Raw genomic sequence first — 57,671 nt, 5'->3', positions numbered from 1 at the left:
TGTACAACGGCAAGGTTATTAATAAGGGTGAGGAATTTAATGTCGTAATGAGCAGCTATCGTGCTACAGGAGCAGGAAATTTTGACTTTTTAAGAACTCGCCCCGTTGTAAAAGAAATACAAATGGATATGACTGAATTAATTGCTGATTATATTTTAAAGCATCCCTGCATCCAAGCAACTTGTAATCAAAATTGGCAAGTACAGTTCTAAAAAATCGCCAAATTCCTTGTAAGCACTACAGGAATTTGGCGATCTTTATGTGTAGCTATTTAAGCCTGTTGGCGAATGTCTTGAATGCTCTTCCCTTCAGTAAATGCATGGATGGATGCAATGGAGCCCACCGATTGAAAATTTGCCTTTTCATAGACCTTGGCAACCTGTTCACTAATCGGTAATATCCAAAGATTGTCCAATCCCAGCTTGACTGATTGCTGTTGGATATGCTGCAACATATAGCCGATTAAACCACGTCCTCGATAGCTTTCCGTTGTTACAACACTTTCGATCCTTCCTTGATTTCCTGATATAAAAATATTTGCCGAACAGCACGCCACTCCATCTAGTCTTAATAAATAATACGTAAAATGTGGTGAATGATACGTTTGCTCAAATGCTTTTTTTATTAAAGAAGGCTCCCCAAAAGCAGCAATGCTCATTTCTACTGCTAATGCTTCCTCCATATTCACATCCGTTACACGCTCAATTTGGATGGCAGGATTAGGTGGAAGTGGCGTATATTCACCGTTCCAGCACTGAATTTCATTCACAAATTGCTCATATTGAAAGCCATAAGTCTCTAATGCCTCTATACATAAATGGTTTTCTTCAAGATTATACAAATAAATTCGTGGAATCAGAGACTTTGATTGGTAGAAATCTTTGATGTTTTGTAAAAACAGATCCGGCTGTTCAATCTTCCCCCAAATCTGTGCATGATTTGCATCATAATAGGTTGGGATAGCCTGATTGTAAAATAAGGCCCCCTCCTTCCAAACCTCCACTTCGCTAAAACTCTTCACATAATCTATATCAAGCTGCATAATGCGTTCTAAATTAAACATGCTCCGCTCCCCCTTCAAACCATCTTTCATATAAATGCTCTAATTGCAATTCAAGCTTCTGCCGTTGTTCATTAGCAAGCGATGGTGCTTGTAGTTTTATCTCTAATTTTTCAATTTGTTGTTCAATCGTTAATTCTTTTTTTGCTGGCTGCGTTTTATTCGCAGGTTGTTGTTCAATCGTTTTCTTTGCGAACTCCTGTCGTTTTTGTCTAGCCCACTCATAATCTCCCTCAAAAACCTGAATCGTTTGGTTTTCAATCCACGCCGTTTTCGAGAAAATTTTCTGTAAGAAATAACGGTCATGTGACACCCCAATAATCGTGCCTTCAAAGGATTCTAGTGTTTCTTCCAATACTTCTCTTGCTTCAATATCTAAATGGTTTGTGGGCTCATCTAAGATTAAGACATTGATATCCTCATGCATTAATTGTGCTAAACGTAAACGCATTTTCTCTCCACCACTTAAGTCCTTCACTTTTTTAAAAACATCAAAGCCATAGAACAAAAATCGTGCGAGTATATGACGGGCTTCCGCCTCTGACACGGCGACACGTTCACGAAAGGCATCAATTAATCGGATAGCAGGGTTTTGATGTTCAAATTGTTGGGAGAGGTAGCCAAATTTCACATTGCTCCCAATATGGCACACTCCCTGATTAGGAACGATTTCACCTAACATCATTTTTAATAATGTTGATTTTCCACTACCATTGCTCCCAACAATTGCTAATCTTTCTCCAAAATAAACAGCTAGATTGCTGTCCTTCAATAAAGGCTTATCAAAGCCATGATGAAGATCTTGTAAAAGCACTACCTCTTTGCCACTACGCTCAGCCATCGTTAACGCTAAATTCATTTTCTTTTTAGTGATTGGCTTCTTAACTCGCTCAATACGTGCTAATGCTTTTTCCATACTTTTTGCACGTCGATGCATCGAGGCGTTTGGTGGATTCGCCTCATTCGCCCACTGCTTTAATCGTTTTATCGTTTCTTGCATCTTTTTAATTTTCTTTTGCTGCTCTTCATAGTTTGCAAACTGTTGTTCAATTTTTGCTTCTTTTTGTGCTATAAAAGCATCATAATGGCCGTTATACGTAAAAGCCTCCCCATCCTCAATTTCGATAATCTTCTGGGCTACTTGATTCATGAATTGACGATCATGGGATACGACAATGACAATCCCCTCAAAGTTTCGCACATAATTTTCAAGCCACTCAATGGCTTGCATATCCAGATGGTTCGTTGGTTCATCTAATAACAAAATAGAGGGCTTTTTCAATAAAATTTGTCCAAGCATAACCTTTGTTTTTTCTCCACCACTTAAGCTACTAAAAGGTTGTTCCAGCAAATCTACTATACCCAGTCCATTTGCAATCATTGCCAACTGGGCATCTACTTCATAGCCCCCTGCTAGCATAAATTGCTCCTGCAGTTGACCATATTGTAAGAGTATTTTATCTGTGACAGTCGACTGCATCTCTTGCTCAAGTGCCGTCATTTTTCCCTTAATTGCATAAATATCCGCAAATGCTTCCTCTAGCACTTCTTTCACAGCATGCTGTGGGTAGTGTGGAATTTGGTGTAAGTAGCCAATCGTCGCTTCTTTACTTTTAATAATTCGACCTTTTTCAGGCACCTCTACCCCTGCTAGTAGCTGTAATAAAGTCGTTTTACCACTGCCATTCACGCCAACAATGGCCACATGCTCGCCTTTATTTACCTCTAGCTGTAAATTCTCGAATAATATATTCCCACCCATAATTTTTTGGATTTGTTCAGCTTTCATTTGCATCGTTTTTTCCTCCAATGAAACGTGCGAAAACATCTTTAGACCACAAAAAAGACTGCTCCTTAACAAGCAGTCTTTTTCTCATTTATATGTGTGAAAAAGAATGGTTAATTCGCTACGTTTGTTATTTGATTTTGCTTAAAAATGGACAGACCTATCCCGTTGTTCGCAAAATCGAAAGTAATCACACGTGCAAAATACATAGCTGTATCCACTTTTACACATGTTTTCGTAGCGTTTTTATTCATTCCTTTTCACCTCCGTTCATAATAGTTATAACTATCATAACATTATTCAGATTATTTGGAAAGGGAAAATTTAACGTTCATTTATCATTATTCAATAATTCTATACTAAAAAATTGTATGAATGATCGGAATTAGCACAAAGAAAAACATGAGAGGTTGATTCATCCCCCCTCATGTTTTCACTTTTTTCACAAATATTTTCACCACAGGCACAAGGAGAATTGAGACCACTAGTACACGAAATAGCTGAAAAGCCGTAACAATTGTGACATTGGCATGTACAGATGCGGCGATAATTCCCATTTGATCAAGACCACCAGGAACAATACTTAAAAAGCTTGTCCTAAAATCAAGGCTGTACAACGCTGTCATCACAAATGTTAAACCATAGGCTGCCCCGATAAAAATGCCTGCTGAGACAAATGCATAAAAGATATGCTTCTTCGATAAATGTAAATCCTCTTTTTTCAATAACAACCCAATATAAATCCCAAGCATGAGTTGGGCGATATGTAGTAATGATAGCGGTAATTTCGGCACTTCCACCCCTGCCATATTTATACCCATTAATAAAAACACTGGGCCAAGCATATAGCCTGTTGGAATTTTTAGCTTTTGTGCCAGCCACCCTGCGCCACCACATACAACAAGTATGCCAACAAGGTTCCATGTATACGCTCCATCAATCATAGAACTATTGCCACCTGCTCCTGACACCATTAAAGGAACAAAGCCAACGATTAAAAGAACACGAAGGATTTGAAAGAACGTGATGACCACCATATCCATGTCTTCTTGCTCCTCCGCAAATGCCACAACCTGTGACATGCCCCCAGGTACACAGCACGTTAAGGCAGTCGCAAAATCCAAATCGGTACGCTTTGCAACAAGAAAACTCACCGCAAAAAATAGCAAAATAAATAGGATGTTTAACACGACCATGCTTCCTAAAAAAAGCTTAATATCCTGTACAGCTTCTGGTGTAAAGGCATAGCCGATAGAATACCCTGCTACAACTAAACCAAAATTACGGAAAGAATGATGCCATTTTAACTGGACATTGGTTGATAGCTGCACGATGAGCACCGCTGTAATCGCTCCTAACAACCAAGGCATCGGTATATGTAAAAATTGAAAAATCACAGCACCTATTAAACCAATGCATAATGTGATGAACATATGCTTATCAAAAACAAACATGGTAGCAACCCCTTCAACTCGATAAGCCTATTATGACGTTTAAGCATCTTTTTTTCTACCGGGCCGACTTTTGAGCTGTTTGCTATCGCTTAAAAAGAACCTGTTATCCATCAAATAAAACCTCTTATCAAACAATTTATCCTTGTTAAAATTTTCTATGCTACATTAGTAATACCTGATTCAGCGTTTTAAAAGGAGGCCTCCTATGAAAATTCATTTAACCATCAATCATGAACTCGAAGAAACAGAGGTTCATATTCATGCCAAGGAATATAATGAGCAAATTGAAAGATTGATGAAGCAGCTTCAAGCATCCCAAACGACGATGCTAGATGGGTATTTTCAACAAGAAATTCATCTGTTAAAAATTTCTGATATTTATTCCATTTACGCAGAGGATGCCAAAGTATTTTTGCAAACAGATGAGCAAGAGTTTGAGTCAAAGCGAAAATTATATGAGCTAGAGGCACAGCTAACCAAGGATTTTGTACGAGTGAGTAAATCTACGCTTGTCAATATCCATAAAATCGCCTCTATTCAAATGGGCAAAATCGGCACTACACAACTATTACTCGAAAATGAAGTAGCCATTCATGTCAGTCGAAAATACTTAAAAGAATTAAAGCGACATTTAGGTATTGGGAGGGATTTATAGCATGAAGTATTTACGCATGATGATTATTGGACTACTCATTTCCCTTAGTTCTTCTTACATCTTAGTCACATTAAGCGTCCTTTCAAACAATGCGGTTATGTCAGGAGCAGAATTACTGGAGGAGATTATCATTGCTACCATTCTTGGTATTGCGATTGGACTATTTTCCGCCATTTTTGATATCGAGCCAATCCCTTTTACGGTTCAGCTACTTTTACATTTAATCGCTGTCACAGCATGTGTATTAACGGCAGGCTATTTCGGGAATTGGTTTGAACATTCAGGTGTGACATATGTGCTACTATCGGAAGCTATTATTTATCCCATTGTTTGGTATATTATATATGTTTTTCAAGCAAGGGATATTGAAAAAATGAATCAAGAAATTCAAAAGAGAAGGGATTAACCACTCATGACTTTTGCGATAAAAGTTGAAAATTTATGTAAACAATATGGTGTGCAACATGCTGTTAATGGTATTTCATTTACTGTCGAACAAGGCACCCTATTCGCTTTTTTAGGTGCAAACGGTGCTGGTAAATCTACAACGATTGAAATTCTTTGCACATTACTAAAAAAATCGAGCGGTCAGGTAACCATTAATGGTTTCACTCTTGATGCAAGCAATGATAATGCAGATATCCGTAAATCTATCGGTGTCGTTTTCCAGCAAAGCCTATTAGATGAGCGATTAACAGTACGCGAAAATATTCTCCATCGAGGCAAAACATATGGTTTATCGAAAACACAGCTTACTGAAAATTATCAATTTGTTTCCACCTATTTGCATTTAGAGGATATTGAAAAGAAAAAATATGGCACATTATCAGGGGGACAAAAAAGGCGAGCAGATATTGCTCGTGCATTGATTCATCGTCCTAGTATTTTATTTCTGGATGAACCTACAACCGGTTTAGATCCACAAACACGGCAATTTGTTTGGCAGGCTATCAAGCAACTTCAGTTGGAAACCAATATGACCGTTTTTTTAACAACCCATTATATGGAGGAAGCGGCAGTTGCTCACCAAGTCACTGTCTTAAAGCAAGGAAAAATTGTCGCACAGGGGACACCCGATGCACTGAAGACAAAATATGCCTATGATTCAATGGCTCTCGTTTTTCATCATTCGAAGGAGGGTGTAAAATTTCTTGAGGAAAATGCGATCTCCTACACAGAGAATCAAGGGATATACACCATCCGTTTAACTTCTACCTTACAGGCACTTCCCTTTTTAAAAAAAGCTGAGCCACTCATCGCTTCCTTTGAAGTCATTAAAGGATCCATGGATGATGTCTTTCTTCATATTATGGCTGAGGGGGAGGTTGCGTAATGGAAGCATTATTTAATTTAGTTTTGCGTAATAACAAAATATTTAGGCGGGATAAAACACAGGTGTTCTTCTCCCTACTATCAGTCATCATTGTCATTGTGCTGTACGCTGTCTTTCTCCAAAAGATGCAGGTAGATGCCATTGAACGACTAACAGAAGCTACGCCTGAATTGATCACTATGGTCAATGAATGGCTTGTAGCAGGATTACTTTCCATGATTGCTGTTTCGACTACACTTGGTGCCTATGGCATTGCTGTTAAGGATCAGGAGTCAAAAGTGCAAGCCGATTTTTTAACCGCTCCCCTTTCTCGTGCAACCATTCAGTTAAGCTATGTACTCAATGCGTTTATTATCGGCTGTATTTTTTCCTTTATCGCTCTCATAGGCTGTGAAATCTTTATTGTAGCAGCGGGTGGTAAGCTTCTAAGTTTTGGGGATTTTGTGCAAGTAATGGGCATCCTATTTTTATCTGTCTTGCTTGCAAGTGTCTTTAACTTATTTCTTTCGTTATTTGTGTCGACACAAAATGCTTTTTCAACACTCAGCACAATTGTTGGTACATTACTTGGATTTTTATGTGGTGTTTATGTTCCTCTTGGAGCTCTACCAAGCTTTGCTCAACATGTAATCATGTACTTCCCAATTAGTCATACAACACTATTATTACGCAATGCTTTTATGGAGAGCTCTATTGCAAATGTTTTTGAAGGTGTGCCTGTTTCCTATGTGGAAGATTATAAAATCAATTATGGCATTGTTTACGAGCTAAATGGACATATACTTAGCTCCTCAACAAGTCTAATTGTGATTGCTTGTACAATCGTAGTTCTTTCTCTAGCATCTATGATTCTATTTAAAAGAAAATATAAATAAATATTAACCAACATCATGACACATCGTTTAGAAAACGATGTGTTAGTGTTGAAAAACAAAACAGTCAATTGAAAGGTAGAAATGAAGTTCCGTTGCAGGCTACTTGCTTTCCTGTGGGTGAGCGCCGAATCGCTTCCTCCGCTACCGCTCCGTTTAGAGTTTTGCCTGTCTCGCTATCGCACGGGAGTCAAGTAGCCCTCCACTCCAACCCACTTTTTAGCAAAGGTTTTCAAATAAAGGAAAGGTCTTGACTACTCATTTTATGGAGGGGTGTTGTCACGCATCACTTCTCCACATTGAAAATAAAGAGCCTATCCCCTCTAAGAATACAAATAATGGGCGATTTAATTGCTATGCTACTATGAAAAAAAGTAAAGACACTTTGCAGAATGGTTGATTGGAGTGGAGCCAGCGTTACTCCTAGGGGATTTAGCGTCACAGAGGAGACCCTGGAGCGAACGAAAGTGAGTGAAGCGGCTCATCGGACGCCCCCTGGAAAGGACGCTGGCGGAACGGAAATCAACCCCTCACCTTGCCAAGTTGCTTTTTCTGCCGTTGACATTATCTTTTTGCAACATCATGACACATCGTTTAGAAGACGATGTGTTTTTTATTGCATTAACACAAACATTTTGTTATTTTAAATATAAAATAACAAACAAATTTTAAAATTGTTTGTTTTTCGGAGGATTCCCAATGGATGTAAATGAATTGTTTTGGCAAGCTCCTATCGATGATCTTAAAAAGGGTTACATCGATGAAGCGACACACTTCACTTGCCTACTGTGCGGTGAAAAAGTAGAAAAAGGCATTATTTATCCTTATGAAGGCTTACTGTATGAAGCAGAGAAAATGATGCAGCTCCATATTACATTGGCTCACCAATCTGTTTTTCATTATTTAAACGGTCTCAACAAAAAAATGACAGGCTTAACAGAACATCAAAGTCATATTTTACGCTTATTTTATGAGGGACAATCAGATCAGGAGATAAAAGAAGAATTAGAGATTGGCAGTGCCACAACGATCCGCCATCACCGTTTTGCTTTAAAAGAAAAGGAACGCCAAGCCAAAACATTGTTGGTGATGATGGAGTTACTAAAGGAACAAGATCAGAAGGAGGAACCATTTGTGCCTATTCATAAAACAGCTACGATGGTTGACGATCGCTATAACGTAACCCTCACGGAAGAACAGCAAATATTGGAGAAATTCTTTCCACAAGGTATAGGCAAGGAGCTAGTACGCTTTCCTAAACGTGAAAAGCAGAAAATTGTAGTACTTCGAGCCATCACAAAGCTTTTTGATGTAGAAAGACAATATACAGAAAAAGAATTAAATGAAGTCATCAAACCAATATATGAAGACTATGTTCATATACGTCGTTACTTAATTGAATACGGTTTTCTGGACCGCAAAGCAGATGGTAGTGCCTATTGGGTAAAAAAATAAGAAAGCAGGTTATTAAAAATGGATCATAAAAAAGAGTTAAAAGAAATGTATAAAGAGATGAAAATTGAAGCTGGTGTTTTTACCATGACTAATAAACAAACAGGAAAAGTGTTTGTGGGTAGCTTCAATAATTTAAAGCGTTTAAATGGCTTTCAATTTATGCTAAAAACCAATACACATACGAACAAGGAGCTTCAGACAGATTACATTTCATATGGTCAAGAAGCTTTTGAAGTGGTTATCGTTGAGCATTTAAAGAAAAAAGAAGAGGGCTATTTTGACGCCAAAAAAGAACTCGAAAAGCTGGAGCAAAAATGGCTCGACACGCTAAAGCCTTATGGTGAACGTGGCTATAATTAGTAATTATATAGTAGCGCATTTGCCAGTAAGTAGATGGTAAATGCGCTATTTATCACTCAGTTGTCTTGCTTCCAACGGATTGAATTTCCTGTTGAGCTTTCTTCGTTAATTTATTGAAAACAAGCTCATAGGAATGTTGGATAAGATTCTCTACCAAATCCATCGGAACATCTTCAGCATCCATATAAATAGAATTCCAATGGGTTTTATTCATATAGTAACCAGGTATAATGCTGTCATATGCTTCCCTTAATTCCTCCGCTCGAGAAGGCTCACATTTCAACGTAAGCACAGGTTTGCCCATTGCATTGCCCCCAAGCATGGCATACATTTTTCCACCGATATGATAGCGATCTGCTTGCCACTCCTCTTGATAGTCATACGTTGTTCCTTGAAGCTGTAAACAGTAAGCATGAATTATTTCTTTTTCCATCTTTACGATCCCCTTCCTACCACAAATAAAAACACACGTTCGATTACGGTTAGTATAACCTAAAACGTGTGTAGAGAATAGCATTATTTAGTTGTACCACGATCAAACATCCCGATAACCTCTGTTGTTTGTAAAATATTCACAAACGACTTTGGATCAGTTTCCTTAATCGTGCTTTTCACATCAGCTAGTTGGTAACGCGTAATAACAGTGATTAACACTTTCCGACCTTCACCAGAGTATGCTCCCTTTGCATCGATAATCGTTACCCCACGATGCAGCTTTTCTAATAGCTGCTGTTTGACCTCGTCCCCTTTACTCGTAATAATCATCAGCGTTAATTTAATATGGCTCGTATGAATTGTATCAACCACTTTTCCAGTTGCATAAATGGAAACAAGCGTTAACAATGCTGCATCCCAGCTAAAGACAAAACCAGAAGCTGCCACTACGATACCATTCATAGCTGCAATTAGCGTACCGAGTGGAAAATCGCGTTTGCGACTAAGTAGCATAGCAATAATATCAAAGCCCCCTGAGGAGCCAGCCGCTCGGAAAATCATGCCCATTGCAAAGCCTACAATAACACCGCCAAATAAGGACGCGAGAATTGGCTCTTGTGTCGCTTTGTGTATCGGAATAATATATAAGCTCACTGACAACACAGCCACCGAAAGAATGGTATAGCTGATAAATCGCTTGCCAAGCTTCATCACACCTAAAATCAGTAAAGGCAGGTTAAGCAGTAAATTTAACACACCTGTATTCAAAGGGGTAATAATCCCAAGCATGATGGCAATACCACTCAACCCACCACTCAAAATTTCATGGGGAATTAATAAATAATTATAGGCAAAGGCTACTAAAATGGAAGAAAGTGTAATTATAATCACATTTCGCATAATGCTATCCCCTATCAATCAACGACCAAATTTTGATACATCTTTGTCATAGACTACCCAATTTACTCCCATGAAAAACCTATCCTCTTACTTTTTCTTCTGTTCTTCCTTTAAAGGCATATTTTGCTTATGCTCCCCAGTATCCGCAACCTTATAGATCCGCTCCAGCATCGGTGGATGTGTATAACGGAACCACTTCACTAAGAGTGGTGGGTTCACTTCACTTAAGCCTGAAATCGTTAGCTTTTGAAACGCTGTTACAGCCGCTTCTCGATCATTCATAAGGTTAATCGCATACTGATCTGCTCTCGTTTCCTGATATCTTGATATAAAATTGGACACTGGATTGGAAGCAAATAGTAATATAGAGGTAATGAGTAAAAATAATGGATAGGAACGAATGCTACTGATTTTATTAATTTTAAAAACCTGTCCATATCGTGAAATCAAGCGACGCATAATTTTCGCCGTTAGCCATAACCCTATCAACATTAAGAATAAATAGCCTGCAATGCCAAAATAAATATGCTTTTCTACATAATGTCCCATTTCATGTGCCATGATAAATAAAATTTCATTGTCCGTTAGTCTATTTAATGTAGTATCCCAAAGCACAATTCTCGAATTGCTCCCAATCCCTGTCACATAAGCATTTAAGGCATTGGTCTTTTCTGCCATATTGACCTCATAAACATGCTCTGCCGGAATATTTGCCTGTGTAGCAAGTGTAAGTATCTTTGTTTCCAGCTCTTTATTTTTTAGCGGATAAAATTCATTGTACAAAGGATCAATGACAACTGGCTGAATGAACATTACAAAGATTGTAAAGGGGATGGTTAAAAGCCAAGCATAGAGCCACCATCTTTTTTCGCTCTTTTTAATGAGCCAATAAATTACCGTAACAATAATCAAGCTAGTGCCAAAGTTCACCCAAAAATCAATGACACCGTCCTTCATCCAAGATGCAAATGCTTGTGTACTGATGCCATAGCTTTTGCTAAGATGATAGCGATAATAATCAAGCGGGAATAGCACGATATATAGTAATAAAGATAATAGGAATAAGTAGCCTGCATTTTGCAATAGCTTCCACTTCGTTTGGGAGGTCGTCACTTTTTCGAAATAACGAGATACGCCCAATAGTAAAATCAAGATGTAAATAAGCCATTCTAAAGGTGTGGCTACAAAGAATATAAAGTTCCGTATTTTTGAATATTCACCACTTAAAAAAAGCTCCTTGCCAGACATAAACATCACTGGATCTGCCGCCGTTCCTTGTAAGGCACTCGGTATTTTACCACCACCGCTATGGAATATATACCAGTACATACAAAGCACGTAAACACCGAAAAGTAGTAGTGTAACAATGCCCATTTTTTTCGCTATGTTATTTCCCCCTCATATCACCCAAAGTTCGTCCTATAGTAAGTGTAAGCGAAATTAGCAAAGTTAGAACAAACATGGACCTACTTTTTAATCTCTCTGTTGCCAAAGAAAAAATTCGCCTCATTTCTATATGTGGCGAATTCATTATAGTCCTACTTATTTATCCATGACAAATGCCGTTTTACCACGTTGATCTACACTTAAATAGCCTGCAAATAATAGTTGCTCATACCATTGTTTTTCAATAGCAGCTGCTTGAGCGGCATCATCTACCTTTGTAGAAAGTTCAACCATCATGTCTCCTTTGTACTGCCACACTTCTATATCCGCTTCATGTCCTAGAAAACTTCCTTTATAGGTCATAGCATTAGCAGGTCCATATACAACAGCTTGAGACAACGTATTTTTATACCATGCTTCAGAATCCCAATTTACAATTTTCTTTGGAGAATTTTCAAGAATGCGTTTTTTAGCAGCACTCGTATCTACCGTATCGTAAGAGACATCAGCAGAAGTCTTCAAGGACTCCTTCCGGCTAATCGTAAATGTACGATGGTCTCCCTTACTATCTAACTCAAACTTATAATTGGACTCAGAACCAGTAAAACCATGATTCGCTGTTACTGCTATTGCGTCTTTTAATGGTGTATTTAAAAAACGCTTTTTATAGGTTATATCCATTTTATTGCTACCCTTATATACGCGTAAGCGATGTATATAATCATTATGGAGAAACGATTGGTCAAACGTATCATAAAAATAAATTTTTACGTCATCCTTTTTAGTTGCTTGAAAAACCTGTACAATCGTTGATTCCTTAAAAATCTCGGGTTTAATATTGAATTTAATTTCATGCCCTGGCTCAATGGCTGCTTTCGCTTGTGTTGTACTCACACTCATCATACTAATTATTGTCAATCCCATGACACATATATAAAATGCCCATTTTTTTAGTTTAGTCACGCTTTAACTCCTCCTTCGGAAGTGTTGTTGCTAAATTTGTATGTGTACTGTGAAAATAGATAGTTTGTCGTGCACGAATTCTCTGTGACAGAGCCACAATATCACGATAATCTGGATGTGTTTTATAGAAGAACTCCTTTGAGAGATGCTTCAAAATAGATGGATTGCATGAATAACGAGAATAGCCTGTGTGGACAAAAATAGCTGTTGGATATGCCTTTGCAAGCTCCTCCAATTGAGCCTCATCCTGCTCTGAGACAAAATAAAGTGCATGGTGACTGTCCGTTTTTTGCTTGTGACGTACTTGGAGTACCGCTTTATTCGGCCAAATATTTTCGGGATCTTCATCATAATGCTCCAATAAAGTTTGTAGCTTTGCATCTACACTAATCGCTCGGGTTGTATGTTCAGAAAGATAAGACATAATATCCACTGTTTTGCCCGAAAAAGAGGATGGGAAAATAATTGAACGATTGGGATGAGCCTTTACGTACGTAGCCAATTGCTGTAATACCTCAAGATTATGAATGCATTTTTCCACATGTCCACTATCAATAAACGCTACATCATAAACCGTTCCATCCTCCTCTGGTAAGGTCGCCTTTAACAAATACGAATCGACTACATAATCACCAGAGAAAAAAATCATCTCATCAAAAAATCGAATTTTGTACCACACGCTTCCAATTAAATGGCCACTATATCCCCATTGAAAGGCAAGATAATCCTTGACCTCTATCCATTTTCCAATTGTATCTGGGTGGAAAGTACAGACTTGTGGAAGAGGCAGTGGAAGCTGCTGAGCAGTTCTATGACTCATTAGTACCTGCCCCGTATAGTCCATCTTTTGTAGTAATGGCAATGCCCCTACATGATCAATATGCGAATGAGAAATAAAGACAGCAACTAGCTTTTCAATATGATTAGCTGTAATATTTGGTGGCGTTTTTTGAGCATTTTTCATAATCCCACAATCCAATAAAATGCCCTGCCCATGATTTTCAATATAAAAGCAATTGCGCCCATATTCCCCTACGCCACCTAAAATTTCAAAACTAAGCATCGGTCTGCCCTCCTCGTCTTTGCAGCCAATCCAATAGGAACATAAATACCACAGTCATCAAAACAGTGATGACGGCAACTGCCATTCCAACCCCTACATTACCTTGCTCAAATTGACTATAGATAAAAGTTGCCCCTGTCTCGACTGAGGGTGGCAAAATTAAGAGGCCAGCTACTAGCTCACGCATCGAAATAATAAAAGTCATCATCATTCCTGTCAAAATACCCTGCATCAATAGCGGTAGGATGATGCGACGATACACCGCCCAATTACTACGTCCAAAAATAGCGGCTGACTGAAAGATAGAGGCATCTAATTGTGAAAAAGAAGATTTAATATACTGCACCGAATAGGGTAAAAACAGCACACAGTATGTAACGACTACCATTGCCTTTGTGTTATAAATCGTTGCGGGAAGCCACGGCGCATTCCAAAACATAATTAAACCCACAACAAAAACAATTCCCGGAATAATATTAGGCATTAAACTAAAAAAATCTAATATTTGCTGCTTTCTGGTTTCTCCTTTTTTAATATAAAGAGCAATGAATAAACCTATCATGGCTGTAATGATGGCCGTTATGATAGAAAAAACAATACTATTTAAAAATGCTGTCAATCCTGCACTTCCACTGGTGAAGACCTCTTGATAGGAAGCAAAACTGAAATTCCCTGCCTGTAAACCATCTCCCCTTACCTTTTGCAAAGAGGTCACGATAATAGAGAAATAAGGAATGCCGATAGACAGCAATAGTACAAGTCCTACAAAAGTCCACGAAGCTGTTTTTATATACCACTTGTCTTTGATCTCACGTCTAGCAGGCGTTTTTCCTGATAGCACACCGTATGTAAATTTGCGTCCAATGAGATTTTGGAAATACCAAATGACTAAGCAAACAGACAATAAGAATAAGGATAGCGAGGTTGCCATGCGAATATCGACTGGCCATCTTGATAGATAGGAGTGAATTTCGGTTGTAAAAACTTGAAACCCAATCCGACTGCCAAATGTAGCTGGCGTTCCAAATTCAGCAAGCGTCTTAATAAAAATAAGCAGACTTCCCAAGACATAGCTTGAAAGTACAAGGGGTAACACAATCTTTAGCCCATTTTGCCAGGAGCTTCGCCCAAAAATCAGCGCTGCATCTAAAAATGAGCCATTTATTCGAAGCAATGTATTTTTTAACATTAAATACAAAAACGGAAACAGGTGTAAGCTCATGATCAGTACCATGCCAAATAAGGAAAAGAAGGAATCTGTCATCCAAGCAGCACGTGGAATAAGCTGCTGTAAAAAACCATTGTGCTGCATAAACAAAATCCAGCCCATAGAACCAATATAGGGAGGTGTCATAAATGGAATCGTTAACACAATATCGAGCCATTCATATTGATATAAACTTGTTTTCGTACGAATGAAAGCCATAGGTAATGCGATAATTGTTGTCCCAATAATCACGAAAATCCCTAAGACCACAGAATTTCCTAGCGTCCTCCATATTCTCTCGTGTGCAAATATTCGGCTAAACTGTGATCCATCGAATTGCCCCTCATTTGTAAAGGTATAAACTAAAATGGCCATCAACGGAGCGATAGCAAATATGGCAACAATTGTCAGTAAAAATCCAAAAGCTCGTCTTCCTTCCATTATCATGACTACTACAACCCTTCTCTATAAAAACTAGAAAGGAGGTATATCAACCTCCCTTATTTAACGAAATAAATCCGTAAACTTTGTTAGTACTTCAAGCTGTTTCGCTTCAGCACCCATCCAATCAACTGTTAACTGTGGAATTTCATCTAATGCTGCACGATTTTTCACAGCAATATCTTTATTTCCTGGTAATAAGTAAGCATCTGCTACTAGCTTTTGCCCTTCATCCGACAATAAAAAATCAACATAGGCTTGTGCAGCTTCTACATGTTTCGCATCCTTCAAAATACCAACCGCTCTAGGACTAACCACTGTCCCACTCGTCGGATAGATAATTTCTACTGGCTCACCGTCCGCTTTTGCTTTATAAGCCATGTAGTCTACCCCTGCGATCGTGGCATTTTTCTCACCCGTAATAACAGCATCCAATGCTTCTTTATTTGCACCATTGACTTGCAAGCCATTTTTCTTCCACGTATCAATTGTGCTCCAAGCTGTTTTTTCTGCTGCTGTATAACCAAATAAGAAATCCACAGCAGAGCCTGACAGACTTGGATCTGGTATATTTATTTTATTTTGCCATTCAGCTTTCGCTAAATCAGACCAATCCTTAGGCGCCTGTGTCGTATTTTTCGTATTATAGGCAATACCTAAAGCAGAGGCACTGTAGCCATAGAAATATCCATCTTGATCAGACCAATCACTGTTGATTTTGTCCTTGTTTTTAGCAGCTTCATAGCTTTGTAATTGGTCTGTTGCCTTTAATCCATCCATTGAGGCGACAGAGGCAAGTACAACAATATCAGCTACAGGATTATTTTTTTCCGCTTCTAGACGAGAGAGAATTTTACCTGTAGTTCCTTGAAACATTTCCACTTTAATCCCTGTTTTTTCTTCAAATGCTTGCTGAATATTTGCAGCTAAACCATCTGGCCCTGCAGAATACACCGTCAGTACTTTCTCCTCCTGTGTCTTTGCACTTGCTTCATTTGTCTCTTTTGCCTCTTTATTACCACAGCCAGCTAATGCCAAGGTCAATAAAATGCCAGCAGTTGCCCATAATTTAAAACGTCGTTTCTTCAATGTAAACCCTCCAATTGATAGATTTGTTTTTCATCAATAAATACTTGCAATCTTTTTCCATGCTCTAATGGTTGATTCTCATAAAAGCTCCAAGGCTGCCCATCCACCTGTGCTTGTACTAAATAACGATCGCCAACAAATATGCTTTTCACAATCTCCGCTTGTTTAGCAATCGTACCAGGACGCGATACGCTTGATACGCCTTCAGGTCGCACGATCGATTGTCCATGATGAAACCAATTCACTTTGCCAATAAAATCTGCCACATAGGGCGTTGCTGGTGCACGATAAATTTCCTCAGGCGAGCCAATTTGAGCAATTCTCCCTGCCTCCATAACAATAATTTGGTCAGACATCGTCATGGCCTCCGTTTGATCATGTGTTACAAAAATGGCTTGGCAATCAAGTTCATGAATCAGGTGCATAATTTCATCTTGCATTTGTTCTCTGAGAACAGCATCGAGAGCGGATAAAGGCTCATCAAATAAAATCAACCGAGGGTTCGTCGCTAAAGCTCTTGCTAATGCCACCCGCTGCTGCTGACCACCCGATAATTCGCCTGGCTTTCGTTTCTCATAGCCTTGCATTTTTACCAATCGCATCACATGCTCGACTCGTTCAGGAATAGCTGATTTTGCAATAATGCCCTTTAAGCCAAAGGCAATATTTTGGAAGATGGTCATATGTGGCCATAGAGCAAAATCTTGAAAAACCATGGCGATATTGCGCTTATTTGGTTTGACATTTTTATGAGACTGTGAAGAGAAAATCACGGTGTCATCGAATCGAATTTCTCCTTTTGTTGGCTGTTCAAGGCCAGCAATCAACTTTAATAAGGTTGTTTTGCCACAGCCTGATTGTCCTAGAATCGTAATAAATTGCTGATCTAACTCCACATCGATTGGCCATAATGCTTGAGACTGCCCATATTTTTTCTCGATATTGGTTAATGAGATTTTCATAAGTATCCTCCTCGTTACTAACAACTATAAATTCCAGATATTTAGAAAATATTAATCTACTATTAATAACACGTTAAAAAAAATCTAATAAACTAAAACAAATACAAGATTTTTTCTAATTTGCTTTAGGAGGATAAAATGAACAATAGTAAATTACAGGCATTTTGCTTACTTGTAGAATTAAAAAAATTAGCCCCCGTGGCCAAAGCGCTTGGCATTACAGCACCTACAGTATCCTTTCATATTCGCTCTATTGAGGAGGAATACGGTATTCGTTTATTTCGAACAAACGCAGGAGGATACCGTTTAACAGAAGCGGGCGAAGGTGTGTATCATTACGCTCGTCAAATGGTTCAACTCCAAAAGGATATGGACCGTTTTATTGAAAATCTTTTAGCAGGCCATATCGGTTCATTACGACTTGGGGCGAGTGGCTTACCTGCCCATATTTTTATGCCAGATTTAATTCATCAAGTTTCAACGACCTATCCTGAGATTCGTATTTCATTAGAAGTAAAAACTGCACCCGAAATTGAAAAAAACGTAGCACTACAAGAATTAGATTTCGGGCTCATCATGGAGACCAAGCAGGAAAATCCTTTACTTCATTACGAAACTATCGGTGAAGATGCACTTGTATTGGCATTCAGCCCATCACACGAGCTAGCAACAAAAAAGGACATCACCAAAGAAGATATTCTTAAGTACAAGCTCTTGTTGCATACATCCTCTAGCTCCACGAATCACTTCATCGAAAAGTGGATGGACCCTTTTCAGCCTTCAATTTACACAATTGAGCTGGATTCTGTGAGCACGATAAAAAAAATGCTGACCTTTGGAAAAAACATGGCGTTTCTATCCGTTTCCTTAATAGAAGAAGAATTAAAATCAGGTGTACTGATGAAGAAAGATCTACATGACGTGACGCTTAATAGAAAGATTCAATTGATTTATCCGAAAACGCGCTTAGATCATAAAATTGATGAATTTGTCAAAATGTCGGTTTACGAAATAGCGAAGCAATTAAAAATGTTTTCTTCGATGACATAATTCCACATGCAGTCGTAATAACATGGAATGGGAAGATATTTTTATGAAAGGAGGGTTGTCCTTGCTAACCAAGCTGTTAACAAAGGATTGTATACAGCTTGCAAACTTTGTCCAATCATGGCAAGAAGCGATTCATTTAGCTGCTAGCCCATTAGTACAGCAACAAAAAATTGAACAACGCTATGTCGAAGCCATGATTCGATCTATTGAGCACTATGACCCCTACGTAGTCATCACACCAAAAGTAGCCATTCCTCATGCACGGCCATCTGATGGGGTTCATGAACTAGCCATAAGTTTGCTATGTTTACAAAAGCCTGTTTTTTTCAGCCCCAATCAGCCTGTTTACTTACTAATTGTGCTAGCTGCCATTGACAATGCTTCTCATCTACAGGCGTTGGCTGATGTAGCATTAGTCTTACAAGAACCTGATCAGATTGATGACTTGATCGCCTGTCAGCATGCGGACACGATATGGGAGAAAATCAAACAATATACGACAAAGGAGTCAACAGAATGAAAATTTTAGTCGTGTGTGGGAGCGGTTTAGGAAGTAGCTTTATTTTAGAATTGAATGTAAAAAAGGCATTAGAGGCATTGGGTAAAGATGCAGAGGTAACACATACCGATTTAGCATCTGCCAAGGCGGAAAAAGCAGATATTTATTTAGGGGCAGCAGACATTGTGAATGAATTAGCGAAAGACAAAGGAATCATTGTGAGCATTGTTAATATGATGAGTATTGCAGAAATAAAAGAAAAGCTAGAACCTTTGCTTTAAGCATAAAAATTTTGGATAGGATGAGGTGTTGGTATGTTGGATGTTATCATGCATGACATTTTAGGAACACCAGCTATATTAGTCGGCCTATTCGCTTTTATTGGTTTACTCATTCAAAAAAAATCAAGTTCCACTGTTCTGTCAGGTACTTTAAAAACGATAATGGGCTTTGTCATCCTTGGAGCAGGTGCCACTGTCTTGATTGGCTCTTTAGATCATTTTAGTAAAATGTTTGATCATGCCTTTCAAGTACAGGGAGTCATTCCCAACAATGAGGCCATCGTGGCAGCTGCTCAGACTAATTTTGGTACAGCTACTGCACTAATCATGGTATTTGGTATGATTATGAACCTATTATTTGCGCGATTTACGCCATTAAAATATATCTTTTTAACTGGACATCATACATTATTTATGGCTTGTTTAATCGCTGCTTCATTGTCAGTTGGGGGGATGAGTGGTACACCTCTTATTATCGTCGGTTCTATTATTCTTGGACTTTGTATGGTGGTGTTCCCTGCCATTTTACAGCCAACAGTTCGGCAAATAACAGGTAGTGACGACTTTGCTGTTGGTCACTTTGGCAGTGTTGGCTATTATGTTTCTGCAAAGATTGGTAAGCTCTTTGGCAATAAAACGAAATCCACAGAGGATATACAAGTCCCGAAATCATTGGGCTTTTTACGGGATACCTCTGTTGCTATTTCGCTAACAATGAGTGTGTTCTTTGTGATTGTTGCCCTTTTTGCTGGCCCTGCCTATATTGAGGCACAATTATCTGCGGGCTCTAATTTTATTATTTTCGCTATTATGCAAGCGATTACATTTGCAGCGGGTGTTTATATTATTTTAGCAGGTGTACGAATGTTAATTGCTGAAATTATTCCAGCCTTCAAAGGCATTGCAGATAAACTTGTACCAAACACAAAACCAGCACTTGATTGCCCAACCATTTTCCCCTTCGCACCCAATGCCGTCATCATTGGTTTCATCTTTAGTTTTCTAGCAGGGCTGGTTTCCATGTTTATACTCCCCTTCATCGGACTTAAGGTCATCGTTCCGGGTCTTGTTCCCCATTTCTTCACAGGTGCAGCAGCTGGCGTCTTTGGTAACGCTACAGGCGGCAGAATCGGTGCGATGTCAGGAGCCTTTGCCAATGGTTTATTGATTAGCTTTATTCCTGCCATACTACTGATCTTTATGGGAGACATTGGTTATGAAGGCACAACCTTTGGCGATTCAGACTTTGGCGTAATCGGCATTATTATTATTAATTTATTAAAATTATTCGGTGCTGTTTAGATAGTAAAGCCTAACGCTATTCGCGTTAGGCTTTTATAGTGCTATACATACAAGAATTGTTACGGAAACCTTAATAAATCCATTACTTTAATAGTAATCTAGCTTTATATTTCTAACTTATTATGTATATAGAAATGAATCCTTATTCTTATACATTCTCAGAAATTTATTTTCATCGAAGTCTGACATCAGACTAAAAATATTAAGTTTTTGCCGATATATATTTTATACACAACAGGAGGTACACATAATTTGAAGAAATTAATTACTACTTTTCTTTTGATCGCTCTGTTGATAGCCGGCTGTTCTTCAGCACCAGCAGAAACATCAACTGAAGGATATAGGATAGGCATCTTACTATCAGATGCAGGACTAGGCGATGAATCATTTAATGACTCCGCTTTTAAAGGATTAGAAAAGGCGCGCGATGAGCTTGGTATTTTGTTTGATTACAAAGAGGCTCCTGATGGTAATTACGAGGAAAAGCTGAATGAGCTTGTAGCAGAAAAATATGATATCATCATTGGTCTCGGTTTCTCTGTACAAGAAGCACTAGAAAAAACAGCGAAGCAATATCCAGACCAGCAATTTATACTGATTGACGGACAATCTGATATTAACAACATCATTTCGATTACCTTTAAAGAGCAAGAAGGTAGCTTTTTAGTTGGCATGATTGCCGCTATGACAAGCAAAACAGGAAAAATTGGCTTCATCGGTGGTGCAGATGCTCCCGTTATCCATCACTTTGAAAATGGTTTTATCGAAGGAGCTCGATATGTACAGCCATCGATTGAAATTATGAGTGACTATGCTGGTACCTTTGACGATACCCAGGCGGGTGCAGCAATAGCAGAAAGATATATCAAAAATAACGTTGATTTTATTTACCATGCAGCGGGCTTTACTGGCTTCGGAGCGATTAAAAAGGCCGAGGAAATGGGTATTTATGCAGCCGGTGTTGATATCGATCAATTTTTTGTTGCCGAAAAAACAGTTGTCACATCCATGCTGAAAAATGTTGACCTGGCCGTCTATCAACTTGCTAAAGCATTAGTAGAAGATGGGAAAATTACTGAAAAATCGTTTGCATTAGGTTTAGCGGATCAAGGCGTGGGACTAGCAGATATTCGTGTAATACAACTAACAGCTGAGCAACAAACTGCCATCGAAAAAGCCCAAGAAGCCATTATTTCAGGAACGATAAAAGTTACTGCAGAAAAGGGGAATGGCCAGTGACACTACGTAAGAAATTATTTATGAACACACTGATTCCAATCGTACTGGCTATGGCGATGATTGGCTTTATTATCATACAAACATTCACAATCCAGACCACAGCACAGGATGATACGAAACTTTTACTTGCAGTGAAAGAACTAGAGCAAAGTTTAGTTGTTGCCAGCCAATCTTTAAATAATTTCACCTACCTGGATAGTGAAGCCAATAAAAACGAAGCGCTCGCTATTTTACAAGAAACAAAAAGTAATTTAGGGGCATTAGCCTCTCTAACGAGAATACCTGAGCATCAGACAATCGTCGAAAAAATAGCTAGTAAATTTGAAAATCTAGAAAAAGCGACTGAAAGCGGGTTTCAAGAAAACAATCGCTCTGAAATTAAAAAGCAGTCCATCAGAATTAAAGGGATTTTAAACGATATGTATTTGCTCAAAAAAGAAACGAACGAATGGTATCAAGAAATGATACAAGTAACGAAGCAAAAAATAGGTTTCATTACAACCTCTACCATCATAGGTAGTGTGCTATTAATTATTGCTACGATACTTTATTCCTATGTGGCTGCGAAAAGAATTACCAAACCAATTAATCAGATTGTAGATTGCGCACAGGCCGCAGCAACAGGAAACCTAACCATTGATACCTCTACCCTTTCCTATCAGGCAAACAGTCGATATGAGATTGATCAATTAACAAAAAGCTTTTCAGAGATGATGAATAATTTAAAAAGTACCGTACAATCCATCGATTATATTGGAAAGGATGTTAATTTGTTTACACAAGAAGTGACGAGCCATATGAATACTATTCATGAAAGTAGCAATCAAGTCGCTACTTCTACCGACGAATTAGCAAAAGGCAGCTATACCATGTCTGAAGACATTCAATCAGTGGCACTCCAAATGAATAATATGGCAGATCAATTTAAGGATGTAATGCGTACAAGTGAGCAATCTGCTGACACTGGTAAACAGGCTCTGGAGGCTGTTCAAAATGGTCAGTATTCATTGGAAAAACAATCGGCCATTGCGCAGGATATTTCAACCACATCACTTGATATTAAAGAGGCTGTTACCCAATTCTCTCAATTTACTTCAGAGATTGAAGGCGCAGCCAATGCTGTCCACACGATTGCCAGCCAAACCAATTTATTAGCCTTAAACGCTGCCATCGAGGCTGCACGAGCGGGAGAAGCAGGTAAAGGGTTTGCCATTGTTGCCGAGGAGGTTAAAAAGCTCTCTTCTGAAACGGAGAATGCGACGAATTTAATTACTTCTATGGTTACGCATATTCAAGATGGCATTACGCACATCCTTACTACAGCTGAACGAGGTTATCAGCTATCAAATGAGCAATCACAATCCATGGTTGAAACGGAACAATCATTTGCCGTTATTACCATGCATATAACAGATATCCATCGCGATTTACAAAACCTCACAAAAGAAATGGTGCAAACCAATGAAATGAGCCAGCAAGTAAATAGTACCATTGAAAATATTTCTGCTATTACGGAAGAAACGGCTGCCGGTACAGAAGAAATATCGGCATCAACCCAAGAACAGCTACTATCCTTCCAAAAAATTAGTGCTAAAATAGACGAACTTCAAGCTATGACTGATACGTTGATGAATGAGCTCAAAAAATTCACCCTATAGCCGACTCGGTTCATTACCCCAAGAAATCCAGTGAAATGATTCACTGGATTTCTTCTTAGTGTTGAAAACAAAACAGTCTATTGAAAGGTAGAAATGGATTTCTGTTGCAGGTTACTTGCTTTCCTGTGGGCGAGCGCCGAGCCGCTTCCTCCGCACCGCTCCGTTTAGTGGCTCGCCTGTCTCGCTATCCCACGGGAATCAAGTAACCTTCCACTCCAACCCACAAAAGTGTTACCTTTTTAGCAAAGGTTTTCAAATAAAGTGAAGGTGCTCACTACTCTTTATGAAGGGGTGTTGTCACGCATCACTTCTCCACATTAAAAATAAGAGCTTATCCCCTCTAAGAATACAAATAATGAACGATTTAATCGCTATGCTACTATGAAAAAAAGTAAAGACACTTTGCAGAATGGTTGATTGGAGTGGAGCCAGCGTCACTCCTTGGGGATTTAGCGTCACAGAGGAGACCCTGGAGCGAACGAAAGTGAGTGAAGCGGCTCCTCGGACGCCCCCTGGAAAGGACGCTGGCGGAACGGAAATCAACCTCTCACTTTGCAAAGTTGCTTTTTCTGCCGTTGACATCATCTTTTTGCAACAAAAAGAAGAAATCCAGTGAAATGATTCACTGGATTTCTTCTTTCATTATAAAGTTAAGCCACCATCAACTAACACGATGGAGCCTGTCATATAGCTTGCTTTGTCCGATGCTAGGAACACAACCATTTCTGCTAATTCTTCTGGTTTCGCATAGCGGCCCATTCTCATGTTTGGAATTTCCTCTGGCACATAGCCACCTGTTTCAAACATGGCAGTTACACTGTTTGTTAATGCTGTTTCTACTCCACCTGGACAAATACCATTGATACGGATACCTTTTTTTACATACTCCAAAGAAGCAGATTTTGTTAAACCAACTACTGCATGCTTACTTGCAGAATAGACAGCCATACTGTGCTCACTGCGAACACCCGCTGTAGAAGCTGTATTAATAATAGAGCCGCTTCCTTGTCCTTCCATTACTTTTAAAACATGTTTTAAGCCAAGGAATACACCCTTCACATTGATCGACATAATGCGCTCATATTCTGCATCTTCAATCTCTGTTAATGGAGAGATTTTTTGAATAACCCCAGCATTATTGAAAAATATATCAATGCGTCCATACGTATCAACAGCCGTATTGACATATTTCTGAACGTCTTCACTTTTTGAAATGTCAGCCTGAACGAAGATACCTTCTCCACCCTGCTCTTTAATCAAGCTTACTGTTTCTTCCCCTGTTTCTTTGTTGAAATCCACAACTACCACTTTTGCACCATTGCTAGCAAGTTTCAAACTGCTGGCTCTTCCAATACCGCTTCCTGCGCCCGTTACAACTGCAATTTTATTCAAAAGATCCATCTTCTATTCCTCCCTAACATTTTGAAGTCACTGTCTATTTTATTGCTACTTCCCCTTCATTTATTGTATTATTCTACACAAAATAGTACTTTCTCAATGTCTATACAATAAAAATTGTAACGGCTTTCATTTTGATAGCATCATTACGAACTGGAGTGTAGGAACATGAAAATTACCACTATCGACCTTCAATACATAAGTCAATTAATATACGAAACACATCATCTTCCAGTCACTTATATTAATTCGTTGGGAGACATAATTTTTGACTATTCAACAACCAATAATCCATCTTACATTTCTTTAAAGGAACAATTGAAAACATATCCTTATCATAAGGATACAAATGATTATCCGATTTTTTTCTCTTATGCTGAATTTAATTTCTTCTATATCAACGTGCAGTTAGAGGATCAATATTTAGGGGCGATTGTAGTTGGTCCTTCTCTTTCTCCAGAAGTGGTAGACATAAAGACAAATGTTAATCAAGAGCTAATTCCTATTCTTCATTATCAGCAATGTTTAGCCATTAGTTTGTTTGTGTATTACTCGATCTATCAAAAGAAATTAAATAAAACTGCTGTCATTTATCATAACCAAGCATTAAGACCTCTAATTCGTCATGAGGAAAATACTGCGCTTGAGCTCTCATACGCTAGAAGAAATGATATTGTTCATACAAATCTTTATTATGAAAAAATATTGTTAGACAATGTGAAAAATGGACGTATGGAGAAATTAAATGAAGTTTTGAATTATTCCATTGTCGAGCAGGCAGAACTGGGAATACTTTCAAAACGCAATAATTTAAGAAGTGTTCAATATTTGATGATTACAGGAATTGCCCTAATTTGCCGTGCAGCGATTGAGGGTGGTTTAAATGAAGAAACAGCCTTTACATTAAATGATTTTTACATTCAAAAGCTAGAGGATCAAACCAGTTTAATCGATATTCTTTCGTTAATGGAGGAAGCTATTTACGACTTTACAAGCCGTGTATCGCAGGCCAATACAAGGAAATATTCAGCACCCATTACTACCTGTATCCATTTTATTGAAAATCAATTATATGGGGATCTAACACTCGACCAACTTTCAGCTATTTGCCACCTAAGCCCCAACTATCTTTCCTCCTTATTTAAAAAGGAAGTAGGGACTTCCTTTAGTGAATATATTCAGCAGCAAAGGATTGATGAGGCGAAAAAACTCTTAACATTTACCAACTATCCAATTCTAGACATCGGTTCATTACTTAATTTCACAGATCAAAGCTATTTCATTAAAGTTTTCAAAAAATTTACGGGTATCACCCCTAAACAATATAGAACTAAGTATTCTCCTAAATAATTCGATAGAGAGGGAAAGTAAAAAGATGGTAGGAACCAATTTTTACTTTCTCTTTCCTTTTTTGAAGTAATAACAATATCATCTATGTCATATCTTACATTAAAACGTAACCATTACACTTTAAGGAGGTCTATGTGGAACGTCTCCATTTTTCTAAATATGTATTGAATTTTTGGTTCCTCTTCATTTTATTCATAGGCATGCTACCACTACTGTTATTCAACGTCTCAGCACTAAACGACCTTAGTTCCTCTCTACTCAATTTAAATACGATATTTTTAAGTATTTTAATTGAAGCATTACCATTTGTCTTAATTGGAATACTGATTGCTGGCTTTATTCAGATATTTATAACAGAGGAACATATCCAAAGGTGGATTCCTCGAAACCCTGTGATGGCCGTCATCATGAGTTGTCTTGTAGGTGCATTATTTCCAGCCTGCGAATGTGGAATTGTTCCGATTGTTAGAAGATTAATTGCCAAAGGCGTACCTATACATGCAGCTATGGGCTTTATGTTAACTGGTCCACTTATTAATCCCGTTGTTATTCTTTCTACCTATATGGCATTTGGCAATGATTTAAGAATAGCGAGCCTTCGAATGCTCGTTGGCTTTGTCATCGCCATTGTCGTAGCATTACTCATCAGCTTGTTTTTTAAAGGCTCACAATTTAAGAGCTCTTTACAGCCCTACTCATTGACAACCACTAGTCAACAAACATCTTTCGTCACAAAACTATTAAATATGGTCAAGCATGCCATCGATGAATTTTTTGATATGGGCAAATACTTAATTATCGGGGCATTTTTAGCTGCCTTTGTACAAACCTATATATCAACCAAAACACTCGTAGCAATTGGAGACGGTGAATCCTCCTCCATTCTAGTTATGATGAGCTTAGCCTTCATTCTGTCACTTTGCTCTGAGGCAGATGCCTTTATTGGCGCATCCTTTAGTGCTATTTTCTCCACTCCATCCATTCTGGCCTTTCTTATTTTTGGCCCTATGATCGATTTGAAAAATACCATTATGTTGATGAGCGTATTTCGCTTAAAATTTGTCTTTTGGTTAATCGCCTTAGTGGCTACAGTTGTCTACATTAGTATATGGATGCTTTCAGCGTATCTCTAAGGGGGAAAACCATGAAATTTCACGTTCAACAAGCGCTAAGAGCCTTAATGTTACTTGCCTTTTCGGCTATGATAGCCAACCTGCATTGGACCGGAGAACTAACAAAATTCATCAACCCTAAATATGAAAGCCTGAGTAAAACAGCCGCCATCTTATTTTTTATACTATTTCTTGTTCAATTGACTAGAGTTATATCTTTTTCAAAGGCTCCCCACTCATGTGAGCCTACCGGACAAGCTTGCTGTTCCCATCACGACCATGGTCACTCAGCCTTTACAAGAAAAAAAATGATTGCCTACCTCATTATCATGACACCGATAATGACAGGCTTTTTCGTGCCAGCTAAAATTTTAGATGCTGCCGTCGCTGATAAAAAAGGTGGTGCCTTTATTCTCACCCAGCAAAGTCAATCATCTAAAATAGAGGATTATCTCACTTCAAATGAAACAATTGATGAAAACATCTATGATGAGCATGATGCTGATCCGCGACTGATGGAAGAAAAACAGGAAATGACAAAAAAGCAATATGACCAATTAAAGCAACAGTTATCCCAACAATCGATGCTGAAAATGACCGATGAGGACTATACGATCTATTACGAGGAAATTAATCAAAATTTAGAAAACTATTTGGGGAAGAAAATACAGTTGAAGGGCTTTGTTTTAAAAGAAGAAAGCTTTACAGAAAGGCAACTAGTTATTTCAAGATTTCTTATTACGCATTGTGTCGCCGATGCCAGTATCGTCGGCTTTCTAACAGAGTTTCCAGACGCTCCAACACTCACAGAAGATACATGGATTGAAGTGGTCGGTACAATTAGTCAAACAACATATGAGGGTGCAAGCTTACCTGTTATCCATATTGATGATTGGGTAACAATCGAACAACCCGAATCACCTTATCTTTATCCGATTAATATTCGAATGAGTTTCTAGCAATAAAAGGGCAAAGCTTATGGCTTGCCCTTTTTCAGCTATTAATTGGAGATCGCACATCTAAGCCTAAATGGGAACGTAATGTGCTACCTTCATATTCAGCTCGGAATAACTCCCGCTCTACTAACATGGGAATAACGTCGCTAAAGAATAAATCTAAAGATTTCACAGGGCCACCTGGTACAGCAATAAAGCCATCCAATGCGCCCTCCTCATAAAAAGTAACGATTTGATCGACAATATCCTGTGGTGTGCCGATTGCTACAAGATGGGCTGAGCCAATTACCTCGGGGCGTGCTAACAATACCTCAACAGTTGGTTCATTTTCTATAATATAACGACGCACCAAATCTGCATGTGTTTTACTACGTACTTTTTGATCTTTTGGTGGCAACATATCAACGGTCACCTGATCTTCAATTGACAAATGACGAACATCCATACCAATCACAGATTCTAAAGCACTGTAGCGTCGTTCAAGCGTTAAATGTGCATGCGCTTGTCGGTGCATTTCGAGTGCTTCTTCATATGTATCACCTATAAAGAAATACAGCCCAGGTAATAAGCGAATATCGTCGGCAGAACGCCCTACTTCAATGGCACGTTGACGCAAATCATTACGCATCTCAATGCCCACCTCCATAGCTGGTGTAGCTGCGAAAATGGCATTGGAAACAGTAGCTGCAAATTGTCGCCCAACATCCGACGCGCCTGCTTGGAAGAGCGGAATCTCTCCTGCTGGATGCATAGGGAGATTTAGGGGACCTTTAATATGGAAAAATTCGCCCTCATGTTCAATAGGTTTGACAAGCTCTTTTATTTTTTCTATATTCCCATCCGTTTCTAATGTTTCGTAGGGTTGACTATGCCATAGCTGCTTGACCACCTCTGTACATTCTGTAGCTTTAGCATAACGCTCTTCTGAAGAAGGCATAGATTCATTGCTGAAATTATGGGCACCATCTATGGAGGTCACAATATTCCATCCAACTCGCCCATCACTAATCCAATTCAAGGATTGCAATTGACGCGCAATCAGATAAGGTGGCGTAAATGATGTGGAGATCGTTGTCACTAAGCCAATCTGTTTGGTTTCTCTTGCCACCATCGCCATTAAAAAGCTAGGATCTAAGCCAACCGTTCCTTTCATTTTAGCCATTAATTCTGGATGAGCTATTAAATAATCAGCCTTAAATACAAAATCCAATTTTGCTGCCTCAGCACGCTGCGCAAATGCAATATGTTCATCTATCAACGCACCTTGCTTGCCATGATTACCGTGAACAGCTAAATGCATCCCAATAATAAGATGTCTTTTCATTGTTACTCCCCTTTCAACAATTGAAAATGATTATCATTTTCATAATAAACATTCATTTCAAAGATTGCAAAGAAATACTTTTATGTTTTAGAACGCCTTCACCTATAAAAATAGGTGCTCCGTTTTAATGAGCACCTAAACTAATATTTACTATACAGTTAAATAAAGGTATTATTAAGATGATTTCAAAATATATTTAAGCGGAGGAACCATGAGAAAATTTGCCTCTTTATTAACAGTGACTCTTTTTATATTTCCACTTGGTGGAGCATCTTATATAGCTAATCATACACACAGTTCATCTCGTCAGCCGACTCTAGCTGCTACTGCTGAAGAACCTCATTCTACTATCATAGCTGAACAAAGTGATGAAATGGGTGATGGTTCTCCCACTCTTCTTGCAACTTCTACTACCTTTCCAACAGGTCAGGGTTCAATGAGCTTTAATTATCAAGCAACTAGTAATAGCACTGATGCAATTCGAATTTATGTGAAAAATAACAGCACACAAGCTATTAGGTTTATATTAACTGCACCTAATGGAACGGCTTGGATAGAAGGAGAGATCATTAAGCCTGGGCAATCGTTTACGACAAATTACAAGGTGGATGCGAGCCTAGCAGGTGAATGGTTCATGAAATTTGATAATAGTGATGGTTCTTCAATTTCAGTAGATATAGACACAAGCTACGAAATTTGAAATAGGAGCTGACCCCTTTAGATTTCCATTTACGACTTAAATAGGCGATGCAAAAATTTGTTTTTCTATTGGGTCCCAAAGGACAATTCCTACATCCCCATTATGGTCGATTACTCGAACTGTAATGGGAATATAATCAAATAAAATTGTATTTAACTTGGTACTAGTTAACTGTAGCAAGCCAATTAATTCTACATCATTTATCAGAGGAATATGTAAATCCATGTTAATATCTGTTAGTTTGCCATCCTCATAACGCAGTTTCCCTATAATTTTAGGGTTTAAATGTTTAAATCCAGCTTGAATATCCTCTTTAAAAATTAATATTTTATTATACATATTTTGGTCTAAACTATATAAGGCATCTGAAGGGAATGTATAATACTTTTTATTAACCTCAGACCATTTTGAGATGGTATCTGTATCTTTCGAAATAAAGGTTTCAGCTAAAAATATGCCTGGTATAATATCGTTTATATTAGATTCTTGATATAAAGTTAAATAAATAGGAACTCTCGGATACTTTTCATTTTTTCTTATATCCGCAACAATCTTTTTAGCCACTTCTTTACCGTATTTTTCAACATCATTGATTTCATCATCATTTTGATCTACTTTCACTTGGCCCGTGTAAATTAAGCCATTTTCATCGGAAACTCGTATGTCATAAAATTCATTTAATGAGATCGCGATCGATATGCCCTCAACTTTGTTATTCTCTTTATTAATAAAGTTTTGTTCTAATACATGAGAGAGAATCAAAGGATACTTTTTTTCATCCTCCAGCACATTGCCACTTCTCTTTTCAATAGCTGGGTTTAAACAAATACCTTCATCTTTTTTCCTGCTTAACCATTGGGTGATCGTATTTTCATCCAAATACTGACCTTCCTGCATATAAAACTTGTCTGTTGAAAAATGACTCACTGACAAATCCATGAGTCCTCTCTCGATTTCATTGATATTTAGAGCATTGTTCATTTTTTTGACGATTAAACCTCTAGCAATATTGACTTTTGCAGGCTGTTGAATTTCATAAACTTCCTTTTTTTGAACCGATGAAATATACATTTTCTCATTAGCAGTAACACTCTCACCCTCACTACTACAAGAAGCTAACATCATTATGGGTGCGATTAAAAATAACATACGCCTTCTTTTTTTCATTACAATTTCTCCTTGAATACTATGTATCATGTGATAACTTCCCTAATTTAACCATAACAAATTTACCAAAATAAAACATTATATATTTACAAATCTCCCCATTTACCTACCAGATGATCATAAAAGACCTATGTTCGCTTTCTCGAACATAGGTCTTTCTGCTTTAAAGTTTTTTCACCTGATTAAGAGCGAGTTTTTCCCTATTTGAACGGGTTCTCACTACTTTAGAGCGGAGCTTACCATTTTATGAGCGGGTTCCGATCATTTTTGAGCGGGGCTTACCATTTTAAGAGCGGGTTCCCTCTACTTTGGAGCGGCTCTCACCTTTTTAGGAGCGAGTTCTTACTACTTTAGAGCGAGGCTCACCTCTTTAGGAGCGGGTTCCCTCTACTTTGGAGCGGCTCTCTCCTCTTTATGAGCGGGTTCCCTCTACTTTGGAGCGGCTCTCACTCTTTTAAGAGCAGGTTCCCTCTACTTTTGAGCGACTCTCTCCTCTTTAGGAGCGGATTTCCTATACTTTAGAGCGACTCTCTCCTCTTTAAGAGCGGGTTCCCTCTACTTTTGAGCGGCTCTCTCCTCTTTAAGAGCGGGTTCTCCACATCTTGGAGCGACTCTCTCCTCTTTATAAGCGGATTCTCCACATCTTTGAGCGGCTCTCTCCTCTTTAAGAGCGGGTTCCCTCTACTTTTGAGCGAGTCTCTCCTCTTTAATAGCGGGGTTCCCACATCTTGGAGCGGCTTTCACCTCTTTAAGAGCAGGGTTCCCACATCTTGGAGCGGCTCTCTCCTCTTTAAGAGCGGATTCCCCACATCTTGGAGCGACTCTCTCCTCTTTATGAGCGGATTTCCCACATCTTGGAGCAGCTCTCACTCATTTAGGAGCAGCTTCCCTCCATCTTTGAGCGGCTCTCACTCATTTAGGAGCGCAACCTCCTTATATTGGACCAGTTCCCACACATTCAGGAGCAACCTCTCACTTTCCAACATTGAGCAAATACTATTTGGCATTTTTATCAGGCTGGTGAATACCAAATACATTGCCTTCCGTATCAATATAATAGCCTTGCCATGCCATCCCTGGTAATGCATACTTGGGCATGGCTACTTTGCCACCGTTTTCAAGAATTTTTGCTTCTGTTACATCATAACTTTCGACACCCATTGTACAAGCAAAGCCATTCAGCGCTTGGTTTGTTTCTGGTGGAGGACCTTGGCGTTGCATTAAAGCACCGTTAATGCCCAGTTCATCATCTTCACCTGTCACGGCACCGAAGTAAGGCATGCCTGCATAGTCACTCCAGTCCTGAAATGACCAGCCAAATACTTTCCCATAAAAATCCTTTGCCCGATCCATGTCACTTACATGAATTTCAAAATGAACTAATCTCCCCATAGTATCCTCCTTAAGGATGATGTATTTGAACATATTTACTATATATCATTTTTCTGAAGATTAAAATTAATAAATCATCTATCAATTAAATTAACCTATATTTCTCGATGCTCAAGCTGAAAATGCTATAATATATGAAAATTTGAATTGATAAGAAGGTACGTTTATATGGAGATACGACAGCTTGAATATTTTTTTGTTCTATGTAGTGAGCTTCATTTTACAAAGGCTGCCGAAAAATTAAATATTTCTCAGCCCACACTCAGCCATCAAATAAAGGTTTTAGAAAATGAGCTTGGCTTACCTCTATTCGATCGTCTAGGAAAAAAAATCGCTATTACAGATGCTGGTAAAATTTTATATGAACAGTGTACATATATTTTTAGGGCAATGGATAATACGAAAAATCAGATGACTGAACTAAAAGAAATAAAAGCAGGGAAATTAGTGATTGGTACTTTGCCAGGAGAATTAACTGATTGTGTATCAGATTATTTGCTGGACTATTATCAGGATTATCCAGACATACAGGTTTGTATCAATAGCTCAGATGATTTGTTGCAACTATTTAAAAACAATAAAATAGATTTTGCCATTTCCTACAAACAAGACAATATCGATTATGAGGAGGAGCAGCTTCAAATCGTTCCATTGTTTACGGAGGAACTAAAGGTCGTTATTCATAAACAGCACCCTTTAGCAGGATTGGATACCATCCCATTGCAAAAGGTGTTAGCACATCCATTGATTTTATTTCCAATAATACATCAGTGTAGAAAGGTAATTGATGGAGCCGCTCGTAAAGAAAAACTTCACATTACACCAAAATTAGAAACAGCTAGCATCCAAGCGATCTTTAAATTAGTAGAACAAAATGTGGGAGCAACGATTATTTCGAAAACACTTTGTAACTTGCATAAATCGGATACTATTTGTGAGCGTTCGATATGCAATCCACCCCTAACACGTGAAATCGTCCTGCTCTATCGAAAAGATAAATTTATTAATTTTGCGGCTAAAGCTTTCATTCGTCTACTAGTAGAGCAACTTGATCTTGCACAACTTTCACTTTCAGATAAAAGTCGACAACTCATTCGTTCATTAGTCATGTCTCAATAAAAAATGGACTAAACCCAGCACTCGTCGTGTCTGCGTGTAGTCCATTTATTTTTTAGCTAAATAGGCATCTTATTTTTTCATTGTCTTGGCTTTGGCAAGATGCACATGCCAAGATAATGCTTCTTCTAAAATATGTGGCGTATGGTGATTACCTGTTTTCTCCACCGCAGCCTGATAATATGCCCACAATTGCTGACGATAATCAGGATGTGCACAATGATCAATTATTCGTGGTACTCTCTCTTTCGGTGCTAGCCCACGTAAATCAGCTACACCAAACTCTGTGACAATAACGTCCACATCATGCTCTGTATGATCCACATGGGATACCATAGGAACAATACTGGAAATACTGCCTCCCTTCGCATAGGATTTTGTAACAAAGATTCCCAATCGTGCATTGCGCGCAAAATCGCCAGAACCACCAATACCATTCATCATTTTTGTACCTGAAACATGTGTAGAATTTACATTTCCATAAATATCTACTTCAAGAGCTGTATTGACGGAAATGAGCCCTAAACGACGAATAATCTCAGGGTGATTCGATATTTCTTGAGGGCGTAATAGTAAACGATCTGCATATTTTTCTAGCTGACTATACACCTGTTTGCCTCGTTCTTGTGATAGCGTAATGGACGTACCTGAAGCAGATTTTACTTTCCCTGCATCTATTAATTCAAATACAGCGTCCTGCAACACCTCCGAATAGATTTCCAAATCCTCAAATTCAGATTCTAAAAACCCATTTAACACTGCATTGGCTACTGATCCAACACCCGATTGTAGTGGCGCTAATGTCTTCGTTAATCGTCCAGCCTTCATCTCCTCTCTTAAAAAATTGAGTAAATGGTCTGCCATTTTTGCGGTTTCCTCATCTGGTTGTACAATCGTTGAAGGCGCATCAGCAATTTCAGAAAGCACGATGCCTCGAACTTTCGTTATATCTAATGGGATACCAACCGCTCCAATTCGCTCCCCCGCGCTAGTTAAAGGAATAGGATCTCTACTTCCCTGTACATCAGGAATATAAATATCGTGAATGCCCTCTAAAGAAGCAGGATGTGAAACATTGAGCTCAATAATTATCTCTTTCGCCATTTGCACAATAATTGGCGAATTCCCTACAGAGGTTGTAGGTATCAGCAAACCATCTTCTGTAATAGCAGTTGCTTCAATGATGGCGAAATCAATTGGACCCACAATGCCTTGACGCATTAACTCAGCATTATGTGAAACATGTGCATCTGTATATAAAATTTCTCCGTTATTAATCATTCGGCGAATCGCTGGGTCACCTTGATAAGGGGCTCTCTTCCGAATGATCCCCGCTTCAGCCATCTGCTGATCCACCTCTGGACCAAGTGAAGCACCTGTATAAACATCCACCTGAAACTTTTCCACTTTCGCCTTTTCAACAAGCGCTAAAGGTACAACTTTTGCATCTCCCGCCCTCGTAAAGCCACTCATACCTAATATCATACCGTCCTTTATCCAAGAAGCAGCCTCTTGCGCTGAAACAATTTTATTTTGCAAAGCAGTATGACGAATTTTTTTATGTGCCAATTTCAACATGTAAGATATCCCCTTATCCCATTTTAGTTTTTATTCAGACCAAGGTGAATGCAAGACACAGTCACAAAAATTTTTAGGTTTGTAGTTTGGAATAAATAATGCACACACATCTGATTTTATATTGCCAAATGTTGTTTCAGGTTTATGCTTAAACCCTTCAAAAAATGCTGGCAATATCTTTTGTTTAAATTGGTCGCGTGGAAAAGCATTGAGAACGGCATTTCGTTCATCAGCCGTTAAATCATCATAACCATCGCCCATTACATCAAGACCTACGCCTGCATATAACAAGCCAACTTCATGTTCTTTATGCTCAGCAATACCAATTGTCGTATGAAGTGCAATCGCATCCCATACTAGTTGAATTGACTGTTCATCAATATGATGCAATGCTAAAAACTGACGTGCTGCATTAGCGCCATCCACCTCAAAGCGCTTATCTACACTACTAAACTTCTTTGTTAAGCCTAAATCATGAAATAAAGCACTAACGTATAAAAGTTCCGCATCAAATGATTTCTTAGCTTTCTTCCCTTGTATTGCGCCAAATAAATAAACACGATTGGAATGATTCCACAGTAAATCAGAACCATGTTCCTTTAAAACTTCCTGTGCTTCTAAGGCTAAGCGACTGTCAGGTATCTTAATTCCTGCAATATTTGTCATCCATTCTTTCCCTCCTCTGTTAAAATACCAATAACTCGATGGTTTATAGAGAATTATATGGAACTTCATATCTATTAATCAATTCTATTATTTCTATAATAATCATAGAATTTATCTATAATATAACTATCACTTACCTTTTCCTCAATCAGAAAGCAAAAAAATGTATGATTAGAAAATGAAATATCCTCCAATCACACACTATGAAGGCCTCGCAGATTTAGAATAATCTTCACCTTATAATTGACTATATACCGAAATGGCATCTGTGATATTATATTGCTCCGTTCTAGGATTACCGTCAGCTCCTACTGTCACGAACACATATTCTTGTCCATTTATAAGAGCTAAGCTTGCTAAACATAAGCCTGCATCTTCTGTATAGCCAGTTTTCCCACCTAAAATTTCTCCTCCTGGCAATGCACTTGACGTCATATGTTGAAACATGCGACTTGTAAAAGTAATGCCTTCTGGATGAAGGTTTGTGGACTGAATAGAATATCTTTCTGCTGTATAAACATTGCGAAACTCATCGTTTGTTAAGGCGTATTGTAAAAGTAAAGACATATCCTTTACGGTTGTATAATGATCTGGATGGTGCAGTCCAGTTGTATTCACAAAATGAGTATTTTTCATGCCTAACTGCTGCGCCTTTTCGTTCATCAGACTCACAAACTTTTGTTCTGAACCAGCAACATATTCAGCTAAACCCATTGATGCCTCTGCACCTGATGGCAGCATGGAGCCATACAATAAATCCTCTAATGTCAGCTTTTCATTTGGGAGAAAGCCCGCTACGGAAGCATTTTCCTCTAATAAATCCTGAAAGATATGCTTAGGTAAAATGATTTCTTCTTGTAAATTGGAGATCTGCTCAATCGAGACTAGAACCGTCATCATTTTGGTCAAAGAGGCAGGATAAACCCTTTCCTCACTATTTTTATCTAAGAGAATTTGATTTTCATCCAAATTCACTAAAATTGCATTCGAGCTGTATAAATCAAAATCGAGCATATGCTGGCTGGCTGTTTGAACTACTTTCGGTGAATGATCTATTTCCTGACGTAAAGTCATTGGCGATTCTTTCAATAGTAAATAAACAACTATCATCATGAATAAGAACAATAAACTCCATATACCTTTTCTTTTGAACATAAAAACAACTCCTTCTCTTTATGCTTTTATTCAACCATAAAAAAAGGAGCTTATTTTTAATTTACTATTAGTGAATTCTTAAGGTTTCTTAAGAATTGGTTGGAATCATCACAGTGAATACGGTTGTATCATTACTAGAAGTTGCGGTAATCGTCCCACCATGGGCCTGTACAATTTCATTAGAAATGGCTAAACCAAGCCCAGCACCTCCTGTTTGGGTAGACCTTGCACTATCTAAGCGGTAAAACTTCTCAAATATCATCTTTAATTTTTCAGGAGGGATCGTCTTCCCTGAATTCGTAAACGAAATTAATGTCTGATTATTTTCGTTTCGCGCACTAATTTCAATTGTACTATTGGGATCACTATAGGCAATTGCATTTTTTAAAATATTATTAAATACCCTCGCTAATTTATTACCGTCTGCATAGATAGTAATATCTTCATCTATTTTGACGATGGCTTGTTGACCCTTTGGTGCCAGCAATGGATAAAACTCGTCAGCCACTTGCATTAACATATGATGTAAAGGAATAAGATCTTTCTCTAAAATGATGGATTGTAAATTAAATCTGGTTATTTCAAAAAATTCATTGATTAATTGTTCCAGTCTATAGGATTTTTCTAATGTAACCGTCACATATTTTTCTTTCTGCTCTACAGGCATATCCCTTGCCTCATCTAAAAGGCTTAAGTAGCCAATAATGGATGTTAAGGGTGTTTTAATATCATGCGCTAAATAGACAACTAAATCATTCTTTCGTTGCTCAGCTTCTTGCGCATCCCTTGCACGCTTTTCTAATTTATATTTCACGTTATTTAATTTTTTCTCCAAAAAATCGAGTTCAGCTGGGAGCTCAATTTCCTTCCCTGACTCATCTGCAAGCATGGTGATACTCGAACTAATTTGATGAAAATAACGGGTAAAGCGAGACAAGGCGATATAAAAAATAATCAACAATAATAGAATAAATCCTATCGCAAGCCAAAGTGGTTTATTTTGTCTAAATAACACATTATAGGCACTACTTGCAGCATAATAATCAAGCTGCAAGACATTTTCACAAAAGGCAATAAAAGCATCTGCAAAGGGAGCTTGCAAGACCCCATCAATAAATGCAAAATTAATAAAAAAGCCTATGATGATAGCGATGACAAGTATAGAAATAATTTGTACAACCATTTTCCTTTTCAGTTTGCCAAACTCATTTTTCAATGGTATACCCCACTCCCCAAACCGTTTTAATATATTTTGGGTTCTCCGCAGAATCCTTCATTTTTTCCCGTAAATGTCGAATATGAACCATTACCGTGTTATTGCTACTAAAGTACTTTTCCCCCCAGATTTCTTGGAATAGTTGCTCTGAACTAATAACTGTCCCTCGATTTGCACATAAATACCAAAGAATAGCGAATTCCGTAGGTGTAAGGGATATAGGCCTTTCATTTAAAAAGACTTGCCGTGTGTTTTTGTTAATCACCAGGCCAGCAAAATCAATGATATCTTCATGTTGCTTCGAGCCTTGGTTGTACAAGGTAAATCTTCGTAGTTGCGCCTTTACACGAGCAACCAATTCCAATGGACGAAATGGCTTTGTTATATAATCATCTGCTCCTAAAGAAAACCCATTTATTTTATCAATTTCTTCTTCCTTTGCCGTAAGCATAATCACTGGAAAATTCAATGTTTCTCGGATTTTTCGTAAAATGGTAAAGCCATCTATATCTGGCATCATAATATCTAGAACAGCTAAATCCACATTTTCTTGCTCAATACATGCCAAAGCCTCTTGAGCTGTATAATATTTAAATACATGATGGTTTTCATTTTTTAAGTAAAGTTCGATTAAATCTGCAATTTCCTTTTCATCGTCAACAACTAAAATATTCAACTGTCTTGCCCTCTCCTTCTCCCCACATGTTTTCCAATGATTTTTCACAGGCATTATAGCACTTACATATGGCTATATCTATTAATAAGGTAGTACCTTTGAAAGCTAATGAAAAAAGTAGAGATGGAAAACATCTTTCCAACTCTACTTTTGATAGTTTATGTCGATTAAACGATGGGATAATAAACCATATTGAACGGTACACTGATATGTACCTTCTTTTAAAAAAGCAAAATCCTCAGCATCCGCCTCTATAGTAAGGTCATCTATTATAACTTGATAAAATGTATCTGTGCTAAACCTACCACCCACGCTATCAATCCTTACAATTGTACATAACCCATTGACAGATGGGTTTTGCCCATTTTTAAAAATGTCTACTAGTCCCGTTATACCAATAAATAAGCACAACAAGGTGAAAAAACTAAAAGTCATAACCACTAATAGAAAATCTTTGTGTGTTTTTTTCTTCTTAATAAAAACGATTATTATACTTAGAGATGCAATAGTACCAATTATTGAAAAAAGTGTTATTCGAAATAGTTCATTCATGTTATTTACCTCAGGATACTTTCATATTTACCAAATCTGGAAACGTTTTTCTTGCTCTTTCAAAAATCTTTTCCATCCTTGATACAAATTCGATAAATCAACCGGAATAGGTTCTTCAGCTATCTCAAAATACAACGGATCTGTAGTATCTTGTTTAAATATGAAATCAAAAATAGTCATATTACTATTGAAGTCATCCCAAATCACCATCATTTGTTGAAAAGCATTATCCAATGGAGGTTGTTCTTCGCCTTCTAGTATCCTGTGTTCCTCCTGATGTTCGTATAACCAGCTAAGTACAAGGTATAGCCACTTTTCTTGAATAAATGTAATACTTTGCATAGGTTCTTGTTCGGCTAAGTTGGATAAATAAGGGACAGCTAAAAATGCCTCATGCTTAAATAAGCTAGCTAGTTCGAATAACGAAGCTGATATTTCTACTTCTTGTGCGATTAATTTCTCCGCTTTTTGAATGGCCGCTTCTGGGTGAATAAAACCACATTGAACGCCAAAGTACAATTCTTCCCATGTTAAATCCGTTTTATCAATTATGAATGTTAAAGGGATAACAATGGAAAGAGAGTTTTCAACTAAATCATCAGTATGGATAGTCAAATAATTCCCCCTTCACTTTTCATGCAAACAAGTTAGCCATACTTGATAGATAAATTACTTTCCATATGTATAAATAATCCATCATTCAAATTAACACATCTTGAATGGACTTCTTTTTAATAAATTCCTCAATAACTTTTTGTATTTATGTAATAACTTGTGCAATACATAAATAATACAGCACCACCGCATATCAACATTCATAAACATTTTCTATTATAGATAGTCACTCACTAATATGACTGTGCTAAACTAGCTATTTTTCGTAGCACTTTATGGAAATAATTAATGGTGAAGAACTATTACTACATCAAAAATAGGCTTAGGTTAAATCCCAAGCCTTACAGTTGTTCCATAATTAATTTGTTGGATTCATAGTAGATTTTCGATTCATATCCTGTGTGACCTCTCTCCCTGAATAATATTGCATCTGTTCATTTAATTTATGTTCTTTCGCGGTTATACTGGTTGGCTTCACTTTCAGGACAAGTGTCTTGCTACCTAAAGATGATTGATATTTATCGAGATGCTTTTTTGACAAAGGTGTATGATAATAATCTGGTACATATTTATCGAGCATTGCCTGCATAGCAGCAGTAGCTTCTTTTAAATCTGTGACAATTTCCACCAAACCATTTGCGACTACACTCATATAAGCCGTCTCAGTCTTAGCAGGAACCGGGTCTACCATTGTTCCATAATTTTCGCTTATTGTCATACATGCATTTTGATTGGTTGTTAGAATATCTATTTTTCTTCCTTCGTTGGCACCATGGAAATAAAAAATTCCGTCTTTATAGACATAATTTAGTGGAATAACATATGGCATATGTTGATCCACTAAACCAAGAAATGCAGTTTGTGCGTCTTCTAAAAATTGCTTAATTTGTTTTTCATCTGTACAAGCTCTATTCACCATTCGAATATCTGTTACCATCTTCATTCCCCCTATTCTCTTCTAAGAGGAGTCTACAGTAGGAATGTACTCTAAAAAAGGGACAGTTTGATGAAAGAGAATGGGTACAAGCTAAAAATACTAGTTTATCGGAAGCCCATACTATATTTCTTAGAAGCTTTGCAAATTCTCTTAATCGTTTCTCGCAAATATCATTAAACAAAAGAATGTCATATTTAATTTTTCCTTCATACCTATTTATATGAACTCTTTCTTCTCCAAATTTTCACCTACATCACGATAAAAGAGTTTAAGCTGTGCAACAATCATTATGCTAATGACTACAAGTAAAAACCATGAGCTGATTTTACCAAAATGAACAATCGACCAAGATACCTCTTGATTCGGATATGACCATGCCCCAAAGAACGTTGCAATATTTTCAGCAATCCAAATGAAAAAGCCAATCAAAAAGAACGATACAACAATGGGCATTTTATAGACTTTGTTCCGTACTGTAAATTTGACAATTGTACGATAAAACACAATGAATAGAAGTGCCATTAACAGCCATCTAAAATCATAAATAAAATGATGTGTAAAAAAATTCAAGTAGATAACGGCTCCAAGTGGAATAGCTACATAACTTTTTGGCCAACTTACAATTTTCAAATCAAACCTACGCCAGGCTTGGCAAATATAACTTGCCACACTCGCATACATAAATCCACTATATAAAGGCACACCCCCTATTTTTGTCCACGCTTCTTCAGGATATGACCATGAATTGAAATTCACTTTATATAGTTCGAGCACAAGTCCAATAATGTGAAACAAACAAATGACTTTTATTTCATCCTTTGTTTCTAAACCAAATGTATACATCAAGTACTGTGTCAATAGACAGATAACAAGAATAAAGTCATATCTGCCTACACCAGGTATTTGAATAGCTTTAGAGAGTGCAAGTGTAGCAAATATCACAACAGGAAAAATACAAGATAATGATTGATGATACGTAAAGGCTCCTAAGTCTTTAAAAAAATTCTTCAACATGAATCCACCTCAAATTAACTTGTTTATAATTAATTTCTTCTTGTATGAAGAATAAATGATAAATTATTCTTTTTCAATATTTTTTTATCGAAAAACGATAAATTATTTCTCTTACTATCGGAACTATTCCTTGTAAAATACGTCTTATGTTGTTCTTTACTAACGAAGAAAAGAGATGATGTCAACGGCAGAAAAAGCAACTTTGCAAGATGAGGGGTTGATTTCCGTTCCATCAGCGTCCTTTCCAGGGGGCGTCCGATGAGCCGCTAAATCCCCTAGGAGTGACGCTGGCTCCACTCCAATCAACCATTCTGCAAAAGTGTCTTTTCCTTATCTTTCATACTAACTAGTAGTGAAAAATGTGGAGAAGCGATGAATGACAACACCTCTCCATAAAATGAGTAGTGAATACCTTCACTTTATTTGAAAACCTTTGCTAAAAAGTGGTGTGGTGTGGAAGGCTACTTGACTCCCGTGGGATCGCGAGACAGGCGAAACTCTAAACGGAGCGGTAGAGGAGGAAGCGGCTCGGCGCTCGCCCACAGGAAAGCAAGTAGCCTGCAACGGAAATCCATTTCTACCTTTCGATTGAATTTTTCAACACTAAGAAAGAGTAGCCACATTAGCGGCTACTCTTTGAACTTAAAGATATATTTTTTGATTTAATTTTAATTGGACTTCTTGTTGGTTTATTTCTAAGTTCGTCACTTTTTTCACTTTTAAATAATAAACGATATAACAACCAATGAAGAATGCTCCACCGCAGTAGAGTGCTAATCGTTGAGCTGGATCAAAAGCCAAGCTTGCCATAACGATACAGTTCGCTAATAAACCTAAAATAGGGATCACTGGATACAATGGTGCTTTGAATTTTAAATCCTCTACTTTTCCTCCTTGACGTATGTAGGAGCGTCTAAATGCAATTTGCGAAGCCGTAATCGCAATCCAACCAATTTGTGCGCCTAAGCCTGCTAGAGATAAAAGCCACACAAATACTGTATTAGCAGCAAATACACTTGACAGTAATGACAAACCAGCTACTGCGAGTGTAATCAGTAATGCATTCATTGGGATGCCTCTTTTATTAACCTTGCCTAAAACGGGGCTTGCCATTTTTTCGACGGAAAGAGAAAACAACATACGTGTCGCGGCATAAAGGCCTGAGTTTGCAACGGATAATAAAGCTGTTAGGATAACAAAATTCATAATATCCGCTGCATACGGAATCCCTATGCTATCTAATACAACAACAAATGGACTTTCAACAACCCCTGCTTTATCCATTGGAATCATTGCTGCAAGTACAAATATCGAAAAGACAAAGAAGAATAACGTACGCCAAACTGTTTGTTTAATAGATTTAGGGATGGTCTTTTCAGGATTTTCACTCTCCCCAGCAGCAATACCAATCAATTCTGTACCCTGGAATGAAAAATTCACCGTAATCATTGTAATAAGCAGTGCTGTTACGCCATTTGGAAATAGTCCACCCTCATAAAAATGAGAAAGGAATGGGGCATTTGTTCCATCTTTCATATCGATTAGCCCAAACATAGCCGCTCCACCAACCGCAAGGAACATAATGATTGCTAAAATTTTAATACTGGAGAAGACAAATTCCGCTTCACCAAATGCTTTTGCTGATAAACCATTCAATACAAAGAGCAGTGCAGCAAATATTAGACACCACATCCATACTGGCGAATCAGGAAACCATCTTTGCATAAGTTGTCCAGCCCCTAAAAACTCAAGAGCAACCGTTACTGCCCAACCTAGCCAGTACAGCCATCCAACGGCAAAACCAGTAGCAGGACCGATAAATTTCGTCGTGTACGTTTGAAACGAGCCTGATACTGGCATAGCAACAGATAATTCACCCAAACAGAGCATCGTTAAATACATAACTGCTCCGCCTACTAAGTAAGCTAGGATGGCACCAGTTGGTCCAGCTTGGTTAATCGTGTAGCCTGATCCCAAAAAGAAACCAGTTCCGATACATCCTCCAAGTGAAATCATAAATAAGTGTCTTGCTTTCATACTTCTTTTTAATTCATATTGTTCTGATGCCATAAAAAACTCCTTACATCCATTATCTTGTAAGCACTTTCTTTTTTTCGTGCACGACAGATAACTATTTAAAATTTGAATGATTAATAGGTAAACCATTTAATATATTTGATAAACTGTCAATTTTCTGACAAAATAAAGGCTATTGATAAGCTAAATTGTATTGTAAACTTAATGTAGGGAGAGCTACTTTCTTATATTTGGTTGTGGCGACCTAATTTCTAAGAAAAGTTCTTCCTTTATGAGATAAAAATTGACCTCTACCCACTGCTTAAAGTAATGTATCGCCGAATAATGAGCTGATTAAAGCTACCGCAGCAATAGCAGTTTTATTGTATTGATCTAATACTGGGTTTGTCTCAACAAATTCTGCCGAAGTGATGATATTTGCTTCTGACAGCATTTCCATCGCCAAATGACTTTCACGGTAGCTAATCCCACCTGCAACGGGCGTTCCTACACCTGGTGCATCGTTTGGATCAAGTCCATCTAAATCTAATGATAAGTGAACACCGTCTGTACGCTCTTTTAAATAGGCAATCGTTTCTGACATCACTGTTGTCATCCCTAAACGATCAATTTCATGCATTGTGTATACTTTAATACCAATTTCCTTAATAAGCTTTTTTTCTCCTGGATCTAAGTCACGAGCACCAATAATAACGACGTTTTCAGGCTTTACTTTTGGAGCATAGCCTCCGATATTCGTCAGTGCTGGATGACCAAGGCCTAAGCTTACAGCTAAAGACATGCCATGGATATTTCCTGAAGGAGATGTTTCACCTGTGTTTAAATCGCCATGTGCATCATACCAAATGACACCTAAATTTTCATAATGCTTCGAAACGCCCGCTAATGTTCCAATAGCAATACTATGATCTCCACCTAATACTAAAGGAAAACGATTTAAAGAAATCTCATGATCCACTTTTTGGCCTAGCTTCTCGTTACTTTCTGTGACAGTTTTTAAATTTTTTAGGTTTGTCTTTCCTTCTGTCTCTTTATCTTCATGTACGATGTCAATCGTTAAATCCCCTTCGTCATAAATCGAATAACCAAGGCCCTCAAGTCGTTCAGTTACTCCTGCATATCTGATAGCACTTGGCCCCATGTCTACGCCTCTTCTTGTTTGACCTAAATCCATGGGCACCCCAATAATTGTCACTTCTTTATTCATGATATTTTCTCCTCTCCAATAATTACTTTCACAGTATAAAGAAAATGGAACATTGACTCAACTCGACATTATTTTAAATTTTTATACAGTTTAAATTATTAAAAACATAGATATATTCTTGTATAAACGATTGCATAAACGCTATTTCAATGCATAACAAAACATTTTTTTCCTTTTTAATATGGATTTTTGTCATAAATTCCTAAACAAAATATTAAAACTGTTCTTTTTTTATAGTTTTTTCCGAAAATTTTGACGGTAATATTATCTATAAATGCAATATAATAATAAAAAACTTCCAAAATCATTCGATTCTCCTTATTTTTTACGGCAAAAAAAGCCCTACTACAATAGTAATAAGACTTTTCAATCCTCTATTTTAATATTCTCACAATACTATTCAAACAGGTTTCTTTATAAAATAGATGTTGCTCTTCTATATCACATGTTAACCATTGAATTAAAGAACCATCAATCATTGCCCTCATCATTTTTGCAGAGGTTAAGGAATCAATGTCTGGGCTAAACACCCCTTCACTTTTTCCTAATTCAATAATTTCTTGTCCAATTCCCCAGCAATTCTCATAAAATTTTAAGTTAATTCTTTTGTACGCTTCATTGCTGTTTGCCTGAGCTAAAAAATCTAAATACACTCTGTAAAATTTTTTATTTTCTTGAGGGGATACAAAAACAGCATTTAAGTAGGCTTGAAGCTTGTCTATAGCCGTTTGATGCTTGCCTATTTCTTGTATTTCATAGCTGTAGATTTTGCTCGTAGTGGATTCCAGTAATTCTAATAAGATGTTTTGTTTGCTTGTAAAATAGTAGTGAACTACCCCTTTTGAGACGTTAGCATGATCCGCAATGTCTTGTAGTGTAACGTTATCATAACCTAAATGTGAAACAGCATTAAAGGCTGCTTTCATAATTTGTTTTTTACGTTCTTCCTCTTTCTTTTTCATAGGAGCCTCCGATGACTTGATAGAAGTTATTATACATGAAGAGTCGCTATAATCCAATTTTATATTGACCGGTCAGAATAATTTTGATACTGTTTAATGGAATAAAATTGTAGGGGGACGTTTACGATGACAGTAGATAATTTTAATGCGTTAGTAGTCAATAAAGATGAGGCATTTACAGTGAAAGTGAACGAGTTGACTTTAGAAGATCTACCAAAAGGTGAGGTATTAATTAAAGTTAGTTATTCAGGTATTAATTATAAAGATAGTCTTGCCTCTATCCCAGATGGTAAAATCGTTACGTCTTATCCATTTGTTCCTGGCATTGATTTAGCTGGAACGGTTGTTTCCTCTGAAGATTCTCGCTTTAAAGCAGGTGATGAGGTCATTGCGACTAGCTATGAAATAGGAGTATCTCATTTTGGTGGTTTCAGTGAATATGCCCGTATTCCAGCTCAATGGATTGTACCACTTCCAAAAGGTCTTTCCCTCAAGGAAGCTATGGTGATTGGTACTGCAGGATTTACAGCTGCATTATCTGTTCAAAAGTTAGAGGAAAATGGTATACATCCTGAAAAGGGAAAAATTCTTGTTACAGGGGCAACGGGTGGTGTCGGTAGCTTTGCTGTATCTATCCTCTCAACACTAGGTTATCAAGTTGAAGCGAGCACAGGTAAAGAATCTGAACATGAATATTTACGTTCACTTGGGGCTACTACAATTGTAAATCGTGAAGAGGTCTATGATGGAAAGATTAGAGCGTTAGGGAAACAAAAATGGGCTGCTGCTGTCGATTCTGTTGGTGGAGAGCCACTTGCCTCTTTATTAAGCCAAATTCAATATGGAGGGGCTGTTGCAAGTAGTGGTTTAACAGCAGGCACACAGCTTCCTACAAGTGTATTTCCCTTCATTTTAAGAGGTGTGAATTTACTTGGAGTTGATTCTGTTTATTGCCCAATGGACATTCGATTGAACATTTGGCATCGTTTAGCGACTGATTTCAAACCAGCAAACCTTGAGGATTTCATTCAGCAAGAGGTAACACTACAACAACTTCCAGAGGTTTTACCTATTTTACTAAAAGGACAAGCAAGAGGAAGAATCCTTGTTACATTATAAGGTGTTTATTCCAGCTTCCTTCTCCTTTCTATTTCCCAGAAAATAATTATAGAAGTTGTCAAATTAACAACATAAAGCTACTACGCATAGCGAGCGTGGTAGCTTTTTTTATTGTTGACATCTCCCTGACATATAAGTCCTTTATAGTAACTCATGAACGCCCCACCTGTTCCCTTTAGACAAATTTAGGCAACAAAGTTTGTCTAAATTAGCACGAACAAGCATACCAATAGAGTATGTAGGCAGTGTTCTGGGAATTCAATACTATAAACAATATTCTGGAGATGATCGTATGAAGCGAGCACATATTAATGAATTAAACATTACACGAGCTTTAGCCATTCTAGCTGTCCTTCTCATCCATTCTACTAGTACACCTGTAACGGCTTTATCTAGTGACTCAAAACTATATCCATTTTATGTGTTTTTTAATATTTTCCCTAAATTTGCTGTACCTGTTTTTATTTTCTTAAGTGGATTTGTTTTATTTTACAATTATATACAGAAGGATTTAACAAAGGAGCTTATCATTCATTTTTATAAAAAAAGAGTGACCCAAATACTCATTCCTTATCTCTTTTTTTCTATCTTTTATTATGCAGCGATGCAATTTTATGTGACACATGATTTAGTAGACACATGGCGTTCCCTATTTAGTGTTGAATTTCTAGAGAAACTATTATTAGGCAAAGCGTATACGCATCTATACTATATTTTTATTATTGTTCAATTCTATCTTATGTTCCCATTATTCCTATATATTTTAAAGAAAAAACCAGCCCTATCTCCTCATTTAATTTGGATTGGCTTTGTTCTTCAATGGGTCTTTATTCTATTAAACGCAAAGTTTTGGCAGTATCCCTATAGAGGAAGTATCGCTTTCTCTTATCTCTTTTACTTCTTGACAGGAGCATTTTTAGGGATCTTTTTTGAAAAATACAAAGGATGGCTTCAACTAAAAAAAGAAAATTTCCCTATCACGATACTTTTTGTGTGGTGTATATGGCTAATTTCTACTATATATAATGTGTATTTATATTACTTTGTTTATTCATCACAAACCTATATAGTGAACAGCACCATATTTGAGCTAGTTTTTCAGCTACAATCTGTAACAGCCTGTATTGTCTTACTACAGCTTTCTTTCTGGATCTATGATAAATGGAACCAAGCTTTTGTAAATGGCTTAATCAATCTAGGAACAGTATCATTTGGCATCTATCTATTGCATCCATTTTTCCTTTTCCTTTATAGACAAATAAGTACTGGTGGTAATAGTATAATCTATCACCTATGGAGCATTGGTGGCTTTATTTTTGCTCTATTCGTCACATGGATGATTGTGCTATTGATGGGCAGATTCTTTAAATATCATTGGATTGCCTTTGGACCGATCCCGAGCAAATTTCCTTACAAATAGGCATTCTATATGTACAGCCAGTTGTCGGTTAATTTCAGTCAACTGGCTATGTATTTAGTTGAGAACCTGTTTTTTTGTGCTTACCATTACTGAAATATGAGTGTTTCTTCTGTGGTACATTATTAAATAAGAAGAAACTAATTAAAAAAGCCCTGTGGAAATTTTCACAGGGCTTTCATGTTGTTGCAAAAAGATGATGTCAACGGCAGAAAAAGCAACTTTGCAAGGTGAGAGGTTGATTTCCGTTCCGCCAGCGTCCTTTCCAGGGGGCGTCCGATGAGCCGCTTCACTCACTTACGTTCGCTCCAGGGTCTCCTCTGTGACGCTAAATCCCCTAGGAGTGACGCTGGCTCCACTCCAATCAACCATTCTGCAAAGTGTCTTTACTTTTTTCATAGCAGCATAGCGATTAAATCGCCCATTATCTGTATTCTTAGAGGGGATAAACTCTTATTTTCAATGTGGAGAAGTGATGCGTGACAACACCTCTTCATAAAGAGTAATGAACACCTTCACTTTATCTGAAAACCTTTGCTAAAAAGATAACACTTTTGTGGATTGGAGTGGAAGGCTACTTGACTCCCGTGGGATAGCGAGACAGGCGAGCCACTAAACGGAGCGGTAGCAGAGGAAGCGGCTCGGCGCTCGCCCACAGGAAAGCAAGTAGCCTGCAACGGAAATGCATTTCTACCTTTCTTTCAATTGACTGTTTTGTTTTTCAACACTAAAAAAGCCCTGTAGAGACCTCTCCACAGGGCTTTTCAATGAACGATTTAATTATTTTGCAATAGAACCGTCTTTTACTTTATTGTTATTAGCATCAACTAGGTTTGTTGATTTGAATTCAACTACAATGCTGTCTGTTAATGCATAGTCAGCTTTAGTTGTTACAGTAAGTTTACCACCAGCTACTGTAGCAGAAGCAAGTTCTACAGTTGAGCCTGCAATTTTAACAGTTACACCTGTTGGTGCAGCTTGGTCAGCAATGTTTTCAGAGAAGTCTACTGTAAATGTTTTGCTATCTACTGCAGTTACTTTAGTAGCAACAGGTACAATATTTTCTTTAAGTGTTACTTGCGTTGAAACTTTTCCACCTTTAAGAGTGTTACCTTTTGTATCTACTACATTGCTAGCTTCAAGTACATAATTACCATTAGCTGTGATAGAACCTTCAGGTAAAGTGAATCTTACTTTTTTAGTACCATCTACAAATTGAAGTTGTGTACCAGCAGGAAGCTCTTTTCCTCCTAGTTTGTAGTTAGCAGCAGTTGTTGCTGTTGCCGTTACATCTGCAGCATATTCAACAGTGAATACATTGTTATCTGTTACAACAACTGGAGTAGCTCCAAATACTAATGAATCTGTAGGTGTTTCTGGTGTAGCTTCAAACACGCCTGTTGTTACATTGAAAGTCACTGTATCAGCAGTTACGTTGCCAGCTAAATCTGTCACTGCTTTAGCAGATAATTCGAATGTATAAGATGAATTGCTATCTAAATCAATGTCAACTTTTACAGTGTTTTTCTCTGCACCTTCAATTTTACCGTTACCATCTACATCGAAACCAGCATCTGCTTTTACTGCTGTTTCTTTTCCAGTAGTGTAAGCAATACCATTTTGCGTTTTAACTGTTAATGTTCCTTCTACTTTTACTGGTTCACTAAAAGTAAGGTATAGAGCATCAACATCAGTAGTAGCATTCACATCGTCAGCTACTAACATTTTAGTAGCAGCAGATACAAGTGTAGCAGGCGTTAAATCTTTTGAAAGGATAGCATTGAACTCAAATGCATCACCTGCATTACCAGCTAAATCTTTTTGTCCTTCTACTTTAATGTTTGTATTAATGAATGTAGCTGTACCTAAAGCAGATTTAGCATCAATAGTGAAGACAGTTTTATCCTCTGTATCTTTAATATCAGCATCTGTTAAATAGAATACAGTTGATCCTACTGTTACTTTTGCATATTCTTTCGTTTCAGCATCTGCATTAAGATTTTGTTTCATTAATTCTTCAGAGAAATCAAACGTAATTTCTGTACCATTCACAGCTGTAGAAACAGTTGGTTTTGAATTATCAACGTCTGCTTTCAAAACTGTGAAGTTTACTGCGATAGGATTTGCGATATTATTAGCGAAGTCAGTTGCACCAACAATGTCTACTTTGTAAGATTGTTCAGCTGTTAATCCAGTAATTGTTAATTTCTTACCAGATAAAGTATAGCGATCTTTTGAAAGTTCAGTACCATTTAAGCTGATTGTTCCTTCACTTTGTACGGGCTCATCGAAAGTGATCACTGCTGTAGTGCCTTTTGCTTCTACAGTATTCACGCTAACAGGCGTTGTATCTGCAAATGTGATTAATTTGTTGAACTCTTCAGTTAGAACTTTAGCATCTGCTTTTGTTTTAATTGGTTTTACAGTTACTTTACCATTTGTTAATTTTACTTCTTTATCAGTTGTTAACGTAACAGTCATTCCGTCTTCAGATACTACTGCGTTTGTGATCGCTACACCTTCAACAGCATATTTCGTTGTGATTGCAGCATCTTTTGCATCAACAGCTGTGTTGAACTTCACTTCAAGTTCCTTTGCATTCAGCCCTTTTACAGCTTCTACAGCTGGTGTTACTTCTTGAACAGCATCAATCGTACGTTTTACCATTGTAGCGAATTCTTCACGGCTGATTTTATCCTGTGGTGCTAATAATGAACCTTTACCATTGATTACGCCATTTTCTACAGCTGTTTCTAAGTAAGATACAGCCCATTTAGAAGCTTTAGAAGCATCTGCAAATTGGCTAAGATCTGCTTTACCTGTTAATTGGTAACCTTGTACGATAACTTTCGCAGCTTGTTCTCTTGTTAATTGAGCTTTAGGCTCAAATTTACCATTGCCCATACCATCAAATAATTCTGGTGAAGTTGCAAGTACTGCGTTGTAGAACCAGTCATTTTCATTAACATCAGAAAAATCTTCTGTGCCAGTAGCTTTTAAATCTAATGCTTTTGATAAAATTTCAGCAGCTTCTGCACGTGTAAGTGTACCAGCTGGGTTGAAGTTTCCTTTTTCATCGCCTTGGATGAAGCCTTTGTCAGTTAAAAATTGTACAGCTTCTTTTGCCCAAGATGAAATGCTAGCTGCATCTTGAAATTCAGCAGCTGATGCTACCGGTACGATTGCTGATGCTACAAGTGCTGCTGTAGCAGTAGTTGCGAAAAATTTACGACCTTTGTTTTGTTTTGTCATTTTATATTCCTCCAGAATTTTAATAAATTATATTATTCTGTGAGAACAATATTATCGCATTATTTAATTTTTAAAATATGTATAAATTGTTCTCGCAAATAATAATTACAACCAATTATAGGGAAAGCAAACTTCTAAATTTTCCAAGATTAAATATCCCAATGAAACTGTAATTTGCTTTACAAGACAATAATATAACTAGATTACCAATAAATAAACGCTAAAAATAAGGTAATTTTAATACAGTATTGGTTATATAGGTAATCTTTTCATAGAAAATTTCTATAATATAGAAAAAACAGTTGAAATGGTGATAAAATGCATCTTATTTATGGAATTTTACTGAAACATACTTTTCACTTGAATGTGTTATATTACTTTCTTGATATAATAGAGGACACAAAATTAAAGCGATAATGTGAGTTAATTGGTAAAATTAACTTTAGGCATTGTGATCGTTACGTGCCCTAAACACTAACTTGCTAAATGGATTTGATTGCTATTAGTAGAAGGGGTGGATAAAAATAGATATTAGAAAAATGCGCTATTTCATAATGGTGGCAGAGGAATTGAATTTTAGTCGAGCAGCAGAGCGTCTTAGAATGGCACAGCCTCCCCTAAGCCAAGAAATTCGTAAATTAGAAGAAGAATTGGGTGTTCAACTTTTTCATCGAACAAAAAGAATGGTTGAACTAACAGACGCTGGGGAAATTTTTTTACAAGGAGCTAAACAAACACTTTTTCAATTAGATAAAGCGATAAAAGAAACACAACTTGCAGCTGAAGGGAAAATAGGGAGCTTAATAATCGGTTTTGTCGATTCTACAGAAATTGTTATAGAAGTTCTTAATAAATTTAGAGAACGCTTTCCTAAAATCCACCTTACATTACGTGAAATGACAACAGAGCAGCAATTGAAAGCACTTTATGAGAAACAAATTCATATTGGATTTATTCGTTCTGAGCAAAACAACGAGATATTAGCTTCTGAAGTTTGTTCTGAAGAATCCTTAAGATTGGTTTTATATCAAGATCATCCTTTGGCCACATTGCCCGAAATTTCACTTCAATTAATAAAGGAAGAACCATTCATTATGTTTCCGCGTCATTTAGGACCCAATTTTTATGATTTAATTATTAGTTATTTTTGGGATCATGGGGTAAGTTTGAATGTTGTTCAAGAAGCTGTTCAAATGCAAACGATTGTTAATTTAGTAGCTACAGGAATGGGCATTTCTGTTGTACCTTCGTCGGTGGAAAGTTATCAACGTCCTGGCGTTATCTATAAAAAAATCAAAGAGACTACACCAACAGTAAATTTATATGTAGGATGGAGACAAAATGAAATATCTCCAGCAATAGCTCATTTCTTAACAGCCGTTAGAGAGGTGTATTCCTTTTCTCAACTTCACTACCAAAAATAAAAACCCACCCTAAATAGGATGGGGAAAAATAGCAGTTATATATATTTCTAGATAAGTCACTTGCAAAGCTTAACCTGTTTTACTCGGATCGTATTCTATAAGACCTTCTAATACTTCGTCAATCTGATTCATTATTGCAGGTTCCAGTTTGACACCAGAAGCTAATGCATTCTCTCTTACCTGTTCTGGACTTGAAGCACCAATAATAGCTGAAGAGACTTGTTGGTTTTGTAGTACCCACGCCAATGAAAGTTGAGCAAGCGAAAGATCAATCTCTTGTGCAATGGGTTTGAGCGTCTGTATAGCAGAGAGCACATTGTCATCCATCCAACGTTGTGCGAGTTTATCAAAAAATGGTTTGCCTGCAGCTGAATTGGCACGGGATTGAGTTGGCACTGGTTTTTGCGGTAGATATTTCCCGGTCAGTACACCTTGTGCTAGAGGCGACCATACTACTTGCCCAAGTCCCTCCCGTTGACAGGTTGGGATCACATCCGTTTCGATAACTCTCCACAGCATAGAATACTGGGGTTGACTAGCGATGAACGGAATATTTAATTGTCGTGCAAGTGCTGCACCACGAGTGATTTGTTCTGCTGTCCATTCGCTTACGCCGATGTATAGCACCTTTCCTTGTCTTACAAGGTCTGCGAAAGCTAACATCGTTTCTTCAAGAGGAGTCGTTGGGTCAAATCTGTGTGCATAATAGACATCAATATAATCGGTCTGTAACCGACGCAAAGAGGCATGACAGTTTTCTAGAATATGTTTTCGTGATAATCCCTTATCGTTTTGCCCCTCCCCAGTCGGATGGCACACTTTTGTACATAGTTCAATGCTCTCACGTCGTATACCTTGTAAAGATCGACCAAGTATTTCTTCAGCTTTCGTGTCAGAATAAACATCAGCTGTATCGAATGTTGTGATACCGACATCCAGTGCTGCATGAACACATGCATTTGCAGTATCCTCATCTACTTTACCACCATGATTTATCCAGTTTCCATAGGCAATCTTGCTAACTGATAAACCACTATTGCCAAGTTTACTAAACTCCATTGTAGATCCTCCCTTTATACGTGATATCTTTATTATAAAGATCCTGCTTTCATAAGAATAATATATTATTCGTAATGAATTAATATAAAAAAAATATATAAGGATACAGTATGATGACGGCTATCATGTGCACTAGTTATACGTTCTCTCTAAGAGACTGAAGGAGACCATTTAAATAATATAAACGGTCTCCTCCATTTTATAAGCTCAGTAGTATTTACTGTTGGTTATTCAGCCTCAATACCGATTGTATTTACTGCAACTTTAGGCTCTACTAGCATAATATGGCATTCCTTTTCTGCAAAAGGCATGTGTTCAGCTCCTCCAGGCACAATAAACATCTCCCCTTTGGATATTTTCACCTGGCCATCGCGAAAAGCAATGAACATCTCTCCTTCGAGCACAATAAATACTTTATCGGCACCTTGATGCTCATGCCATATAAATTCCCCAGCAATCTTAACCACTTTGAATTGAAAATCGTGTATTTCACCAATGACTTTCGGTGACCAAAGTTCCTTTAATTCAGATAGTTCCTCATTTATATTGATAACTTGATCTTGCATATTCATCTCTCCTTATTTACTTTTTGGAAAAGGTGCTTCCTATTATTCGTTCTTTTGCAAGGCTTCTGTTATATTTTGCAAAGCGTATTCGATAGCTAATGGACCTCCCGTAATAGCGGAAGTATCCATCAAATGAATATTACCTTTTTTTACGGCATTCATATTATTCCAGACATTGCTTTGATTTAACTCACTCATTAAAGTTTCCTTTTTTGTAATGTCACCGATAAGGAAAATATGGTCTGCTTGAATAGTTGAGATTCCTTCAAATGCAGCGAATTGATTATTATTCCCCTTAAATGTATCATCTGGTGTTAGACCCAAGCCCCTTTCTTTATCAAAAGCAAGTGTATAAACAGGGTTCTCTTCACCAAGAACATTAAAAGTTTTTCCATCCCAAGACAAAATAAGGGCAACAGACTCTCCTTGAATGGACTTTAATGCTTCACGTCCTGTTGAGATATCTTTCATCATTTTATCAATTACTTTTTCCGCCTCATCGTCTTTTCCGATAATCTCGGCTACTGTACGAAGTCCATATTGCCAGTCTTCGTAGATGTCCTGAGATTTCAACGTAATGACTGGGGCGATTTTTTCTAGTGATTCATACAACTTTTCGTGATGTTCTGTTGCTAAAATATAATCAGGGCCAATCGATAGGGTTTTTTCAATACTAGGAGACAATTTATCACCTAATTCTTCTGTTGAATCTAGCTTCCCTTTTAAATAAGACAAAGAAGATAGATAGTCTTTATCAGTAGAAGCTGCAGGAGGCTCACCTAATGCAACTAAAATTTCAGGGTAAAAATACCATAAAGAAGCCACTTTTTCTGGTTTTTTCTCGATCACAAATTCTTTCCCTAAGGCATCCTTAATGGTTCTTGGCCAATCAGTTGCTTCTACATTAACTACTGATGAAGATGTGTCTTCTGTAGTTAACTCCTTATTTTCAGTAGGCGATTTATTACAACCTCCCAATATAACTGCTAGTACTAGCATTGAAAATAACAGTCCTTTAATCTTTTGCATCCGAAATTCCTCCAACATATGATCTCTGATATATCCTTAGTATAGTAAAGTCATTTTTGGAGGAGAATGGATGCTTGTTGAACTTAGCATGGATTATTGATGAACTTCTCTCGATATTCAGTAGGAGAGATACCAACTTGCTTCTTGAATACTCTACTAAAATAAAAAGGGTCAGCAATTCCAACCGTTTCCGCAATTTGTTGTACAGGCACATCACTTGTAAACAGTATTTTTTGCGCCCTGTTTATTCGATAGTTTAATAAATATTCTGCTGGTCCCATCCCTGCATGTTTTCGAAATATATAAGATAGTCGATTTCGATTAACGTTATATTGTTCGGCAAGCGAGTTAATGGAAAGGCTTTGATAATAGTTTTCATGAATATAAGTAGTTACCTGTTCGAATAGAGTGTGGGATTCACAGCTATTTTGCCTATTAACAACACATAATAAGGCTTCATTGAGTACATCGCGAAATAGCATTTCTGTCTGAAACTTTGACATGCCTCCACGCTGATTATATACATGCCATAGACGCATAATTAATTCGATTAGACGAGGAGATTGTCCTATTGGTAATTCAAAATGCTGATGAGAAAAGCTTGTCTCTGCTAATTCTGTGTTCCATATCCTATACAGGACAAGAATATATTCCCAATTTGTATCTCCAAAATTTTTTTGATTTAGTTTCATTTTTGCACCCCCATGCACCACTTTTCCTGGCGAAAAGATATAAGGCGTGCCATTAAATTGAAATTCTATTTTTCCTGTAAGGGGAAAAACAAATCCAGGAAAAGAATCTGTATGGTCAGCGTGAGGCACACCTGTATTTCTAGCATATCGATATATTCCCTCTACTTGAAAAGGCGTGCGTGCTAAATGCTCTGCTAGCTGATTTACGTCGATATTCATATTGTATACCTCATTTCAATAATAGTTTGCTTGTAATACCAGGATTTGTCCTACTGTAAATAGCACATACCTTTCAATAAGTTACTGCTTCAGCCAAAAGACATTGGAATGAAGAATTGATTTTCAAAACAGTTCTCCTTCCTCGTCATGGATCCCCCTGGTCGTTGGGTTGAGCTATATGTTTAATCATGTTTAGCTCGAAAAATGTGAAAAGGTAGGGATGACGGCTCTCGCCTATCCCCACCTTATCGATAACGATTATCATTGTCAATTAAAATTAGAGCCTCTTAATCTACGCGTGAAAAGCTGGATAC

At 37.5% G+C, this 57,671-nt stretch carries 56 protein-coding genes (1 of these 56 running past the window's edge); 21 read left to right on the top strand and 35 right to left on the bottom strand.

The genetic code is table 11. The annotated features are described in order from the left end of the window. Positions 1-212: the 3' end of a bifunctional UDP-sugar hydrolase/5'-nucleotidase gene (locus MHB40_RS07345; protein ID WP_342442988.1), read on the top strand. Its footprint begins 1,351 nt before the window's first position; 212 of the gene's 1,563 nt are visible here — the last part of the coding sequence; its start codon lies beyond the left edge, outside the window; the stop codon is at positions 210-212. A 59-nt stretch (positions 213-271) separates the two neighbouring features. On the opposite strand, the gene MHB40_RS07340 is transcribed toward MHB40_RS07345, so the two are convergent. From MHB40_RS07340 to MHB40_RS07325, 4 genes are all read right to left on the bottom strand, one after another. Then, positions 272-1,063, bottom strand: coding sequence for a GNAT family N-acetyltransferase (locus MHB40_RS07340; protein ID WP_342442987.1), 792 nt, complete (start codon positions 1,061-1,063; stop codon positions 272-274). Beyond that, complete coding sequence (abc-f, locus tag MHB40_RS07335) at positions 1,056-2,855, bottom strand: ABC-F type ribosomal protection protein (RefSeq protein ID WP_342442986.1); 1,800 nt, start codon at positions 2,853-2,855, stop codon at positions 1,056-1,058. The genes MHB40_RS07340 and abc-f overlap by 8 nt, the downstream gene beginning before the upstream one ends. Before the next feature lie 104 nt (positions 2,856-2,959). Continuing rightward, entirely contained in the window at positions 2,960-3,100 is a 141-nt protein-coding gene (locus tag MHB40_RS07330) for an RAxF-45 family protein (RefSeq protein WP_004232534.1), read from the bottom strand. A 171-nt stretch (positions 3,101-3,271) separates the two neighbouring features. Next, positions 3,272-4,300: an AbrB family transcriptional regulator gene (locus MHB40_RS07325; RefSeq protein WP_342442985.1), complete on the bottom strand. Its 1,029-nt coding sequence runs from the start codon at positions 4,298-4,300 to the stop codon at positions 3,272-3,274. Between the two features lie 205 nt (positions 4,301-4,505). Here MHB40_RS07325 and MHB40_RS07320 point away from each other — a divergent pair, with 205 nt between their 5' ends. From MHB40_RS07320 to MHB40_RS07295, 6 genes are all read left to right on the top strand, one after another. Next, positions 4,506-4,955 (top strand): LytTR family DNA-binding domain-containing protein, encoded by a 450-nt coding sequence (locus tag MHB40_RS07320; protein WP_342442984.1) that lies wholly within the window; start codon positions 4,506-4,508, stop codon positions 4,953-4,955. A 1-nt stretch (position 4,956) separates the two neighbouring features. Beyond that, positions 4,957-5,361: a DUF3021 domain-containing protein gene (locus MHB40_RS07315; protein WP_342534225.1), complete on the top strand. Its 405-nt coding sequence runs from the start codon at positions 4,957-4,959 to the stop codon at positions 5,359-5,361. A gap of 6 nt (positions 5,362-5,367) precedes the next feature. Then, a complete protein-coding gene (locus MHB40_RS07310) occupies positions 5,368-6,288 on the top strand; it encodes an ABC transporter ATP-binding protein (RefSeq protein ID WP_342534224.1) in 921 nt (306 codons plus the stop codon). Beyond that, positions 6,288-7,163, top strand: a complete 876-nt coding sequence (locus tag MHB40_RS07305; RefSeq protein WP_342534223.1) for an ABC transporter permease — start codon at positions 6,288-6,290, stop codon at positions 7,161-7,163. Before MHB40_RS07310 ends, MHB40_RS07305 begins: the two co-directional genes overlap by 1 nt. Before the next feature lie 696 nt (positions 7,164-7,859). Then, complete coding sequence (locus MHB40_RS07300; protein WP_342534222.1) at positions 7,860-8,615, top strand: DUF2087 domain-containing protein; 756 nt, start codon at positions 7,860-7,862, stop codon at positions 8,613-8,615. An 18-nt stretch (positions 8,616-8,633) separates the two neighbouring features. Then, positions 8,634-8,975: a GIY-YIG nuclease family protein gene (locus tag MHB40_RS07295; RefSeq protein ID WP_342534221.1), complete on the top strand. Its 342-nt coding sequence runs from the start codon at positions 8,634-8,636 to the stop codon at positions 8,973-8,975. 52 nt (positions 8,976-9,027) lie between these two features. Here the strand turns inward: MHB40_RS07295 and MHB40_RS07290 are convergent, their stop codons facing one another. The 8 genes from MHB40_RS07290 to MHB40_RS07255 form a co-directional block, all read right to left on the bottom strand. Beyond that, positions 9,028-9,408 (bottom strand): MmcQ/YjbR family DNA-binding protein, encoded by a 381-nt coding sequence (locus tag MHB40_RS07290; protein WP_342534220.1) that lies wholly within the window; start codon positions 9,406-9,408, stop codon positions 9,028-9,030. Between the two features lie 83 nt (positions 9,409-9,491). Then, a complete protein-coding gene (locus MHB40_RS07285; protein ID WP_004232517.1) occupies positions 9,492-10,310 on the bottom strand; it encodes a YitT family protein in 819 nt (272 codons plus the stop codon). 87 nt (positions 10,311-10,397) lie between these two features. Next, complete coding sequence (locus MHB40_RS07280; protein ID WP_342534754.1) at positions 10,398-11,696, bottom strand: M48 family metallopeptidase; 1,299 nt, start codon at positions 11,694-11,696, stop codon at positions 10,398-10,400. A gap of 156 nt (positions 11,697-11,852) precedes the next feature. Beyond that, positions 11,853-12,659, bottom strand: coding sequence for a hypothetical protein (locus tag MHB40_RS07275; protein WP_342534219.1), 807 nt, complete (start codon positions 12,657-12,659; stop codon positions 11,853-11,855). Next, on the bottom strand, positions 12,652-13,722 hold the full coding sequence (locus tag MHB40_RS07270; protein ID WP_342534218.1) for an MBL fold metallo-hydrolase: 1,071 nt from the start codon (positions 13,720-13,722) through the stop codon (positions 12,652-12,654). The genes MHB40_RS07275 and MHB40_RS07270 overlap by 8 nt, the downstream gene beginning before the upstream one ends. After that, positions 13,715-15,376: an iron ABC transporter permease gene (locus MHB40_RS07265; RefSeq protein ID WP_342534217.1), complete on the bottom strand. Its 1,662-nt coding sequence runs from the start codon at positions 15,374-15,376 to the stop codon at positions 13,715-13,717. The genes MHB40_RS07270 and MHB40_RS07265 overlap by 8 nt, the downstream gene beginning before the upstream one ends. 57 nt (positions 15,377-15,433) lie before the next feature. Next, positions 15,434-16,459 (bottom strand): ABC transporter substrate-binding protein, encoded by a 1,026-nt coding sequence (locus MHB40_RS07260; RefSeq protein ID WP_342534216.1) that lies wholly within the window; start codon positions 16,457-16,459, stop codon positions 15,434-15,436. After that, positions 16,456-17,421: an ABC transporter ATP-binding protein gene (locus MHB40_RS07255; protein WP_342534215.1), complete on the bottom strand. Its 966-nt coding sequence runs from the start codon at positions 17,419-17,421 to the stop codon at positions 16,456-16,458. Before MHB40_RS07255 ends, MHB40_RS07260 begins: the two co-directional genes overlap by 4 nt. A gap of 138 nt (positions 17,422-17,559) precedes the next feature. On the opposite strand from MHB40_RS07255, the gene MHB40_RS07250 reads away from it, so the two are divergent. From MHB40_RS07250 to MHB40_RS07225, 6 genes are all read left to right on the top strand, one after another. Next, positions 17,560-18,471 carry a LysR family transcriptional regulator gene (locus MHB40_RS07250; protein WP_342534214.1) on the top strand — a complete coding sequence of 304 codons (912 nt, stop codon included), beginning with the start codon at positions 17,560-17,562 and terminating at the stop codon, positions 18,469-18,471. A gap of 61 nt (positions 18,472-18,532) precedes the next feature. Further along, on the top strand, positions 18,533-18,991 hold the full coding sequence (locus tag MHB40_RS07245) for a PTS sugar transporter subunit IIA (RefSeq protein WP_342534213.1): 459 nt from the start codon (positions 18,533-18,535) through the stop codon (positions 18,989-18,991). Then, entirely contained in the window at positions 18,988-19,251 is a 264-nt protein-coding gene (locus MHB40_RS07240; protein WP_342534212.1) for a PTS sugar transporter subunit IIB, read from the top strand. The genes MHB40_RS07245 and MHB40_RS07240 overlap by 4 nt, the downstream gene beginning before the upstream one ends. A gap of 33 nt (positions 19,252-19,284) precedes the next feature. Then, complete coding sequence (locus MHB40_RS07235; RefSeq protein ID WP_342534211.1) at positions 19,285-20,553, top strand: PTS ascorbate transporter subunit IIC; 1,269 nt, start codon at positions 19,285-19,287, stop codon at positions 20,551-20,553. 252 nt (positions 20,554-20,805) lie between these two features. After that, positions 20,806-21,792: a BMP family ABC transporter substrate-binding protein gene (locus MHB40_RS07230; protein ID WP_342534210.1), complete on the top strand. Its 987-nt coding sequence runs from the start codon at positions 20,806-20,808 to the stop codon at positions 21,790-21,792. Next, positions 21,789-23,450: a HAMP domain-containing methyl-accepting chemotaxis protein gene (locus tag MHB40_RS07225; protein WP_342534209.1), complete on the top strand. Its 1,662-nt coding sequence runs from the start codon at positions 21,789-21,791 to the stop codon at positions 23,448-23,450. The genes MHB40_RS07230 and MHB40_RS07225 overlap by 4 nt, the downstream gene beginning before the upstream one ends. A gap of 642 nt (positions 23,451-24,092) precedes the next feature. Here MHB40_RS07225 and MHB40_RS07220 read toward each other — a convergent pair. Next, the gene (locus tag MHB40_RS07220) at positions 24,093-24,851 is read right to left on the bottom strand and encodes a glucose 1-dehydrogenase (protein ID WP_342442968.1); all 759 of its coding nucleotides are present in this window, start codon (positions 24,849-24,851) and stop codon (positions 24,093-24,095) included. Between the two features lie 165 nt (positions 24,852-25,016). Between MHB40_RS07220 and MHB40_RS07215 the strand changes: the two genes are divergently transcribed. The 3 genes from MHB40_RS07215 (at position 25,017) to MHB40_RS07205 (ending at position 28,269) form a co-directional block, all read left to right on the top strand. Further along, the gene (locus tag MHB40_RS07215; RefSeq protein WP_342442967.1) at positions 25,017-26,198 is read left to right on the top strand and encodes an AraC family transcriptional regulator; all 1,182 of its coding nucleotides are present in this window, start codon (positions 25,017-25,019) and stop codon (positions 26,196-26,198) included. 134 nt (positions 26,199-26,332) lie between these two features. Next, entirely contained in the window at positions 26,333-27,331 is a 999-nt protein-coding gene (locus tag MHB40_RS07210; protein ID WP_342442966.1) for a permease, read from the top strand. A gap of 11 nt (positions 27,332-27,342) precedes the next feature. Beyond that, on the top strand, positions 27,343-28,269 hold the full coding sequence (locus MHB40_RS07205; protein ID WP_342442965.1) for a TIGR03943 family protein: 927 nt from the start codon (positions 27,343-27,345) through the stop codon (positions 28,267-28,269). Positions 28,270-28,303: 34 nt separating this feature from the next. Here MHB40_RS07205 and MHB40_RS07200 read toward each other — a convergent pair whose 3' ends face one another. Continuing rightward, positions 28,304-29,566: an NtaA/DmoA family FMN-dependent monooxygenase gene (locus MHB40_RS07200; RefSeq protein ID WP_342443707.1), complete on the bottom strand. Its 1,263-nt coding sequence runs from the start codon at positions 29,564-29,566 to the stop codon at positions 28,304-28,306. A 235-nt stretch (positions 29,567-29,801) separates the two neighbouring features. Between MHB40_RS07200 and MHB40_RS07195 the strand changes: the two genes are divergently transcribed. Further along, a complete protein-coding gene (locus MHB40_RS07195) occupies positions 29,802-30,290 on the top strand; it encodes a hypothetical protein (protein WP_342442963.1) in 489 nt (162 codons plus the stop codon). A gap of 36 nt (positions 30,291-30,326) precedes the next feature. On the opposite strand, the gene MHB40_RS07190 is transcribed toward MHB40_RS07195, so the two are convergent. The 3 genes from MHB40_RS07190 to MHB40_RS07180 all read right to left on the bottom strand — a co-directional run bounded on the left by MHB40_RS07190 (position 30,327) and on the right by MHB40_RS07180 (position 32,849). After that, positions 30,327-31,457, bottom strand: a complete 1,131-nt coding sequence (locus MHB40_RS07190) for a CamS family sex pheromone protein (protein ID WP_342442962.1) — start codon at positions 31,455-31,457, stop codon at positions 30,327-30,329. Between the two features lie 518 nt (positions 31,458-31,975). Next, complete coding sequence (locus MHB40_RS07185) at positions 31,976-32,182, bottom strand: hypothetical protein (protein ID WP_342534208.1); 207 nt, start codon at positions 32,180-32,182, stop codon at positions 31,976-31,978. A 271-nt stretch (positions 32,183-32,453) separates the two neighbouring features. Continuing rightward, positions 32,454-32,849 carry a VOC family protein gene (locus tag MHB40_RS07180; RefSeq protein ID WP_066038252.1) on the bottom strand — a complete coding sequence of 132 codons (396 nt, stop codon included), beginning with the start codon at positions 32,847-32,849 and terminating at the stop codon, positions 32,454-32,456. Between the two features lie 168 nt (positions 32,850-33,017). Here MHB40_RS07180 and MHB40_RS07175 point away from each other — a divergent pair, with 168 nt between their 5' ends. Beyond that, positions 33,018-33,968 carry a LysR family transcriptional regulator gene (locus MHB40_RS07175; protein WP_342442961.1) on the top strand — a complete coding sequence of 317 codons (951 nt, stop codon included), beginning with the start codon at positions 33,018-33,020 and terminating at the stop codon, positions 33,966-33,968. Between the two features lie 69 nt (positions 33,969-34,037). On the opposite strand, the gene MHB40_RS07170 is transcribed toward MHB40_RS07175, so the two are convergent. The 12 genes from MHB40_RS07170 to MHB40_RS07115 all read right to left on the bottom strand — a co-directional run bounded on the left by MHB40_RS07170 (position 34,038) and on the right by MHB40_RS07115 (position 46,580). Further along, positions 34,038-35,543 (bottom strand): succinate CoA transferase, encoded by a 1,506-nt coding sequence (locus MHB40_RS07170; RefSeq protein ID WP_342442960.1) that lies wholly within the window; start codon positions 35,541-35,543, stop codon positions 34,038-34,040. 30 nt (positions 35,544-35,573) lie between these two features. Continuing rightward, a complete protein-coding gene (locus MHB40_RS07165; RefSeq protein WP_342442959.1) occupies positions 35,574-36,209 on the bottom strand; it encodes an HD domain-containing protein in 636 nt (211 codons plus the stop codon). A 237-nt stretch (positions 36,210-36,446) separates the two neighbouring features. Beyond that, positions 36,447-37,364 carry a serine hydrolase gene (locus tag MHB40_RS07160; protein ID WP_342534207.1) on the bottom strand — a complete coding sequence of 306 codons (918 nt, stop codon included), beginning with the start codon at positions 37,362-37,364 and terminating at the stop codon, positions 36,447-36,449. 88 nt (positions 37,365-37,452) lie between these two features. Next, positions 37,453-38,547, bottom strand: a complete 1,095-nt coding sequence (locus MHB40_RS07155) for a HAMP domain-containing sensor histidine kinase (RefSeq protein ID WP_342534206.1) — start codon at positions 38,545-38,547, stop codon at positions 37,453-37,455. A 22-nt stretch (positions 38,548-38,569) separates the two neighbouring features. Further along, entirely contained in the window at positions 38,570-39,310 is a 741-nt protein-coding gene (gene vanR, locus MHB40_RS07150) for a VanR-ABDEGLN family response regulator transcription factor (protein WP_342534205.1), read from the bottom strand. Between the two features lie 90 nt (positions 39,311-39,400). Then, a complete protein-coding gene (locus MHB40_RS07145; protein WP_342534204.1) occupies positions 39,401-39,808 on the bottom strand; it encodes a hypothetical protein in 408 nt (135 codons plus the stop codon). 27 nt (positions 39,809-39,835) lie between these two features. Next, positions 39,836-40,423 carry a DUF2247 family protein gene (locus tag MHB40_RS07140; RefSeq protein WP_342534203.1) on the bottom strand — a complete coding sequence of 196 codons (588 nt, stop codon included), beginning with the start codon at positions 40,421-40,423 and terminating at the stop codon, positions 39,836-39,838. A 358-nt stretch (positions 40,424-40,781) separates the two neighbouring features. Further along, the gene (locus tag MHB40_RS07135; protein ID WP_342534202.1) at positions 40,782-41,360 is read right to left on the bottom strand and encodes a pyridoxamine 5'-phosphate oxidase family protein; all 579 of its coding nucleotides are present in this window, start codon (positions 41,358-41,360) and stop codon (positions 40,782-40,784) included. Between the two features lie 216 nt (positions 41,361-41,576). Continuing rightward, a complete protein-coding gene (locus MHB40_RS07130) occupies positions 41,577-42,374 on the bottom strand; it encodes a DUF817 domain-containing protein (protein WP_342534201.1) in 798 nt (265 codons plus the stop codon). Between the two features lie 642 nt (positions 42,375-43,016). Next, a complete protein-coding gene (locus MHB40_RS07125) occupies positions 43,017-44,444 on the bottom strand; it encodes an amino acid permease (protein WP_342534200.1) in 1,428 nt (475 codons plus the stop codon). Between the two features lie 268 nt (positions 44,445-44,712). Then, the gene (gene rocF / locus MHB40_RS07120; protein WP_342534199.1) at positions 44,713-45,618 is read right to left on the bottom strand and encodes an arginase; all 906 of its coding nucleotides are present in this window, start codon (positions 45,616-45,618) and stop codon (positions 44,713-44,715) included. A 374-nt stretch (positions 45,619-45,992) separates the two neighbouring features. Then, positions 45,993-46,580, bottom strand: a complete 588-nt coding sequence (locus MHB40_RS07115; RefSeq protein WP_342534198.1) for a TetR/AcrR family transcriptional regulator — start codon at positions 46,578-46,580, stop codon at positions 45,993-45,995. Between the two features lie 126 nt (positions 46,581-46,706). Here MHB40_RS07115 and MHB40_RS07110 point away from each other — a divergent pair, with 126 nt between their 5' ends. Both MHB40_RS07110 and MHB40_RS07105 read left to right on the top strand, forming a co-directional pair. After that, the gene (locus MHB40_RS07110) at positions 46,707-47,699 is read left to right on the top strand and encodes an acryloyl-CoA reductase (RefSeq protein ID WP_342534197.1); all 993 of its coding nucleotides are present in this window, start codon (positions 46,707-46,709) and stop codon (positions 47,697-47,699) included. Between the two features lie 292 nt (positions 47,700-47,991). Next, on the top strand, positions 47,992-49,119 hold the full coding sequence (locus tag MHB40_RS07105) for an acyltransferase (protein ID WP_342534196.1): 1,128 nt from the start codon (positions 47,992-47,994) through the stop codon (positions 49,117-49,119). A 141-nt stretch (positions 49,120-49,260) separates the two neighbouring features. Here MHB40_RS07105 and MHB40_RS07100 read toward each other — a convergent pair whose 3' ends face one another. Together MHB40_RS07100 and MHB40_RS07095 are read right to left on the bottom strand one after the other, a co-directional pair. Beyond that, on the bottom strand, positions 49,261-49,413 hold the full coding sequence (locus MHB40_RS07100) for a hypothetical protein (protein WP_342534195.1): 153 nt from the start codon (positions 49,411-49,413) through the stop codon (positions 49,261-49,263). A 483-nt stretch (positions 49,414-49,896) separates the two neighbouring features. Continuing rightward, positions 49,897-52,368: an S-layer homology domain-containing protein gene (locus MHB40_RS07095; RefSeq protein WP_342534194.1), complete on the bottom strand. Its 2,472-nt coding sequence runs from the start codon at positions 52,366-52,368 to the stop codon at positions 49,897-49,899. Between the two features lie 524 nt (positions 52,369-52,892). Between MHB40_RS07095 and MHB40_RS07090 the strand changes: the two genes are divergently transcribed. Beyond that, the gene (locus MHB40_RS07090) at positions 52,893-53,792 is read left to right on the top strand and encodes a LysR substrate-binding domain-containing protein (RefSeq protein ID WP_342534753.1); all 900 of its coding nucleotides are present in this window, start codon (positions 52,893-52,895) and stop codon (positions 53,790-53,792) included. 69 nt (positions 53,793-53,861) lie between these two features. Here MHB40_RS07090 and MHB40_RS07085 read toward each other — a convergent pair whose 3' ends face one another. The 4 genes from MHB40_RS07085 to MHB40_RS07070 all read right to left on the bottom strand — a co-directional run bounded on the left by MHB40_RS07085 (position 53,862) and on the right by MHB40_RS07070 (position 57,357). Then, entirely contained in the window at positions 53,862-54,851 is a 990-nt protein-coding gene (locus MHB40_RS07085; RefSeq protein WP_342442949.1) for an aldo/keto reductase family protein, read from the bottom strand. Positions 54,852-55,078: 227 nt separating this feature from the next. After that, entirely contained in the window at positions 55,079-55,417 is a 339-nt protein-coding gene (locus tag MHB40_RS07080) for a cupin domain-containing protein (RefSeq protein ID WP_342442948.1), read from the bottom strand. Between the two features lie 42 nt (positions 55,418-55,459). After that, entirely contained in the window at positions 55,460-56,446 is a 987-nt protein-coding gene (locus tag MHB40_RS07075; RefSeq protein WP_342442947.1) for an ABC transporter substrate-binding protein, read from the bottom strand. An 83-nt stretch (positions 56,447-56,529) separates the two neighbouring features. Then, complete coding sequence (locus MHB40_RS07070; RefSeq protein ID WP_342534193.1) at positions 56,530-57,357, bottom strand: AraC family transcriptional regulator; 828 nt, start codon at positions 57,355-57,357, stop codon at positions 56,530-56,532. Between the last annotated feature and the right edge of the window lie 314 nt (positions 57,358-57,671).

It is taken from the genome of Lysinibacillus sp. FSL K6-0057, assembly GCF_038630885.1.
Lineage (GTDB): Bacteria > Bacillota > Bacilli > Bacillales_A > Planococcaceae > Lysinibacillus > Lysinibacillus fusiformis_F.
The sequence above is the reverse complement of the archived record's forward strand: the minus strand, read 5'-3'. Positions and strand labels throughout refer to the sequence as shown.

What these genes read in the sequence shown, in the direction of transcription:
- MHB40_RS07340 (WP_342442987.1), bottom strand. Translation starts at nt 1,063, where the DNA reads ATGTTTAATTTAGAACGCATTATGCAGCTTGATATAGATTATGTGAAG.
- abc-f (WP_342442986.1), bottom strand. Translation starts at nt 2,855, where the DNA reads ATGCAAATGAAAGCTGAACAAATCCAAAAAATTATGGGTGGGAATATA.
- MHB40_RS07330 (WP_004232534.1), bottom strand. Translation starts at nt 3,100, where the DNA reads ATGAATAAAAACGCTACGAAAACATGTGTAAAAGTGGATACAGCTATG.
- MHB40_RS07325 (WP_342442985.1), bottom strand. Translation starts at nt 4,300, where the DNA reads ATGTTTGTTTTTGATAAGCATATGTTCATCACATTATGCATTGGTTTA.
- MHB40_RS07320 (WP_342442984.1), top strand. Translation starts at nt 4,506, where the DNA reads ATGAAAATTCATTTAACCATCAATCATGAACTCGAAGAAACAGAGGTT.
- MHB40_RS07315 (WP_342534225.1), top strand. Translation starts at nt 4,957, where the DNA reads ATGAAGTATTTACGCATGATGATTATTGGACTACTCATTTCCCTTAGT.
- MHB40_RS07310 (WP_342534224.1), top strand. Translation starts at nt 5,368, where the DNA reads ATGACTTTTGCGATAAAAGTTGAAAATTTATGTAAACAATATGGTGTG.
- MHB40_RS07305 (WP_342534223.1), top strand. Translation starts at nt 6,288, where the DNA reads ATGGAAGCATTATTTAATTTAGTTTTGCGTAATAACAAAATATTTAGG.
- MHB40_RS07300 (WP_342534222.1), top strand. Translation starts at nt 7,860, where the DNA reads ATGGATGTAAATGAATTGTTTTGGCAAGCTCCTATCGATGATCTTAAA.
- MHB40_RS07295 (WP_342534221.1), top strand. Translation starts at nt 8,634, where the DNA reads ATGGATCATAAAAAAGAGTTAAAAGAAATGTATAAAGAGATGAAAATT.
- MHB40_RS07290 (WP_342534220.1), bottom strand. Translation starts at nt 9,408, where the DNA reads ATGGAAAAAGAAATAATTCATGCTTACTGTTTACAGCTTCAAGGAACA.
- MHB40_RS07285 (WP_004232517.1), bottom strand. Translation starts at nt 10,310, where the DNA reads ATGCGAAATGTGATTATAATTACACTTTCTTCCATTTTAGTAGCCTTT.
- MHB40_RS07270 (WP_342534218.1), bottom strand. Translation starts at nt 13,722, where the DNA reads ATGCTTAGTTTTGAAATTTTAGGTGGCGTAGGGGAATATGGGCGCAAT.
- MHB40_RS07265 (WP_342534217.1), bottom strand. Translation starts at nt 15,376, where the DNA reads ATGATAATGGAAGGAAGACGAGCTTTTGGATTTTTACTGACAATTGTT.
- MHB40_RS07255 (WP_342534215.1), bottom strand. Translation starts at nt 17,421, where the DNA reads ATGAAAATCTCATTAACCAATATCGAGAAAAAATATGGGCAGTCTCAA.
- MHB40_RS07250 (WP_342534214.1), top strand. Translation starts at nt 17,560, where the DNA reads ATGAACAATAGTAAATTACAGGCATTTTGCTTACTTGTAGAATTAAAA.
- MHB40_RS07240 (WP_342534212.1), top strand. Translation starts at nt 18,988, where the DNA reads ATGAAAATTTTAGTCGTGTGTGGGAGCGGTTTAGGAAGTAGCTTTATT.
- MHB40_RS07235 (WP_342534211.1), top strand. Translation starts at nt 19,285, where the DNA reads ATGTTGGATGTTATCATGCATGACATTTTAGGAACACCAGCTATATTA.
- MHB40_RS07220 (WP_342442968.1), bottom strand. Translation starts at nt 24,851, where the DNA reads ATGGATCTTTTGAATAAAATTGCAGTTGTAACGGGCGCAGGAAGCGGT.
- MHB40_RS07215 (WP_342442967.1), top strand. Translation starts at nt 25,017, where the DNA reads ATGAAAATTACCACTATCGACCTTCAATACATAAGTCAATTAATATAC.
- MHB40_RS07205 (WP_342442965.1), top strand. Translation starts at nt 27,343, where the DNA reads ATGAAATTTCACGTTCAACAAGCGCTAAGAGCCTTAATGTTACTTGCC.
- MHB40_RS07200 (WP_342443707.1), bottom strand. Translation starts at nt 29,566, where the DNA reads ATGCATTTAGCTGTTCACGGTAATCATGGCAAGCAAGGTGCGTTGATA.
- MHB40_RS07195 (WP_342442963.1), top strand. Translation starts at nt 29,802, where the DNA reads ATGAGAAAATTTGCCTCTTTATTAACAGTGACTCTTTTTATATTTCCA.
- MHB40_RS07190 (WP_342442962.1), bottom strand. Translation starts at nt 31,457, where the DNA reads ATGAAAAAAAGAAGGCGTATGTTATTTTTAATCGCACCCATAATGATG.
- MHB40_RS07180 (WP_066038252.1), bottom strand. Translation starts at nt 32,849, where the DNA reads ATGGGGAGATTAGTTCATTTTGAAATTCATGTAAGTGACATGGATCGG.
- MHB40_RS07175 (WP_342442961.1), top strand. Translation starts at nt 33,018, where the DNA reads ATGGAGATACGACAGCTTGAATATTTTTTTGTTCTATGTAGTGAGCTT.
- MHB40_RS07170 (WP_342442960.1), bottom strand. Translation starts at nt 35,543, where the DNA reads ATGTTGAAATTGGCACATAAAAAAATTCGTCATACTGCTTTGCAAAAT.
- MHB40_RS07165 (WP_342442959.1), bottom strand. Translation starts at nt 36,209, where the DNA reads ATGACAAATATTGCAGGAATTAAGATACCTGACAGTCGCTTAGCCTTA.
- MHB40_RS07160 (WP_342534207.1), bottom strand. Translation starts at nt 37,364, where the DNA reads ATGTTCAAAAGAAAAGGTATATGGAGTTTATTGTTCTTATTCATGATG.
- MHB40_RS07155 (WP_342534206.1), bottom strand. Translation starts at nt 38,547, where the DNA reads ATGGTTGTACAAATTATTTCTATACTTGTCATCGCTATCATCATAGGC.
- vanR (WP_342534205.1), bottom strand. Translation starts at nt 39,310, where the DNA reads ATGCCTGTGAAAAATCATTGGAAAACATGTGGGGAGAAGGAGAGGGCA.
- MHB40_RS07145 (WP_342534204.1), bottom strand. Translation starts at nt 39,808, where the DNA reads ATGAATGAACTATTTCGAATAACACTTTTTTCAATAATTGGTACTATT.
- MHB40_RS07135 (WP_342534202.1), bottom strand. Translation starts at nt 41,360, where the DNA reads ATGGTAACAGATATTCGAATGGTGAATAGAGCTTGTACAGATGAAAAA.
- MHB40_RS07130 (WP_342534201.1), bottom strand. Translation starts at nt 42,374, where the DNA reads ATGTTGAAGAATTTTTTTAAAGACTTAGGAGCCTTTACGTATCATCAA.
- MHB40_RS07125 (WP_342534200.1), bottom strand. Translation starts at nt 44,444, where the DNA reads ATGGCATCAGAACAATATGAATTAAAAAGAAGTATGAAAGCAAGACAC.
- rocF (WP_342534199.1), bottom strand. Translation starts at nt 45,618, where the DNA reads ATGAATAAAGAAGTGACAATTATTGGGGTGCCCATGGATTTAGGTCAA.
- MHB40_RS07115 (WP_342534198.1), bottom strand. Translation starts at nt 46,580, where the DNA reads ATGAAAAAGAAAGAGGAAGAACGTAAAAAACAAATTATGAAAGCAGCC.
- MHB40_RS07110 (WP_342534197.1), top strand. Translation starts at nt 46,707, where the DNA reads ATGACAGTAGATAATTTTAATGCGTTAGTAGTCAATAAAGATGAGGCA.
- MHB40_RS07105 (WP_342534196.1), top strand. Translation starts at nt 47,992, where the DNA reads ATGAAGCGAGCACATATTAATGAATTAAACATTACACGAGCTTTAGCC.
- MHB40_RS07095 (WP_342534194.1), bottom strand. Translation starts at nt 52,368, where the DNA reads ATGACAAAACAAAACAAAGGTCGTAAATTTTTCGCAACTACTGCTACA.
- MHB40_RS07085 (WP_342442949.1), bottom strand. Translation starts at nt 54,851, where the DNA reads ATGGAGTTTAGTAAACTTGGCAATAGTGGTTTATCAGTTAGCAAGATT.
- MHB40_RS07080 (WP_342442948.1), bottom strand. Translation starts at nt 55,417, where the DNA reads ATGCAAGATCAAGTTATCAATATAAATGAGGAACTATCTGAATTAAAG.
- MHB40_RS07075 (WP_342442947.1), bottom strand. Translation starts at nt 56,446, where the DNA reads ATGCAAAAGATTAAAGGACTGTTATTTTCAATGCTAGTACTAGCAGTT.
- MHB40_RS07070 (WP_342534193.1), bottom strand. Translation starts at nt 57,357, where the DNA reads ATGAATATCGACGTAAATCAGCTAGCAGAGCATTTAGCACGCACGCCT.